The 48478-nt window shown below is 61.1% G+C and carries 41 protein-coding genes and 1 other RNA gene; 17 read left to right on the top strand and 25 right to left on the bottom strand.

Translation table 11 applies throughout. From position 1 onward, the window contains the following. Positions 1–117: 117 nt before the first annotated feature. Positions 118–1578: a D-alanyl-D-alanine carboxypeptidase/D-alanyl-D-alanine-endopeptidase gene (gene dacB, locus DXT77_RS02015; RefSeq protein WP_119426432.1), complete on the bottom strand. Its 1461-nt coding sequence runs from the start codon at positions 1576–1578 to the stop codon at positions 118–120. A 233-nt stretch (positions 1579–1811) separates the two neighbouring features. Here dacB and DXT77_RS02010 point away from each other — a divergent pair, with 233 nt between their 5' ends. Then, entirely contained in the window at positions 1812–2153 is a 342-nt protein-coding gene (locus DXT77_RS02010; protein WP_119426431.1) for a YggL family protein, read from the top strand. 64 nt (positions 2154–2217) lie between these two features. Here DXT77_RS02010 and DXT77_RS02005 read toward each other — a convergent pair whose 3' ends face one another. Next, on the bottom strand, positions 2218–3408 hold the full coding sequence (locus tag DXT77_RS02005; protein WP_065259728.1) for a benzoate/H(+) symporter BenE family transporter: 1191 nt from the start codon (positions 3406–3408) through the stop codon (positions 2218–2220). Between the two features lie 224 nt (positions 3409–3632). On the opposite strand from DXT77_RS02005, the gene DXT77_RS02000 reads away from it, so the two are divergent. Further along, the gene (locus DXT77_RS02000) at positions 3633–4397 is read left to right on the top strand and encodes a GntR family transcriptional regulator (protein ID WP_119426430.1); all 765 of its coding nucleotides are present in this window, start codon (positions 3633–3635) and stop codon (positions 4395–4397) included. A gap of 156 nt (positions 4398–4553) precedes the next feature. Here the strand turns inward: DXT77_RS02000 and guaD are convergent, their stop codons facing one another. The 4 genes from guaD to xdhA all read right to left on the bottom strand — a co-directional run bounded on the left by guaD (position 4554) and on the right by xdhA (position 10692). After that, positions 4554–5858 (bottom strand): guanine deaminase, encoded by a 1305-nt coding sequence (gene guaD / locus DXT77_RS01995; protein ID WP_119426429.1) that lies wholly within the window; start codon positions 5856–5858, stop codon positions 4554–4556. A gap of 13 nt (positions 5859–5871) precedes the next feature. Further along, entirely contained in the window at positions 5872–6729 is an 858-nt protein-coding gene (xdhC, locus tag DXT77_RS01990; protein WP_119426428.1) for a xanthine dehydrogenase accessory protein XdhC, read from the bottom strand. Positions 6730–6845: 116 nt separating this feature from the next. After that, positions 6846–9245, bottom strand: coding sequence for a xanthine dehydrogenase molybdopterin binding subunit (gene xdhB, locus DXT77_RS01985; RefSeq protein WP_119426427.1), 2400 nt, complete (start codon positions 9243–9245; stop codon positions 6846–6848). After that, complete coding sequence (gene xdhA / locus DXT77_RS01980) at positions 9238–10692, bottom strand: xanthine dehydrogenase small subunit (RefSeq protein ID WP_119426426.1); 1455 nt, start codon at positions 10690–10692, stop codon at positions 9238–9240. The genes xdhB and xdhA overlap by 8 nt, the downstream gene beginning before the upstream one ends. A 266-nt stretch (positions 10693–10958) precedes the next feature. Here xdhA and DXT77_RS01975 point away from each other — a divergent pair, with 266 nt between their 5' ends. The 7 genes from DXT77_RS01975 to DXT77_RS01945 all read left to right on the top strand — a co-directional run bounded on the left by DXT77_RS01975 (position 10959) and on the right by DXT77_RS01945 (position 22310). Continuing rightward, complete coding sequence (locus DXT77_RS01975; RefSeq protein ID WP_065259722.1) at positions 10959–11618, top strand: GntR family transcriptional regulator; 660 nt, start codon at positions 10959–10961, stop codon at positions 11616–11618. A 2-nt stretch (positions 11619–11620) separates the two neighbouring features. Beyond that, entirely contained in the window at positions 11621–15109 is a 3489-nt protein-coding gene (gene smc / locus DXT77_RS01970; RefSeq protein WP_119426425.1) for a chromosome segregation protein SMC, read from the top strand. A 258-nt stretch (positions 15110–15367) separates the two neighbouring features. Further along, positions 15368–16234, top strand: a complete 867-nt coding sequence (gene zipA, locus DXT77_RS01965) for a cell division protein ZipA (RefSeq protein WP_119426424.1) — start codon at positions 15368–15370, stop codon at positions 16232–16234. A gap of 87 nt (positions 16235–16321) precedes the next feature. After that, positions 16322–18679, top strand: a complete 2358-nt coding sequence (gene ligA, locus DXT77_RS01960) for an NAD-dependent DNA ligase LigA (RefSeq protein WP_119426423.1) — start codon at positions 16322–16324, stop codon at positions 18677–18679. Between the two features lie 68 nt (positions 18680–18747). Then, positions 18748–19914 (top strand): putative zinc-binding metallopeptidase, encoded by a 1167-nt coding sequence (locus DXT77_RS01955; RefSeq protein ID WP_119426422.1) that lies wholly within the window; start codon positions 18748–18750, stop codon positions 19912–19914. A gap of 111 nt (positions 19915–20025) precedes the next feature. Further along, positions 20026–20122, top strand: an RNA gene (gene ffs / locus DXT77_RS01950) — signal recognition particle sRNA small type. Positions 20123–20354: 232 nt separating this feature from the next. Beyond that, positions 20355–22310 (top strand): hypothetical protein, encoded by a 1956-nt coding sequence (locus DXT77_RS01945; protein WP_119426421.1) that lies wholly within the window; start codon positions 20355–20357, stop codon positions 22308–22310. A gap of 16 nt (positions 22311–22326) precedes the next feature. Here DXT77_RS01945 and DXT77_RS01940 read toward each other — a convergent pair whose 3' ends face one another. After that, positions 22327–23076: an ABC transporter substrate-binding protein gene (locus tag DXT77_RS01940; protein ID WP_119426420.1), complete on the bottom strand. Its 750-nt coding sequence runs from the start codon at positions 23074–23076 to the stop codon at positions 22327–22329. Between the two features lie 145 nt (positions 23077–23221). On the opposite strand from DXT77_RS01940, the gene dnaX reads away from it, so the two are divergent. The 5 genes from dnaX (at position 23222) to DXT77_RS01915 (ending at position 29005) form a co-directional block, all read left to right on the top strand. Further along, positions 23222–25300, top strand: a complete 2079-nt coding sequence (dnaX, locus tag DXT77_RS01935; protein ID WP_119426419.1) for a DNA polymerase III subunit gamma/tau — start codon at positions 23222–23224, stop codon at positions 25298–25300. Between the two features lie 67 nt (positions 25301–25367). Next, positions 25368–25706: a YbaB/EbfC family nucleoid-associated protein gene (locus DXT77_RS01930; RefSeq protein ID WP_007951650.1), complete on the top strand. Its 339-nt coding sequence runs from the start codon at positions 25368–25370 to the stop codon at positions 25704–25706. A 262-nt stretch (positions 25707–25968) separates the two neighbouring features. Then, positions 25969–27003, top strand: coding sequence for an NADP-dependent oxidoreductase (locus tag DXT77_RS01925; RefSeq protein WP_119426418.1), 1035 nt, complete (start codon positions 25969–25971; stop codon positions 27001–27003). Positions 27004–27069: 66 nt separating this feature from the next. Next, positions 27070–27672 (top strand): recombination mediator RecR, encoded by a 603-nt coding sequence (gene recR / locus DXT77_RS01920; protein WP_085711931.1) that lies wholly within the window; start codon positions 27070–27072, stop codon positions 27670–27672. Positions 27673–27856: 184 nt separating this feature from the next. After that, positions 27857–29005: an acyl-CoA dehydrogenase family protein gene (locus tag DXT77_RS01915; RefSeq protein WP_119426417.1), complete on the top strand. Its 1149-nt coding sequence runs from the start codon at positions 27857–27859 to the stop codon at positions 29003–29005. Positions 29006–29113: 108 nt separating this feature from the next. On the opposite strand, the gene DXT77_RS01910 is transcribed toward DXT77_RS01915, so the two are convergent. Continuing rightward, positions 29114–29662 (bottom strand): adenine phosphoribosyltransferase, encoded by a 549-nt coding sequence (locus tag DXT77_RS01910; RefSeq protein ID WP_003223345.1) that lies wholly within the window; start codon positions 29660–29662, stop codon positions 29114–29116. Between the two features lie 78 nt (positions 29663–29740). Beyond that, positions 29741–30475: a fumarate/nitrate reduction transcriptional regulator Fnr gene (gene fnr, locus DXT77_RS01905; protein ID WP_007951654.1), complete on the bottom strand. Its 735-nt coding sequence runs from the start codon at positions 30473–30475 to the stop codon at positions 29741–29743. Between the two features lie 155 nt (positions 30476–30630). Here fnr and DXT77_RS01900 point away from each other — a divergent pair, with 155 nt between their 5' ends. Beyond that, positions 30631–31113, top strand: a complete 483-nt coding sequence (locus DXT77_RS01900) for a hypothetical protein (protein WP_119426416.1) — start codon at positions 30631–30633, stop codon at positions 31111–31113. Here DXT77_RS01900 and hemN read toward each other — a convergent pair. From hemN to ccoG, 6 genes are all read right to left on the bottom strand, one after another. Continuing rightward, positions 31110–32492 (bottom strand): oxygen-independent coproporphyrinogen III oxidase, encoded by a 1383-nt coding sequence (hemN, locus tag DXT77_RS01895; RefSeq protein ID WP_119426415.1) that lies wholly within the window; start codon positions 32490–32492, stop codon positions 31110–31112. The genes DXT77_RS01900 and hemN overlap by 4 nt on opposite strands. Positions 32493–32688: 196 nt before the next feature. After that, positions 32689–33372: a sulfite exporter TauE/SafE family protein gene (locus DXT77_RS01890; RefSeq protein WP_119426414.1), complete on the bottom strand. Its 684-nt coding sequence runs from the start codon at positions 33370–33372 to the stop codon at positions 32689–32691. Beyond that, positions 33365–33577 carry a cbb3-type cytochrome oxidase assembly protein CcoS gene (gene ccoS, locus DXT77_RS01885; RefSeq protein ID WP_065259710.1) on the bottom strand — a complete coding sequence of 71 codons (213 nt, stop codon included), beginning with the start codon at positions 33575–33577 and terminating at the stop codon, positions 33365–33367. The genes DXT77_RS01890 and ccoS overlap by 8 nt, the downstream gene beginning before the upstream one ends. 22 nt (positions 33578–33599) lie before the next feature. Continuing rightward, a complete protein-coding gene (locus tag DXT77_RS01880) occupies positions 33600–36050 on the bottom strand; it encodes a heavy metal translocating P-type ATPase (RefSeq protein WP_119426413.1) in 2451 nt (816 codons plus the stop codon). Positions 36051–36205: 155 nt separating this feature from the next. Continuing rightward, on the bottom strand, positions 36206–36745 hold the full coding sequence (locus DXT77_RS01875; RefSeq protein WP_119426412.1) for a FixH family protein: 540 nt from the start codon (positions 36743–36745) through the stop codon (positions 36206–36208). 11 nt (positions 36746–36756) lie between these two features. After that, positions 36757–38172, bottom strand: coding sequence for a cytochrome c oxidase accessory protein CcoG (ccoG, locus tag DXT77_RS01870; RefSeq protein ID WP_119426411.1), 1416 nt, complete (start codon positions 38170–38172; stop codon positions 36757–36759). Positions 38173–38694: 522 nt separating this feature from the next. Here ccoG and DXT77_RS01865 point away from each other — a divergent pair. Next, positions 38695–39699, top strand: a complete 1005-nt coding sequence (locus DXT77_RS01865; protein ID WP_119426410.1) for a metallophosphoesterase — start codon at positions 38695–38697, stop codon at positions 39697–39699. Between the two features lie 76 nt (positions 39700–39775). Here DXT77_RS01865 and DXT77_RS01860 read toward each other — a convergent pair whose 3' ends face one another. From DXT77_RS01860 to ccoN (DXT77_RS01815), 10 genes are all read right to left on the bottom strand, one after another. Then, on the bottom strand, positions 39776–40183 hold the full coding sequence (locus DXT77_RS01860; RefSeq protein WP_119426409.1) for a type II toxin-antitoxin system VapC family toxin: 408 nt from the start codon (positions 40181–40183) through the stop codon (positions 39776–39778). After that, on the bottom strand, positions 40184–40438 hold the full coding sequence (locus DXT77_RS01855; protein ID WP_039770179.1) for a type II toxin-antitoxin system Phd/YefM family antitoxin: 255 nt from the start codon (positions 40436–40438) through the stop codon (positions 40184–40186). Between the two features lie 171 nt (positions 40439–40609). Then, positions 40610–41593, bottom strand: a complete 984-nt coding sequence (gene ccoP, locus DXT77_RS01850; RefSeq protein WP_119426408.1) for a cytochrome-c oxidase, cbb3-type subunit III — start codon at positions 41591–41593, stop codon at positions 40610–40612. Then, positions 41590–41775, bottom strand: a complete 186-nt coding sequence (locus DXT77_RS01845; RefSeq protein WP_003175465.1) for a CcoQ/FixQ family Cbb3-type cytochrome c oxidase assembly chaperone — start codon at positions 41773–41775, stop codon at positions 41590–41592. Before DXT77_RS01845 ends, ccoP (DXT77_RS01850) begins: the two co-directional genes overlap by 4 nt. Before the next feature lie 6 nt (positions 41776–41781). Further along, complete coding sequence (gene ccoO, locus DXT77_RS01840; protein ID WP_007905434.1) at positions 41782–42390, bottom strand: cytochrome-c oxidase, cbb3-type subunit II; 609 nt, start codon at positions 42388–42390, stop codon at positions 41782–41784. After that, positions 42390–43832 (bottom strand): cytochrome-c oxidase, cbb3-type subunit I, encoded by a 1443-nt coding sequence (gene ccoN, locus DXT77_RS01835; RefSeq protein WP_085711942.1) that lies wholly within the window; start codon positions 43830–43832, stop codon positions 42390–42392. Before ccoN (DXT77_RS01835) ends, ccoO (DXT77_RS01840) begins: the two co-directional genes overlap by 1 nt. Positions 43833–44313: 481 nt before the next feature. After that, entirely contained in the window at positions 44314–45267 is a 954-nt protein-coding gene (ccoP, locus tag DXT77_RS01830; RefSeq protein ID WP_119426407.1) for a cytochrome-c oxidase, cbb3-type subunit III, read from the bottom strand. Beyond that, positions 45264–45461, bottom strand: a complete 198-nt coding sequence (locus DXT77_RS01825; RefSeq protein WP_085690240.1) for a cbb3-type cytochrome c oxidase subunit 3 — start codon at positions 45459–45461, stop codon at positions 45264–45266. Before DXT77_RS01825 ends, ccoP (DXT77_RS01830) begins: the two co-directional genes overlap by 4 nt. 5 nt (positions 45462–45466) lie before the next feature. Beyond that, positions 45467–46075, bottom strand: coding sequence for a cytochrome-c oxidase, cbb3-type subunit II (gene ccoO, locus DXT77_RS01820; RefSeq protein ID WP_085700207.1), 609 nt, complete (start codon positions 46073–46075; stop codon positions 45467–45469). A 10-nt stretch (positions 46076–46085) separates the two neighbouring features. Then, positions 46086–47510, bottom strand: coding sequence for a cytochrome-c oxidase, cbb3-type subunit I (ccoN, locus tag DXT77_RS01815; RefSeq protein WP_011333291.1), 1425 nt, complete (start codon positions 47508–47510; stop codon positions 46086–46088). Positions 47511–47605: 95 nt separating this feature from the next. On the opposite strand from ccoN (DXT77_RS01815), the gene DXT77_RS01810 reads away from it, so the two are divergent. Beyond that, positions 47606–48286 carry an alpha/beta family hydrolase gene (locus DXT77_RS01810; RefSeq protein ID WP_119426406.1) on the top strand — a complete coding sequence of 227 codons (681 nt, stop codon included), beginning with the start codon at positions 47606–47608 and terminating at the stop codon, positions 48284–48286. The last annotated feature ends 192 nt before the right edge of the window (positions 48287–48478 follow it).

The following is a 48478-nucleotide window of genomic DNA, read 5'->3' as shown; positions in this document are numbered from 1 at the left end:
AGATGTGTATAAGAGACAGGGGCGGGATCGGGTCGAGCGGCAGATGCACTGATCCGGTTTGCCGCTGAATACCTGTGGGAGCGAGCAAACTCGCTCCCACAGTGTTTTCTGGTGTGCTTACAGAACCGAAGCGGTCTGCGGCGCTCGCGGTTGTTTGTAGAGATCCAGCAGCACCTGATCCAGCACCGACGACGCGCCGAACGGTGCCTTGTCGTTGAGGATCGCCACCACGGCCCAGGTGTTGCCGTTCACGTCGCGGCTGAAACCGGCGATGGCGCGTACGGTGTTCAGGGTGCCGGTCTTGACGTGGGCTTCGCCACGCATTGCGGTGGTCTTCAGGCGTTTACGCATGGTGCCGTCCATGCCAGCGATCGGCAGCGAGCTGATGTACTCGGCCGCGTAAGGGCTGTGCCACGCAGCTTGCAGCATCGCGGCCATTTCCCGGGCGCTGACCCGCTCGGCACGGGACAGGCCGGAACCGTTTTCCATCACCAGGTGCGGCGCGGTGATGCCTTTTCTCGCCAGCCACTGGCGGACCACGCGCTGCCCGGCCTTGGCGTCATCGCCGTCGGCTTCGTTGCGGAATTTCTGGCCAAGGCTCAGGAACAGCTGCTGGGCCATGGTGTTATTACTGTATTTGTTGATGTCGCGGATGATTTCCGCCAGATCCGGCGAGAAGGCACGGGCCAGCACTTTGGCGCCGCTTGGCGTCGGCGCCAGACGGTCCTTGCCCTGGATGCTGCCGCCCAGTTCCTTCCAGATCGCCCGCACGGCGCCAGCGGTGTAGGTCGCGTGGTCGAGCAGCGACAGGTAAGTCTGCGAGCTGCAGCCTTCACCCAGTTGACCGGCAACGGTCACCGTCACGCTGCCATCGGCCTGCGTTACCGGGTTGTAGCGCACGCCGCCGGTGCACTGCTTGGAGTTGAGCGCCTTGACGGTGTTCTCGATCTTGATGCTGGCAATCGGCGGTTCTACTGAAATCAGTACCCGGCCGCCGTCATTGCGGGCCACGAAGCGCAGGGCCTTGAGGTTGACCAGCAGCGAGTCGGGCTTGACCAGGAACGGCTTGTTCTCGTCATTGCCGTCATCGTTGAACTCAGGCAGTTGCGGTTGAATGAAGAAGCTGCGGTCCAGCACCAGGTCGCCGGTGATCTGGGTCACGCCGTTGGCGCGCAGGTCGCGCATCAGCAGCCAGAGTTTTTCCATGTTCAGCTTCGGATCGCCGCCACCCTTGAGGTACAGGTTGCCGTTGAGGATGCCGCCGCTCAGGTCGCCGTCGGTGTAGAACTCGGTTTTCCATTGATGGTTGGGGCCGAGCATTTCCAGCGCCGCGTAGGTGGTCACCAGTTTCATGGTCGAGGCCGGGTTGACCGACACGTCGGCGTTGTACACGGTCGGCGTGCCCGGGCCGTCCAGCGGCACCATCACCAGCGACAGGGCAGTGGGCTGCAGCTTGCTGGCCTTGAGGGCTTTTTCGACGTTGGGGGTCAGGGACGTGTTGATGGTGGCAGCGGAGACGGGCAGGGCCAGGGGAAGAAGAAGGCCGGCCAGGAGCAGAGGACGCAACGATTTGATCATATGAAATAAAACCCTACAGCCGAGGGGAAAAAGACGAGGACATGGATGAAAAGGCCCTCAGTGGTCATGAAAGTGTCGGCATTATGCCCCAAGGTGTAACAGCTTGTGCCTTTCCCAAGGGCGTCAATTCGTTATTTTTTTACGGGCGGTCGTACGCACGTCCCGGATAGGCGGGCAATCGCCGCCTTAAACTGGTAAAGTGCCGGCCGTTATTACTTAAGAGGATTGTTCCAATGGCGACTAACCGTTCCCAGCGTCTGCGCAAAAAACTGTGCGTCGATGAATTTCAAGAGCTGGGTTTCGAACTGAACCTGGGCTTCAAAGAAGACCTGTCCGAAGAAGCCATTGACGCTTTCCTCGAAGCATTCATCAAAGAAGCCATGGAAGCCAACGGTCTGGGCTATGTCGGCGGCGAAGACTTCGGTCTGGTTTGCCTGCAGAAGCGTGGCTCGGTCTCCGAAGAGCAGCGCGCTGCTGTCGAAGCCTGGCTGAAAACCCGCTCCGAGCTGACCACCACTGAAATCAGCCCGCTGCTGGACGTCTGGTATCCGGAAAAGCCGATCAACAAGGCTTGATTCCGAAATGAAGAACGGCGACCCAAGGGTCGCCGTTTTTTTATGTCTGCGTTTCAGCGAGGCCTCAGGCCTTGCGCCAGTTCAGGATCAGCAAGGTCAGCACCCCCGCAACAATCCCCCAGAACGCCGAACCGATGGAAAACAGCGTCAGCCCCGACGCCGTGACCATGAAGGTGATCAGCGCCGCTTCCCGTTCCTTCACCTCGGTCATGGCAATGCTCAAGCCATTGATGATCGAGCCGAACAGGGCCAAAGCAGCAATCGACAGCACCAGTTCCTTGGGCAGCGCGGCAAACAGTGCCGCCAGCGTGGCGCCGAACACCCCGGCAATCCCGTAGAAAATCCCGCACCACACGGCGGCGGTGTAGCGTTTGTTGCGATCCTCATGGGCGTGGGGGCCGGTGCAGATCGCGGCGCTGATCGCTGCGAGGTTGATGCCGTGGGAACCGAACGGCGCCAGCAACAGCGACGCAATGCCTGTGGTGGTGATCAGCGGCGAGGCGGGGACATTGTAGCCATCGGCGCGCAACACGGCGACGCCGGGCATGTTCTGCGAGGTCATTGCTACCACAAACAAAGGAATGCCGATGCTGATGGTCGCGGCGAGAGAAAAGTGCGGTGTGGTCCAGACCGGCGTCGCCACTTCCAGGTGAAAACCGCTGAAATCCAGCAGCCCCATGAAGCCCGACAGCGCGGTGCCGATCAGCAGCGCGGCGAGTACCGCATAACGCGGTGTCAGGCGTTTGACCAGCAGATACGTGAAGAACATCCCCAGTACCAGGCCGGTGCGGTGCTGCGCGGCGACGAAGATTTCGCTGCCGATCTTGAACAGAATCCCCGCCAGCAACGCTGCCGCCAGCGATGCCGGGATCTTTTTCACCAGGCGTTCGAAGCTGCCGGTCAAACCGCAGATCGTCACCAGCAAAGCGCAGGTGATGTAGGCGCCGATGGCTTCGCCGTAGGTGACGCCGCCAAGGCTGGTGATCAGCAGGGCTGCGCCGGGTGTCGACCAGGCAATGGTGATCGGCGTGCGATAGCGCAACGACAGGCCGATCGAACACACCGCCATGCCGATGGAAATCGCCCAGATCCACGAGGAAATCTGCCCGCTGCTCAGGCCCGCGGCCTGTCCGGCCTGGAACATCAGCACCAGCGAACTGGTGTAGCCGGTCATCATCGCGATGAATCCGGCGACGATGGCGGAGGGCGATGTGTCCGCGAAGGGGCGCAGTCGGGTGTGGGTGATTTCGTTCATGACAGCGGCGTTCCTTGTTCAAGCCACGGATTTCGGGTTTAAGCCTAAACTCAAACGTAACGATGCGTTGCAATACAGCCGAAGTCACAAATAGCCGTACAGTCGTGTTGCCACCTTCCATTGTGTACAATCGCGCTGTTTTTTACGCGATACTTGCCAGCGACCCACTGTGCCGTATTACAGTCACGGTCAATTCGCCGCCGCTCTTCCCGACTCGAGTGCCCATGAACGAACAGTTGCAACCCCTCAAGAAACAACCGCGAGCAGGCAAAGCCGGCCGCAGCGGAACCCAGGACGATATCGTCTATGCGCATATCTTCGAGGCCATCCTCGAACAACGCCTGGCGCCCGGTACAAAGTTGAGCGAAGAAGCGCTGGGGGAAATTTTCGGGGTCAGCCGCACCATCATTCGCCGCGCGCTCTCGCGTCTGGCCCATGAAGGCGTGGTGCTGTTGCGGCCGAACCGTGGCGCGGTGGTGGCGAGCCCGAGCGTCGAAGAGGCGCGTCAGGTGTTCCTCGCCCGGCGTCTGGTGGAGCGCGCAATCACTGAACTGGCGGTGCAGCACGCCACGGCCGAGCAGATTGCCGAACTGCGGCAGATGGTCAACGACGAACGCGACAGCTTCTCCCGTGGCGATCGCGGTGCCGGCATCCGTCTCTCCGGCGAATTCCACCTGAAACTGGCCGAAGCGGCGAAGAACGCGCCGTTGATCAGCTTCCAGCGCAGCCTGGTTTCGCAGACTTCGCTGATCATCGCCCAATATGAAAGCGGCAACCGCTCGCACTGCTCCTACGACGAACACACCCAGTTGATCGACGCCATCGAAGCGCGCAACGGCGAACTGGCGGTGGACCTGATGATGCATCACATGGATCACATCGACAGCAAGCTCAACCTCGACGAGGAAAGCGCGTCCGACGATCTGCATGCGGTGTTCTCGCATCTGTTGCAGGCCAAGAAACCGGGGCGGCCGGCGGCCAAGCTCTGAGCTGGCACCGTGTCGTGTCCATCGCGAGCAGGCTCGCTCCCACAAGGGAATGCATTGCAAATGTGGGAGCGAGCCTGCTCACGATAGCTTTCTGACAGGCAATAAAAATCCCCCGGACTGAAAAGTACCGGGGGATTTTTTATGCCTTGGGGAAACTCAGCGCTGGTGCACCAGCGCACCCGCCGCGTAGGTCTGGGCCACGGTGCGGTCATCGCCCAGCGTCATCAGCACGAACAACGTCTCGGCAATGTTGTTGGCCTGCTTCAGGCGGTAGCTCAGCAGCGGCGTGGCGTTGTAGTCCAGCACCAGGAAGTCGGCGTCGGAACCCGGTTGCAGGTTGCCGATCTTGTCTTCCAGACGCAGCGCCCGCGCACCGCCGAGGGTGGCGAGGTACAGCGACTTGAACGGGCTCAGGCGCGCACCTTGCAGCTGCATCACTTTGTAGGCTTCGTTCAGGGTCTGCAGCAGCGAGAAACTGGTGCCGCCGCCGACGTCAGTGCCGAGGCCGACGTTCAATTTGTGCTTCTCGGCCATCGGCAGGTTGAACAGGCCGCTGCCGAGGAAGAAGTTCGAGGTCGGGCAGAACGAGATCGCCGAGCCGGTTTCCGCCAGGCGCGCGCATTCGTCGTCGCACAGGTGCACGCCATGGGCGAACACCGAACGCTCGCCGAGCAACTGGTAGTGGTCGTAGACGTCGAGGTAGCCCTTGCGCTCCGGGAACAGCTCCTTGACCCACTCGATTTCCTTGAGGTTCTCGCTGATGTGGGTCTGCATGTACAGATCCGGGTATTCAGTCAGCAACTGGCCGGCGAGGGTCAGTTGTTCCGGGGTGCTGGTCGGAGCAAAGCGCGGGGTTACGGCGTAGTGCAGGCGACCCTTGCCGTGCCAGCGCTCGATTAGCGCCTTGCTGTCGACATAGCTGGATTCGGCGGTGTCGGTCAGGTAGTCCGGCGCGTTGCGGTCCATCATCACCTTGCCGGCGATCATCCGCAGATCGAGCTTTTCAGCCGCTTCGAAGAACGAGTTCACCGACTGCGGGTGCACGCTGCCGAACACCAGCGCGGTGGTGGTGCCGTTGCGCAGCAGTTCCTTGATGAAGATGTCCGCCACTTCATCGGCGTGAGCCTTGTCGCCGAACTGGCTTTCGCACGGGAAGGTGTAGGTGTTCAGCCAGTCCAGCAGTTGCTCGCCGTAGGCGCCGACCATGCCGGTCTGCGGCAGGTGGATGTGGGTGTCGATGAAGCCCGGGGTGATCAGCGCATCCTTGTGGTGAACGATCTCGATGTCCGCCGGCAGGGTCGGCAGCAGTTCGCTGGCGTGGCCGAGGGCGCTGATCTTGCCGCCATCGACCACCAGCAAGCCGTCCTCGAAATACTCGTAGGAGGCTTCGATGCCGACCTCGGCAGGGTCGGCGATGCTGTGCAGGATGGCGGCGCGGTAGGCTTTGCGAGTCAGAGGCATGAGGGTTCTCTAATCAGTTTGAGGCTTTGAGTGTGGCGGCCTGACTGCGGCGCGAAACCGGCAGCAGTTTGGCAATCGGTTCGGCGCTGGCGGTGTGCTGGCCGAAATTGGCGTTATAGGTGGCGATGATCTCGCCGGCGATGGAGATGGCGATTTCCACAGGCAACTTGCCTTTGACTTCGCTGATGCCCATCGGGCAGCGCATGCGTTGCACGACACTGGCGTCGAAGCCACGGTCACGCAGGCGATGTTCGAACTTGGCGCGTTTGGTCTTCGAACCGATCAGGCCGAACCAGGTGAAGTCGTTGCGCTTGAGGATCGCGGCGGTGAGTTCCAGATCCAGCTGATGGTTGTGGGTCATGACGATGCAGTAGCTGCCCGCCGGCAGGTCGTCGATTTCATCCACAGGCTCTTCGGCGACGATTTTACGCACGCCGTGGGGAATCTGTTCGGGAAATTCCTCTTCCCGGGAATCGATCCAGCGCACCCGGCAGGGCAGGCTGGCGAGCAACGGCACCAAGGCGCGGCCCACATGACCGGCGCCGAACACGGTAATCTGCGCCTGCACCTGGCCCATCGGTTCGAACAACAGCACCGTGGCGCCGCCGCAGCACTGGCCAAGGCTGGCGCCGAGGCTGAAGCGCTCCAGATGAGTGTCCTGCCTGCCGCTGGCGAGCATCTCGCGGGCGATCTGCATGGCTTTGTATTCCAGGTGCCCGCCACCGATGGTGTCGAACGTCTGGCGGGCGCTGACGACCATTTTCGAGCCGGCATTGCGCGGCGTCGAGCCGAGCTCTTCGATGATCGTCACCAGAACGCAGGGTTCGCCCTGGTTCTGCAGGTCGGCGAGGGCGTCGATCCAGTTGTACATGTTCACCTCGACATCTTCGTTGTCTGTTCGGGCCTCTTCGCGAGCAGGCTCGCTCCCACAGGGAAATGCATTGCAAATGTGGGAGCGAGCCTGCTCGCGATGGCCGCGCCTCTGTCCTAGAGCGGAGCCAGCTCGGTTTCAGCCTCGACGGCCTTCACCGCCTTGAGCTGGCGCATCTGCTCGCAACCCCACAACACCCGCTCCGGGGTCGCCGGCGCGTCGATCTTCGGTTGATGCCTGTAGTCGCCAAGGCTGGCCACCGCATCCTTGATCGCACACCACGCGGCGATGCCGAGCATGAACGGCGGCTCACCCACAGCCTTGGAGTGAAACACGGTGTCTTCCGGGTTCTTGCGGTTTTCCACCAGTTTCACCCGCAGGTCCAGCGGCATGTCCGCCACGGCCGGGATCTTGTAGCTGGCCGGGCCGTTGGTCATCAGCTTGCCCTTGTTGTTCCACACCAGTTCTTCCATCGTCAGCCAGCCCATGCCCTGGACGAAGCCGCCCTCGACCTGGCCGATGTCGATGGCCGGGTTCAGCGAGGCGCCGACGTCGTGGAGGATGTCGGTGCGCAGCATCTTGTACTCGCCGGTCAGGGTGTCGACGATCACTTCGCAGCACGCCGCGCCGAAGGCGAAGTAGTAGAACGGCCGGCCACGGGCCTGGCTGCGGTCGTAGTAGATTTTCGGGGTCTTGTAGAACCCGGTGCTCGACAGCGAGACCTGATTGAAATACGCCAATTGAATCAGCGCTTCGAAGGTCATGATGTGGTCGCGCACACGGACGTGGCCGTTGTGGAATTCCACGTCTTCTTCGCTGACCTTGTAGTGCCGCGCAGCGAACTCGACGAGGCGCTGCTTGATGATCTCGGCGGCATTCTGTGCAGCTTTGCCGTTGAGGTCGGCACCGCTGGACGCCGCCGTCGGCGAGGTGTTCGGCACTTTGTCGGTGTTGGTCGCGGTGATCTGCACGCGGTCCATTTCCACCTGGAACACTTCGGCCACGACCTGCGCGACTTTGGTGTTCAGGCCCTGACCCATTTCTGTGCCGCCGTGGTTCAGGTGGATGCTGCCGTCGGTGTAGACGTGCACCAGCGCACCGGCCTGGTTGAGGAAGCTGGCGGTGAAGGAAATGCCGAATTTTACCGGGGTCAGCGCCAGGCCTTTTTTCAGGATCGGGCTGTTGGCGTTGTAGCGACGGATCGCCTCGCGACGCTCGGCGTACTGGCTGCTTTCTTCCAGTTCGGCGGTCATTTCCTCGAGCATGTTGTGCTCGACGGTCTGGTAGTAATGGGTGACGTTGCGCTCGGTCTTGCCGTAGTAGTTGGCCTTGCGCACGGCCAGCGGATCGAGGTTCAGGTGACGGGCGATGGCGTCCATCACTTCTTCGATCGCGACCATCCCTTGCGGGCCGCCGAAACCACGGTACGCGGTGTTCGACGCGGTGTTGGTCTTGCAGCGGTGACCGTTGATGGTGGCGTCACCGAGGTAGTACGAGTTGTCCGAGTGGAACATCGCCCGGTCGACGATCGAGGCCGACAGGTCAGGCGAACAGCCACAGTTGCCGGCCAGGTCCATCGCAATCCCGTGCAGGCGTCCGGTGCTGTCGAAGCCGACGTCGTACTCGACGTAGAACGGGTGACGCTTGCCGGTCATCAGCATGTCTTCGACCCGTGGCAGGCGCATCTTGGTCGGCTGGCCGGTGAGGTGCGCGACCACGGCGCACAGGCACGCCGGGCTGGCGGCCTGGGTTTCCTTGCCACCGAACCCACCGCCCATGCGGCGCATGTCGACGACGATTTTGTTCATCGAAACATCGAGGACTTCGGCCACCAGTTTCTGCACTTCGGTGGGGTTCTGGGTCGAGCAGTAGACGATCATGCCACCGTCTTCGGTCGGCATCACCGAGGAGATCTGGGTTTCCAGATAGAAGTGTTCCTGACCGCCAATGTGCAGCGTGCCTTGAATGCGATGTTCAGCCGTGGCCAACGCATTGGCCGAATCGCCGCGCTGGTGGGTGTGGCTGTCGAGCACGAAGTGGCGTTTGCGCAGGGCTTCGACCACGTCCAGCACCGGTTCCAGATCTTCGTATTCGATGATCGCGGCCATCGCGGCCTTGCGTGCGGTTTCCAGATCTTTCGCGGCCACGGCCAATACCGGTTGACCGACGAACTGCACATCATCGATGGCCAGCAGCGGATCGCCCGGCAGCAGCGGGCCGATGTCTTTCAGGCCCGGCACGTCTTCGTGGGTGATGGCGATGCGCACGCCTTCGAAGGCGTAGCAGGGCTTGGTGTCGATGCTGATGATTTTCGCGTGGGCGCGATCCGACAGCCGTGCGTAAACGTGCAACTGGTTGGGGAATTCGAGCCGGTCATCGATGTACTGCGCTTCACCGGACACATGTTTGGCGGCGCTGTCGTGCTTGACGCTGCGGCCGACACCGGTGGTCAGGTCTTTGGCGAACAGTTCAGCCAGTTCAGCTTGTGTTTTCTCTACGCCGTGATGGTTAGACATAAGCGGTCACCCGAGTCTCGATGTGCGGTGTTTGCAGTTCGATGAAGTATTTGCGCAGCAGGTTCTGCGCGCTGAGCAGGCGGTATTCCTTGCTGGCGCGGAAGTCCGAGAGCGGGGTGAAATCCTCGCCCAGCGCGATGCAGGCACGTTCGACGACGGCATTGTTGAACGGCTGGCCGAGCAGCACGGCTTCGCAATGGGCGGCGCGTTTCGGGATCGCGGCCATGCCGCCAAAGGCGACGCGGGCGTCGGTGATCACGCCGTTTTCGACGCGCAGGTTGAAGGCGGCGCAGACGGCGGAGATGTCATCGTCCAGACGCTTGGAGACTTTGTAGGCGCGGAAGCGCTGCTCAGCCGTGGCGCGAGGCACAATGATTTTCTCGATGAACTCGCTTTCCTGACGCGCGGTGACCCGGTAATCGATGAAGTAATCTTCCAGGTTCAGCGTACGGCGGGTCTCGCCCTTGCACAGCACGATCTGCGCGCTGAGGGCGATCAGCAGCGGTGGCGAGTCACCGATCGGCGAGGCGTTGCCGATGTTGCCGCCCAGGGTGCCCTGATTGCGGATCTGCAGCGAGGCGAAGCGGTGCAGCAGTTCGCCGAAGTCCGGGTACTCGGCGTTCAACGCTTCGTAGCAGTCGGAGAGGGCGGTGGCGGCGCCGATTTCGATACGGTCTTCGAAGTGCTCGATACGTTTCATTTCGGCGACGTTGCCGACGTAGATCATCACCGGCAGAGTGCGGTGGAACTGCGTGACTTCCAGCGCCAGATCGGTGCCGCCGGCCAACAGCCGGGCCTGTGGATAAGCGTCGTAGAGGTCGGCAAGATCGGCCACGGTCAGCGGCACCAGGCAGCGTTTGTCGCCGCTGTTGAGTTCGCCGATCGACGTCGGGGCAATGGCTTTGAGGCGGGCGATGGTTTCCGCTTCCCGGGCGTCGAACTGGTCCGGCTGCTTGCCGCAGCAGGATTGTTCGGCAGCGGCCAGGATCGGCCGGTAGCCGGTGCAGCGGCAGAGGTTGCCGGCCAGCGCTTCGTGGGCCTTGGCATGATCCGGTGCATCGCTGTTCTTTTGCAGGGCGAACAGCGACATCACGAAGCCGGGGGTGCAGAAACCGCACTGCGAACCGTGGCACTCGACCATGGCCTTCTGCACGCTGTGCAATTCGCCCTTGTGCTTGAGGTCTTCGACACTGATCAATTGCTTGCCGTGCAGCGACGAAACGAACGTCAGGCACGAGTTGAGGCTGCGATAGCGAATGTGTTCGCGGCCGTTGTCATCCGTCTGCAACTCGCCGACCACCACCGTGCACGCGCCGCAGTCACCGCTGGCGCAGCCTTCTTTGGTGCCGGATTTGCCCACGTGTTCACGCAGGTAGTTGAGCACAGTCAGGTTCGGGTCCAGGGCGTGCTCGCTACGGAGTTCCTGGTTGAGTAAAAACTGGATCACGGAAGGCCTCGCAGACTCATTATTGTTGTTAAGCGACTTGAGCCGAATTTAGCAGGTCTGACTTTTCGGTCAATGGTTTTCTGACTTAAAGGTCAGGAAAAACCGTTTTGTCGCTTTGCAACGTGTCTCTTCAGTATTGACCCTCATTGGATCAACCGCTTTTTTGCGGGATTCGTGCCAAAAACCGCTGTGCGGGCACTCCGCCATGACCGCGCATTGCGCTACACTGCGCCGCTTGTGCAGATCGAAGAGTTTGAAGGACAACCATGACGTTCAAGGCGCCGGACAGCCTCGCCGAGCAAATCGCTCACCACCTCGCCGAACGGATCATTCGCGGCGAAATGAAGCCGGGAGAGCGTATCCAGGAACAGAAGGTCACGCTGGCGCTGAACGTCAGCCGCGGCTCGGTCCGCGAGGCCTTGCTGATCCTTGAGCGCCGTCATCTGATCGCGATCCTGCCGCGTCGCGGCGCCCATGTCACCGAGCTGACGGCGCACAAGGTGCAGAGCCTGTGCACGTTGATGAGCGAGCTGTACATCCTGCTCGGCAACGCAGTGGCCAACGGCTGGCAGGTCCAGGCCGACATGGCGCCGTTCGTGCAGATCCAGCAGCGCCTGACTGCCAGCTACGAGCGTCAGGACATCCGCACCTTCGTCGACGACAGCTTCAACGTGATGCGCGCTGCGTATCCGTTCGCCAACAACCCGTACCTGCAGGAAACCGTCGAGAACCTGCAACCGGCCATGAGCCGTGCGTACTTCCTCGCGCTGGAGCAGCGCAAGGCCGAGATGAGCGAGTTCCTCGAACTGTTCGAGCGTTTGCTGGCCGCCGTCCTCGCCCGTGACCTGCCGCAGATCCGCATCGTGCTGACGGCTTACGCCCAGCGCAGCTGCGATCTGGTGGTGTCCGCCCTGACGGTTGCCTGACCTTGCGCCTCAAGTGCATCAAACTGGCGGGGTTCAAATCCTTCGTCGACCCGACCACGGTGAACTTCCCCAGCAATATGGCGGCAGTTGTCGGGCCAAACGGTTGCGGCAAGTCGAACATCATCGACGCCGTGCGCTGGGTGATGGGCGAAAGCTCGGCCAAGAACCTGCGCGGCGAGTCGATGACCGACGTCATCTTCAACGGCTCGACCAGTCGCAAACCGGTAAGCCAGGCCAGCATCGAACTGGTGTTCGACAACTCCGACGGCACGCTGCTGGGCGAGTGGGCGGCGTACGCGGAAATTTCGATCCGCCGCAAAGTGACCCGCGACAGCCAGACCACTTATTACCTCAACGGCGCCAAATGCCGTCGTCGCGACATCACCGACATCTTCCTCGGCACCGGCCTCGGCCCGCGCAGCTACTCGATCATCGAGCAGGGGATGATCTCCAAGCTGATCGAATCCAAGCCGGAAGACCTGCGCAACTTCATCGAAGAAGCCGCCGGTATCTCCAAGTACAAGGAGCGCCGGCGCGAGACCGAAAACCGCATCCGCCGCACCCACGAAAACCTTGCCCGTCTGACCGACCTGCGTGAAGAGCTTGAGCGTCAGCTCGAACGCTTGCACCGTCAGGCCGAGGCCGCGAGGAAGTATCAGGAATTCAAGGCTGAAGAGCGTCAGCTCAAGGCGCAACTGTCGGCCCTGCGCTGGCAGGATCTGAACGATCAGGTCGGCCAGCGCGAGTCGATCATCGGCAACCAGGAAATCAGCTTCGAAGCGCTGGTCGCCGAGCAGCGCAACGCCGACGCCGCCATTGAGCGCCTGCGCGACGGTCACCATGATCTGTCCGAGCGCTTCAATCTGGTGCAGGGGCGCTTCTATTCGGTCGGCGGTGATATCGCTCGGGTCGAGCAGAGCATCCAGCACGGCCAGCAGCGTTTGCGCCAGTTGCAGGACGACTTGAAGGAAGCCGAGCGCGCGCGCCTAGAAACCGAATCGCACCTGGGCCACGACCGCACCTTGCTGCTGACCCTCGGCGAAGAGCTCGATCAACTGACCCCCGAGCAGGAAATCACCAACGCCGCCGCCGAAGAAGCCGCCGCAGCGCTGGAAGATTCCGAAACCGTCATGCACGGCTGGCAGGAGCAGTGGGACACCTTCAACCTGACCGCCGCCGAACCGCGCCGTCAGGCCGAAGTGCAGCAGTCGCGCATCCAGCAGCTGGAAACCAGCATGGAGCGTCTGGCCGATCGACAAAAACGTCTGGGTGAAGAGCGGGCGCTGCTCTCGGCAGACCCTGAAGACGCGGCGATCATGGAACTCAGCGAACAGCTCGCCGAGTCCGAAGCCACCCTTGAAGATTTGCAGACCAGCGAAGAAGCCCAGGTCGAAAAACTCGAGCAACTGCGTCAGGAGTTGCAGCAAGCGTTGACCGCGCAGCAACAGGCGCAGGGCGATTTGCAGCGCCTCAATGGTCGCCTCGCATCCCTCGAAGCCTTGCAGCAGGCCGCGCTCGATCCGGGCACCGGAACCGCCGAATGGCTGAAGGAACATAACCTCGCCGAACGCCCGCGTCTGGCCGAAGGCCTGAAGGTCGAGGCCGGTTGGGAATTGGCGGTGGAAACCGTGCTCGGCGCCGACCTGCAAGCGGTGTTGGTGGATGATTTCGACGGCTTTGATCTGTCCGGTTTTGCCCAGGGCGATCTGCGTTTGCTCAGTCCCGGCAATGACGGCGTACGTGTGGCCGGCAGCCTGCTGGACAAGGTCGAGGCACAGGTGGATCTGTCGCCATGGCTGGGTCAGGTCAAACCGGTCGACAGCCTTGAGCAGGCACTGGCTTTGCGCGGCCAACTGGCTGCCGGGCAGAGCCTGATCAGTCGCGACGGTTATTGGGTCGGTCGGCACTTCCTGCGGGTGCGCCGTGCCAGCGAAGCCGAAAGCGGCATGCTTGCGCGCGGGCAGGAAATCGAATCGCTGCATGCGGAACGCGAAGAGCGCGAAGCCACGGTCGAAGCCATGGAGACCCGTCTGCAAACCCTGCGCGCGCAACAGCGTCAGCAGGAAAACGGTCGCGAACATTTGCGTCGTTTGCTGCAGGACGAAGCTCGTCAGCAAGGTGAATTGAAAGCTCAACTGTCCGCCGGCAAAGCCAAGGCCGAGCAGTTGACGCTGCGTCGTACCCGTCTCGATGAAGAGCTGGTCGAACTCGCCGAACAGCGCGAACTGGAACACGAAAACATCGGCGAAGCGCGGATCCAGTTACAGGACGCCCTCGACGCCATGGCCCTCGACACCGAGCAGCGCGAATTGCTGCTGGCCCAGCGTGACAGCCTGCGCGAACGCCTCGACCGGGTGCGTCAGGAGGCCCGTCAGCACAAGGATCACGCCCATCAATTGGCCGTGCGTCTTGGCTCGCTGCGGGCGCAGCATGATTCGACCCGCCAGGCGCTGGAGCGTCTGGAGATGCAGGCCGAGCGTCTCACTGAAAAACGTGAACAGCTCAGCCTGAATCTGGAGGAGGGCGAAGCACCGCTGGAAGAGCTGCGCCTCAAGCTTGAAGAGTTGCTCGACAAGCGCATGAGCGTCGACGACGAACTCAAGACCGCTCAAATCGCCCTGGAAGACGCCGATCGCGAACTGCGCGACGCGGAAAAACGCCGGACCCAGGCCGAGCAGCAATCGCAATTGATCCGTGGCCAGCTCGAACAGCAACGCATGGAATGGCAGGCCCTGACCGTGCGCCGCAAGGCGCTGCAGGATCAACTGCTGGAAGACGGCTACGATTTGCACGGCGTGCTCGATACCTTGAGCGCCGAGGCCAGTGAGAAGGAGGCCGAAGAAGAACTGGAACGCATCGCCGCACGCATTCAGCGCCTGGGCGCGATCAACCTCGCGGCGATCGACGAATACACGCAACAATCCGAGCGTAAACGTTATCTGGATGCCCAGGACTCCGATCTGGTGGAAGCCCTGGAGACGCTGGAAAACGTCATCCGCAAGATCGACAAGGAAACCCGAAACCGTTTCAAAGATACCTTTGATCAGATCAATGGCGGTTTACAGGCGCTTTTCCCGAAAGTTTTCGGTGGAGGGCGCGCCTATTTGGAACTGACGGGCGAAGATCTACTCGATACAGGGGTGACGATCATGGCGCAGCCGCCCGGAAAGAAGAACAGCACCATCCATTTGCTGTCCGGCGGCGAAAAGGCCCTGACCGCACTGGCACTGGTTTTTGCGATCTTCAAGTTGAATCCGGCGCCGTTCTGCATGCTCGATGAGGTTGACGCGCCACTGGATGACGCTAACGTTGGACGCTACGCACGCTTGGTCAAAGAGATGTCGCAGACCGTGCAGTTCATCTATATCACCCACAACAAGATCGCCATGGAGATGGCCGAGCAGTTGATGGGTGTGACGATGCACGAGCCGGGATGTTCGCGACTGGTAGCCGTGGATGTCGAGGAGGCGATGGCGATGGTGGATGCCTGAGCCGGCGCTGTCGGAAAAGGTATTTGTAGTCTGTAGGACATATTTACCGGCTTCGACTTGCTGGCCAATCGACATAATCGCGCAAGCCAATGAGACAGACGGTGTAAAGTTGTCTTTGGTCGTGCTAGTTTAATGTCAATTTTTCGTATACGTGGGCAAAACGCCTGTCAGAACATAGAGTTGGCGCCACGTTTTAAAGCGGTTTGCACAGTGTAAACCCCTTATTTTTCAGCATTTTTTATAGAGGCACGGGATTACATGGAAATCGGTCTGCGCGAGTGGCTGATCGTCATCGGCATCATTGTGATAGCCGGTATTCTTTTCGATGGCTGGCGCCGTATGCGCGGCGGCAAGGGAAAACTGAAATTCCGTCTTGACCGAAGTCTGTCCAACCTGCCGGACGAGGACACCAGCGCCGAGCTGTTGGGCCCGGCCCGCGTACTGGATACTCATAAAGAGCCGCAACTGGACGAACACGACCTGCCATCGGTGAGCATGCCGGCCCGCGAACCGCGCGAGCCTCGCGAATCCGGTTCCAAGCGCGGCAAGCGTGCCAACAACGGTCCGGCCCAAGGCGACCTGAACCTCGATCTGGACCTGGACGGCGGCCCGAGCTTCAGCAGCCGTGACGATGACTTCATCGAGCCTGTCGCCAAGTCTTCGCCGGCAGTGGCCGACAAGGATCAGCCACAAGCCGAAGAAGTGCTGGTGATCAGCGTGATCTGTCGCGACCCGGCCGGCTTCAAGGGCCCGGCACTGTTGCAGAACATTCTGGAAAGCGGTCTGCGTTTCGGCGAGATGGACATTTTTCACCGTCACGAAAGCATGGCCGGCAACGGCGAAGTGCTGTTCTCCATGGCCAACGCGGTCAAACCGGGCATCTTCGATCTCGACGACATCGACCATTTCAGCACCCCGGCGGTGAGCTTCTTCCTCGGCCTGCCAGGCCCGCGTCATCCGAAGCAGGCCTTCGACGTGATGGTCGCAGCAGCCCGCAAGCTGTCCCAGGAACTGAACGGCGAATTGAAAGATGACCAGCGCAGCGTCCTGACCGCGCAGACCATCGAGCACTACCGTCAGCGCATCGTCGAATTCGAACGTCGCGCCCTGACCCAGAAGCGTTGATTGAAAAGGTTGCCTCGCAATACAGGGGCAATCGGCAAAATAGATTGAGCAGCCTCGGCTGCTCTTTTGCTTTATGAGAGAACACCCATGACTGCCGCCGAAACCCGCATTCTAGAGCTGCGTGCTGAACTCGATCAGCACAACTACCGTTACCACGTTCTCGATGAGCCGAGCATTCCGGATGCCGAGTACGACCGGTTGTTCCACGAGCTCAAGGCGCTGGAAGCGGCCAACCCGGAACTGATCACCAGCGACTCGCCGACCCAGCGCGTCGGTAGCGTGGCGCTGACCGCATTCACCCAGGTACGTCACGAAGTGCCGATGCTCAGCCTCGGCAACGCCTTCGAAGAAACCGACATGCGCGAGTTCGACCGCCGGGTGACCGAAGGTCTGGACCTGCCGGCCGGTGATCTGTTCGGCGGTGGTGCGGCAGTGGAATACAGCTGCGAGCCGAAACTCGATGGCCTGGCGGTCAGCCTGCTGTATCAGGACGGCGTGCTGGTGCGCGGCGCCACCCGCGGCGACGGCACCACCGGCGAAGACATCAGCGTCAACGTGCGCACAGTGCGCAACATCCCGCTGAAGCTGCACGGAACAGGCTGGCCGGCGACGCTGGAAGTGCGCGGCGAAGTGTTCATGTCCAAGGCCGGTTTCGAGCGTCTCAACGCCTCGCAACTGGAAGTCGGCGGCAAGACGTTCGCCAACCCGCGCAACGCGGCGGCTGGCAGCTTGCGTCAGCTGGATTCGAAAATCACCGCCAATCGCCCGTTGGAATTCTGTTGCTACGGCATCGGCCAGGTGTCCCACGACATCTCCGATACTCACATCGGCAACCTCAAGCAGCTGCAAGCCTGGGGCATGCCGATCAGCCATGAGCTGAAACTGGCCAAAGGCATCGGCGAATGCCTGGATTACTACCGCGATATCGGTGAGCGCCGTAACTCGCTGGCCTATGAAATCGACGGCGTGGTGTTCAAGGTCAACAGTATTGCCGACCAGCGCGAACTGGGCTTCCGTGCCCGCGAACCGCGCTGGGCCATTGCGCACAAATTCCCGGCCATGGAAGAGCTCACCGAGCTGCTCGACGTGGAATTCCAGGTCGGCCGCACCGGCGCCGTCACTCCGGTGGCACGCTTGAAACCGGTGAAGGTTGCTGGCGTCACCGTGGCCAACGCCACGCTGCACAACATGGACGAGGTCGCGCGGCTGGGCCTGATGATCGGCGACACGGTGATCATTCGCCGCGCCGGTGACGTGATTCCGCAAGTGGTGCAAGTGGTCATCGATCGCCGCCCGGAAGATGCGCGGCCGGTGCAGATTCCCGAGAGCTGCCCGGTCTGCGGCTCCCACGTCGAACGCACGCAACTGGTCAAGCGCAGCAAGGGCAAGGAAACCATCAGCGAAGGCGCGGTGTACCGCTGCGTCGGCCGACTGGCCTGTGGTGCGCAGCTCAAGCAGGCGATCATTCACTTCGTTTCCCGTCGGGCGATGGACATTGAAGGCCTCGGCGACAAGAGCGTCGAGCAATTGGTCGATGAAGGTCTGGTCAGTTCGCCGGCTGATCTTTATGCGCTGAAGTTCGACGACATCGTCGATCTGGAAGGCTTTGCCGAGGTGTCGAGCAACAAGTTGCTCGCCGCCATCGAAGACAGCAAGAAGCCGGGTCTGGCGCGTTTTATCTATGCGCTGGGTATCCCGGATGTCGGCGAGGAGACCGCCAAGGTGCTGGCGCGCTCGCTGGGGTCGCTGGAGCGCGTCCAGCAAGCCTTGCCGCAAGTGCTGACGTACCTGCCGGACATCGGTCTGGAAGTGGCGCACGAGATTCACAGCTTCTTTGAAGATGCGCACAACCAGCAGGTGATCAGCGAGCTGCTGGGTCATGGTTTGCAGATTCAGGATCAGGGCGAGCTGGGCGCCGAGTTTGCTGCGAGCACCACGCTGGGCGGTTTCCTCGACAAGCTGCACATTCCTTCGGTGGGGCCGGGCGGGGCGCAGAAGCTGGCGGACAAGTTCGAAACGCTGGAAGGGGTGATGAACGCTGACTGGCTGGACATGCGCCAGGCATTGCCGGAGAAGCAGGCGAACTCGGTTCGTGAGTTTTTCGAACTGCCCGAGCATCGGCAACTGGCGGAAAGCGCCGAAAAGCAGCTGCGCGATTTCGGCATGCACTGGCAGAGCGAAAAGAAAGTCGTCGAAGGCCTGCCGCTTTCCGGCGAAACCTGGGTACTGACCGGCAAGGTCGAGCTGATGAGCCGCGACGTCGCCAAGGAACACCTGGAAAGCCTTGGCGCCAAGGTCGCCGGTTCCGTGTCGGCCAAGACCCATTGCGTGGTCGCGGGGCCGGGCGCCGGGTCGAAACTGACCAAGGCCAACGAGCTGGGCGTGAAGGTGATGGACGAAGAGGCGTTTATCGCGTTCCTCAAAGGACACGGTATTTCTGCCTGACGCAACGCGCGGGAACGATCGACTCGCGGGAATGATCTAGTCTTGGCAAGCCCCAGGGAGAGATCGCCATGTACCGCTTTTTCGAGCAGCTCAGTTCCCGCATCGTCGCGCCGTTCATGGGCGAATCCTCGCGCAACAGTAAAGTCTGGCCGTGCCGCTGCGGCCAGTCGCTGTTCTTTCGCAACAGCCAGTGTCTGGCCTGCAACGCAGCATTGGGTTATCAACCGGAACACAGTCGGCTGACGTCGCTGCAACCGGGGCCGTTTGAAGGCACCTGGACGCTGGATGCCGATCCCGAGGCCGGCCTGTTCCGGCGTTGCGCCAATCTCGATACCCCGGCCGCCTGCAACTGGCTGCTGCCCGCCAGCGATCACGACACGCTGTGCGCGGCTTGCGATCTGAATCGCACCATTCCCGATCTGTCAGTCCCGGAAAACCCCGAGCGCTGGCGCAAGGTGGAAATCGCCAAGCGCCGTCTGGTGGCGCAACTGATCAGCCTTGGTCTGCCGGTCATCCCGAAAACCGTCGACGAAGAAACCGGCCTGGCGTTCGATTTCATCGGTGTCGATCTGGAAGGTAATGCACCGATGACCGGCCACGCCAACGGCCTGATCACCCTCGACATCGCAGAAGCCGACGACGCCCATCGCGAGCAGGTCCGGGCGCAGATGCACGAGCCCTATCGCACGTTGCTCGGGCATTTTCGCCATGAGGTCGGGCATTACTACTGGGATCGGTTGATCGCCAACGGCCCCTGGCTGGGTTCATTCCGCAACCTGTTCGGCGACGAACGAGCCAGTTATGCCGAGGCGCTGGAGCGGCATTATCAGCAGGGCGCGCCGGCGGACTGGTCGCAGCACTACGTCAGCGCCTACGCCACCATGCACCCGTGGGAAGACTGGGCGGAAACCTGGGCCCATTACCTGCACATGATGGACGCGGTGGACACAGCGCTGGGTTTCGGCATGAGCGCCCGGGAGATGGACCTCGATTACCAGCCGTTTCCGTCGAGCACGTTGTACGACCCCGAACATCCCGGCGGCGCGGCGTTCCTGTCGTTCGTCAACGCGTGGATCGAACTGGCCGGCATGCTCAATGAGCTGTCGCGCAGCATGGGCCAGCCGGATTTCTATCCGTTCGTGTTGCCGCCGGCGGCAATCGCCAAGCTGCACTTCATTCATCTGGTGATCCAGCAAGAGGGCGGCCGCGCCGACGAGGTGCTTCAGGCGCAATAGCAAGTGCTTGAAGCCCTTCATATTTTTAATCTGCAACCAGCGGTTGTAACTTCGTCTCAGATAGGTACAATGGCGCGGCTCGCCGACAGGTGAGCGTCGTTATGGTGACCCTATCGGTCCCCCCGCAACGATTACCCGTGAACCTGGTCAGAGCCGGAAGGCAGCAGCCACAGCGGGAACATTGTGTGCCGGGGTGTGGCTGGTAGGGTTACCACCTTAACGAACATCGAACGAATCGACACCGAACTGCATGGGTTTCGCCCACTGCGGTTTTTTTATGCCTGCGATTTGGCAGTTCGTCCCCAAACCCTCTGCTAGCAACGGCGTCGACGCGGGGTAATCATTTCCCTTGCGATCCCGCATACTCGCCACAACCGAAATAAATGAAGAGTCTGGCCAGGATCGACCTTGTAAGGTCTGGGCCCTGGCCGCGAGGTTTTATGCTCCCGGAACATTCCGATCTATCCAGCCCCGTGTTCTTGCCCGTCACGGATGAAACCTGCGCGAACCTGTTGCAGGCGAGTGGCACCAAAGCCCTCGAAGCCCTGACCGATCCGGAGTTGGCGGCAGTGCTGGTCATCCAGAATCTGGTACAGACGACAGAGCAGGATCTCGGCGCCGTGGCGGCAGAAAAAATTCTGGCCAGGCTCTTGTCCTGGGCCGCCGAAAAGCGGCACTCAACAACGGCGGGCCTGCTGTCGGAAGCACAGCGACTGTTCGATCCGCGCAAACTGTATTTCGGCCTGAAGGTCCTCCAACCGCTGAACCTGCGTTTTCTGCTGGCCGAAGAAGTGTCCGCACGCGACTACTTGTTGCCCGATGGTCAGTGGGATTTCGAATACAAAGTCCGGCGCCACCGCAGCCATGACCCGTTCAGTCAGCCGATCGTGACGCCCCGGCAGCGCGAGCGCTGGTTGAGCCCGGCACAGGACAAACTGGTCAGAACCTTCCGCGCCAATCTGGACGAAGACCTGCACGTTCAAGGTTACGCGGGGATCGGCAAAAGCCATCTGCTGGTGGCGTTGCTGGAGCATCTGCGGCCGGAAAAGACCCTGTTGCTGGCGCGCACCCCGGCCAAGCTCGAAGTCCTTCGCCAGCGCATGGTGGGGCCGAGCGAGAAAAAGGCCGGCAAGACCTTCCTGGCATTTGCACAGTCGCTGATGCTCGGTCGCAGGCCTCAGGCGGAGGGGACGCGAATCCCGAGTCGGCAGGCGCTGGCGCAGGAACTGAACATCTACGGTTTTCGCCACCACGACGGGCAGGCGACCCTTGAACTCTGCCTCAAAGTGATCGAGCGTTATTGCCGCTTCCGTGATCACACTTTTTCGTCAAAGCATCTGCCTCATTTCAACCAGCCGCTCTCCAGCGTGGAGGCTCAGGTTCTGTTGGAGTATTCGAGTCGGCTGTGGGGCTACCTCGAACTCAATCCGGCGTGGGGCAACCAGACCGGTTTCGAAGCGCTGCTGATGATCAAGCGCGCCTGTATCGCCGGTTGCGCGGTGCCCGCGCGCTACACCCACGTGCTGATCGACGAAAGCCAGGACATTCCCGGCTCGCTGTTGCAGATCATCGAGCGCGGCCGCCAGGTGCTGATCACCCTCGGCGACGAGTATCAACAGGCCAGCGGCGTGCCGGTCAAGCGCCACCATGAAGTTCGCCAAAGCGATATCAGCTATTCCGTGCGCTCGGGCCGCAACGTCGAACGGTTGGTCAACCCGCTGATCGCCCGGCACTCGCAGAAGGGCAAGATTCCGTTCGAAGGCGCAAGCGACGCCGACGTCGTCATCAAGGAATACCCGGAAGGTTTCGTACCATCCGAGGGTTGCGTGGTGCTGACGGCATCGCCGTGGGACACCATGATCTGGGCCATCCACCTGCACGATTCAAGCTGCAAGTTCAGATTCCCGGACAAGCGAACCCAGGATGATCTGAGGCATTTCATGGCCACGGCCATTGAACTGTTCAAGCCGGACTTCTACCGTTCCGAATTCAGCGAAAACGGCGTGCATCCGTACTTCAGTGACCTGCCCGACTGGCAAGCCGTGTGCGACGCCAACCGGTTCGACGAGTCGTTCCTGCAGGTCAAGGCCAAGCTGGAAAACGGCTTCATGATTGCCGACCTGACCCGTCTGAACCGAATGATCGACAGCACTGGAAACGGCTGCATGCTGATGCTGGCGGAAGAGGCGGGCGGCATGGAGTTCGACAAGGTGCTGCTGACGCCGGGGCTGCTGACCAACGAGAAATTCAAGGATGCCTACGCGTTCGATCAGCGGATCTGCGCCGTGTACATCGCCATCTCCCGCGCCAGGCTGAAGCTTTACGTGCCATACGATGTGGTGGCGTGGGTCGAGTATCACGAGTACCAGAAATTCCGCGATACGGCGGGACACTGATCGAGCGATTCACGGGTTATGGAGCGTTTTCGGGGGCACCGGTATACAACCGGATAATGTCATCAATCTCCCCCGACATTTTCATCTGCAGCAGCGTCCGTAATATCCGCTGCACCGGCACATTCGGATCGTTGCGCACGTAACAGCCGATCTGCTGCTCCTGCAACACCGCCACCCCTTGCAGTTGCTGCCCCGGGAGCAGGCGCTGGTTGAACCAGTCCAGCGTCCATTGATTGCTCACGGCGTAGCGGTAACGGCCGGCCAGCAGCTTGTCCAGCACCTGTTCCTGATTGCGCGCGTCTTCGCGCGATAAGCGGTCGGCGTCGAACAGTGGTTGCAGGGTGGGGTAGCTGTAGCCGAGCACGGTGCCGATCGACTGGCGGGGCAGGTGGGCCGGATCGACGCTGGAGGGTTGATCCTGGCGGCTGATCAGCAGGTCGCGCTGGAAAAAAAGCGGAATGCTCCAGATGTAATCGCCGGACTGGTTCGGCAGCCAGGATTGCGCGGCATAACAGCGCACGTCGACTTCGCCGTGTTCCATGGCGTTCTGCACCCGGGTGCGGGGCAGGACGTGAAACTCCGTCGGCGCGCCGACCTGGGTCGCGAGGCTGAGCATCATGTCGTAAAGAATGCCCTGGGTCGGGCGGCCATGTTCGTATTGCACCAGCGGCATCGCCCAGCTGTCGGCCATGGCAAAACGCAGCGGCGGCTGCGCGGCCATCACGTTCAGGCTGATTCCCAGTATTGCCCCCACGGCCCACCGCATAAATGCTCCGGTAATTCCCGTTCCCGTGCCGACAAATGCCTCCGCCCATGCAGCTTAGCCAGAATAGAAGAGCGCACCGGATGCAATTTTGCCCTTGCTCCGCTAGCATTAGCCGCTTCTGCTTCCTTTGCCGCGACGGTTTTCGATGAGTTATCAGGTTCTTGCACGTAAATGGCGTCCGCGCTCGTTCCGCGAAATGGTCGGCCAGACCCATGTGCTCAAGGCTCTGATCAATGCCTTGGACAGCCAGCGCCTGCACCACGCCTACCTGTTCACCGGGACGCGGGGCGTCGGCAAGACGACGATTGCGCGGATCATCGCCAAATGTCTGAACTGTGAAACAGGTATCACTTCAAGCCCTTGTGGCGAGTGCTCGGTGTGCCGCGAGATCGATGAAGGGCGCTTCGTCGACCTGATCGAGATCGACGCTGCGAGCCGGACCAAGGTCGAAGACACCCGCGAACTGCTCGACAATGTGCAGTACGCCCCGAGCCGTGGGCGCTTCAAGGTCTACCTGATCGACGAAGTGCACATGCTTTCCAGCCATTCCTTCAATGCGCTGCTGAAAACCCTCGAAGAGCCGCCGCCCTACGTCAAGTTCATCCTGGCGACCACCGACCCGCAGAAACTTCCGGCAACGATTTTGTCGCGATGCCTGCAGTTCTCCCTGAAGAACATGACGCCTGAGCGTGTGGTCGAGCATCTGACCCACGTCCTCACCGCCGAAAACGTACCGTTCGAAGACGACGCCCTGTGGTTGCTCGGCCGCGCGGCCGACGGTTCGATGCGCGATGCCATGAGCCTGACCGACCAGGCCATCGCCTTCGGTGAAGGCAAGGTTCTGGCCACCGACGTACGGGCGATGCTCGGCACGCTGGACCACGGTCAGGTCTATGACGTATTGCATTCCTTGATCGAAGGCGACGCCAAGGCGCTGCTCGAAGCCGTGCGCCACCTGGCCGAACAAGGGCCGGACTGGAACGGCGTACTCTCGGAAATTCTCAATGTGCTGCACCGCGTCGCCATCGCCCAGGCCTTGCCGGAAGGTGTCGACAACGGCCACGGCGACCGTGACCGGGTGCTGGCACTGGCCCAGGCCTTGCCGGCCGAAGACGTGCAGTTCTACTACCAGATGGGCCTGATCGGCCGTCGCGACTTGCCGCTGGCGCCGGACCCGCGAGGCGGTTTCGAAATGGTCCTGCTGCGGATGCTGGCCTTCCGGCCGGCGGACACGGCGGATGCCCCGAGGCAACCGCTAAAGCCAGTGGGGATCAGCCAGGCCACAGTTGATTCCGCAAACTCAGTGGCTGCCGCGCCGAAACCTGCGCCGGTAGTTGCTGCGGCTGTTGCGCCGGCTCCGGTGGTTGCACCTGCACCTGTTCCTGAGCCCGCGCCGGTTGCCCCGGTAATTGCACCTGAGACCGTGCCGGAGCCAGAGCCCGAGGCGGTCGCTGTCGAAGAAGTCGTCGATCTGCCTTGGAATGACCCGGTAGAACCGGCGCCTGTGCAGCAGCCAGCGGTCGAGCCGGTGCTGGAAACGGCTGCCGAGCAGCCAGAACTGCCACCAATGCCGCTGCCGACCCCGGACAGCGTCGTGCCGGATGCCCCTGAATGGGCCGCTGCGCCGATCCCTGAGCCGTCCGTGGCCGAAGTCGATGCCTTCACGCCAGGCATGGACATGGACGACGAGCCACCGCTCGATGAAGACTACATAGAGCCGGACATGGATTCGGCCTACAGTTACCTCGATGATCTGGCCAGCGAACACGCCGCAGAACCAGCTCCCGAGCCCGAGCCGGAACCCGCCGCCGCGCCGGCCACCGGTCTGGCCCTGCAATGGCTGGAGCTGTTCCCGAAACTGCCGATTTCCGGCATGACCGGCAGCATCGCCGCCAACTGCACGCTGATCGCGGTCGATGGCGACAACTGGCTGATGCACCTGGACCCGGCCCACAGCGCCTTGTTCAACGCCACTCAGCAGCGTCGTCTGAACGATGCGTTGAACCAGTACCATGGCCGCACGCTGAACCTGAGCATGGAACTGATCAAGCCCGAGCAGGAAACCCCGGCCCAGGCTGCGTCCCGGCGTCGTGCCAACCGTCAGCGCGAGGCGGAGGAGTCGATCCACGGCGATCCGTTCATCCAGCAGATGGTCCAGCAGTTCGGTGCGGTCGTGCGACACGATACTATTGAACCTGTCGACGCCCTGGTCAGTCAGGGCTAATAACTGAAGGCGTTCGGCGCAAGTCGCCGGGCGCTGTATTGATCCAAGTACTTTTGAGGTGATTACCATGATGAAAGGTGGCATGGCCGGCCTGATGAAGCAGGCGCAGCAGATGCAGGAAAAAATGGCCAAGATGCAGGAAGAGCTGGCCAACGCAGAAGTCACCGGCAAGGCCGGCGGCGATCTGGTCACCGTGGTGATGACCGGCCGTCATGACGTGAAAAAAGTCAGCATCGACCCAAGCGTTCTGCCGGGCCTGGACGAAGACGACCGTGAAGTGGTCGAGGATCTGGTGGCCGCTGCCGTCAACGCCGCCGTGCGTCAGATCGAAGCCAACAGCCAGGCGAAAATGGGCAGCATGACCGCTGGCATGAACCTGCCGGCCGGTATGAAACTGCCGTTCTGATTCGCCTTGGCGGGTTGGATGAGCTACAAAAAATGCCAGGCATCGCGCCTGGCATTTTTGTTTCTGATCTCATAAAGGTGTGGTGCCCGACAGGTCCTCTTCGCGAGCAGGCTCGCTCCCACAAGGGAGCGCATTTCAAATGTGGGAGCGAGCCTGCTCGCGAAGGCGTCGACCTGGTTGATCTGATAAACATCGAACGCGCAATAGCTGCAACGGTCTGCTCCCTATACCGCCGAATTCATCATTCAAAGGAGACGCTGACATGTCCGACCCTCTGACCCTCAATCAACGCTTCGTGCTGGCCTCGCGGCCGGTGGGCGCGCCGACACCTGAGAACTTCCGTCTGGAGCGCGAGGCGCTGCCGGATCTTGAAGACGGCCAGTTGCTGCTCAAGACCCTTTACCTGTCCCTCGATCCCTACATGCGCGGACGCATGAGCGACGCTCCGTCCTACGCGGCGCCGGTACAAATCGGCGAGGTGATGACCGGCGGGGCTGTCAGCCGGGTCGAGCAATCGCGTCATCCGAAATTCCAGGTCGGCGATCTGGTGGTCGGCGCTACGGGCTGGCAAAGCCACAGCCTCAGCGACGGGCGCAACATCATCCCGATCCCTTCGGGGTTGCCGAGTCCGTCGATGGCCCTTGGTGTGCTGGGCATGCCGGGCATGACCGCTTACATGGGGTTGATGGACATTGGTCAGCCGAAGGCAGGTGAAACACTGGTTGTCGCTGCGGCTTCCGGTGCTGTGGGTTCGGTGGTGGGCCAGGTCGCCAAGATCAAAGGCTTGCGCGCCGTCGGCGTGGCTGGTGGTGCCGAGAAATGCAAATACGTGGTCGAGGAACTGGGTTTCGACGCCTGTATCGATCACAAGGCGCCGGACTTTGCCGAACAACTGGCCAAGGCCTGTCCGAAAGGCATCGACATCTATTATGAAAACGTCGGCGGCCATGTCTTCGATGCGGTCGTCCCGCTGCTCAATCCCAAGGCACGGATCCCGTTGTGCGGCCTGATCGCCGGCTACAACGCCACCGAAGTGCCGAAAGGCCCGGATCGCTTGCCTGCCTTGCAACGCACCTTGCTGACCAAGCGAGTACGCATTCAGGGCTTCATCGTGTTCGACGACTACGGCGACCGTCAGCCGGAGTTCATCAGCGCCATGGTGCCGTGGGTGCGCGAGGGCAAGGTTAAATTCCGCGAAGACGTGGTCGATGGCCTGGAGCAGGCGCCGCAGGCGTTTATCGGTCTGCTGGAGGGGCGCAACTTCGGCAAACTGGTGGTGCGGGTCGCCCAGGACTGAGGATTTGACGCTGGCCGGAGGCGCGGGTATAAACCGCGTCTCGTTGTTTTGTCGGACTTTTTCCCCATGAGCTTCAGCCCTTTGATTCGCCAACTGATCGACGCCCTGCGAATTCTGCCGGGCGTGGGTCAGAAAACTGCCCAGCGTATGGCGTTGCAGTTGCTCGAACGTGACCGCAGCGGCGGCACGCGCCTGGCCCAGGCCCTGAGCCAGGCCATGGAAGGAGTCGGACACTGCCGCCAGTGCCGCACGCTGACCGAAGACGATCTGTGCCCGCAATGCGCCGACACGCGCCGTGACGACACGTTGCTGTGCGTGGTGGAAGGGCCGATGGACGTCTATGCGGTCGAGCAGACCGGGTTCCGTGGTCGCTACTTCGTGCTCAAGGGGCACCTGTCGCCGCTGGACGGGCTCGGCCCGGAAGCCATTGGCATTCCGCAACTGATGGCGCGGATCGAAGAGGCGGGCACCTTCACCGAAGTCATCCTCGCCACCAACCCGACCGTGGAAGGTGAAGCGACTGCACACTACATCGCGCAATTGCTCAACAACAAAGGTTTGATCGCCTCGCGAATCGCTCACGGCGTGCCGTTGGGCGGCGAACTGGAACTGGTGGACGGCGGCACGCTGGCGCACTCGTTTGCCGGACGCAAGCCGATTTCTCTCTGATTGTTCTCACTGGCCCTATCGCCAGCAGGCTGGCTCCCACATTGGTTTGAGGTCGCCGCAAATTCACTGTGGGAGCCAGCCTGCTGGCGATAAAGGCGCCTCGGATTTACTGAATCTCACAATCCTGTTGAAAACCAAGCAAGCGCTCGGTTAAGTTCGGCGAACCCTTCCATGGAGTTCGCCGATGCCCGCCTTCCAGGAATACTTCGACCCCAGCCACCAAATGGTCCGCGACAGCGTCAGACGTTTCGTCGAGCGCGAGATCCTGCCGGACATCGATGCGTGGGAAGAAGCCGAAAGCTTCCCTCGTGAGCTGTACCTCAAGGCCGGTGCGGCCGGCATCCTCGGCATCGGTTATCCCGAAGCGCTGGGCGGCAGCCACGAAGGTGATCTGTTCGCCAAGATCGCCGCCAGTGAAGAACTGATGCGTTGTGGCTCCGGAGGACTGGTGGCCGGGCTTGGTTCTCTGGATATCGGCTTGCCGCCAGTCGTCAAATGGGCCCGCCCCGAAGTGCGTGACCGCGTTGTGCCTCAAGTGCTCTGCGGCGAGAAGATCAGCGCGCTGGCGGTGACCGAGCCGGGCGGTGGCTCCGACGTCGCCAACTTGCAGACCCGCGCCGTACGCGATGGCGATCACTATCGGGTCAGCGGCAGCAAAACCTTCATCACCAGTGGCGTACGCGCGGATTACTACACCGTCGCGGTGCGTACCGGTGCGCCCGGATTTGGCGGCATCAGCCTGCTGTTGATCGAGAAGGGCACGCCGGGTTTCACCGTCGGCCGACAACTGAAGAAAATGGGCTGGTGGGCGTCGGACACGGCTGAATTGTTCTTCGACGATTGCCGGGTGCCTGTGGGAAACCTGATCGGCGCGGAGAACATGGGGTTCGCCTGCATCATGGGCAACTTCCAGAGCGAGCGTCTGGCGTTGGCATTGATGGCCAACATGACCGCGCAACTGGCGCTGGAAGAGAGCCTGAAGTGGGCGCGGGAGCGTCAGGCGTTCGGCAAACCCATCGGCAAGTTCCAGGTGATCAAGCATCGCTTCGCCGAAATGGCCACGGCGCTGGAAGTCTCGCGGGAGTTCACCTACCGGCAGGCGGCGAAGATGGCGGCGGGGCAGAGTGTGATCAAGGAGATCTCCATGGCCAAGAACTTCGCCACGGACACCTCGGACCGCATCACCACCGAAGCGGTGCAGATTCTCGGCGGGCTGGGTTACATGCGCGAAAGCCTGGTGGAGCGGCTGTATCGGGATAATCGCATCCTGTCGATTGGCGGCGGGACGCGGGAAGTGATGAACGAGATCATCAGCAAGCAGATGGGGCTTTGATCTGTTATGAGGCTTGTGCCCCCATCGCTAGCAGGCTAGCTCCCACATCTGGAGCGCATTTCCCTGTGGGAGCTAGCCTGCTAGCGATGGCGGTCAGAAGGGCGCTGATTACTTGTCAGTCAGCGCAAACTGCGTCAGGCAGAACGTTGGAATCCCCATGTCCTCAAGACGCTGCGAACCACCCAGCTCCGGCAGATCGATGATCGCCGCCGCTTCATGAACGCGGGCGCCCATGCGGCGGATCAGGTTGGCCGCTGCGATCAGCGTGCCGCCGGTGGCGATCAGGTCATCGAACATCACCACCGAATCGCCTTCGCACAGGCTGTCGGCGTGCACTTCGAGGAACGCTTCGCCGTACTCGGTCGCGTAACCTTCAGCCAGCACGTCCGCCGGCAGTTTGCCTTGCTTGCGGAACAGCACCAGCGGCTTGTTCAGCTGATAGGCCAGCACCGAACCGATCAGGAAACCACGCGCATCCATCGCGCCGATGTGGGTGAAGTCGGCTTCCACGTAGCGGTGGGCGAAGCTGTCCATCACCAGGCGCAAGGCCTTTGGCGACTGGAACAGCGGGGTGATATCGCGAAAGATCACGCCCGGTTTCGGGAAATCGATCACAGGGCGGATCAGGGATTTGATGTCGAAGGAGTCGAAGACCATCGTCGAGGTGTCCTGGCAGGGCTGCAAACGGCGCAGTATACCCGCGGCTGAAACGATACGCTCGGCCGCGGGTCGAGATCAGACTTCGAGCGAGCCGCCAGCCAGGGCGCAGAGCTGGATCGGGTCGAGGATATGGATTTCCTTGCCCTCGGCGGCGATCAGTTCGTTCTGCTGGAAGCGGGTGAAGACCCGGGACACGGTTTCCACCGCCAGCCCCAGATAGTTGCCGATTTCATTGCGCGACATGCTCAGGCGGAACTGGTTGGCCGAGAAGCCGCGAGCGCGGAAGCGCGCCGACAGGTTGACCAGGAACGTGGCGATGCGCTCGTCGGCGGTTTTCTTCGACAGCAGCAACATCATTTGCTGGTCGTCGCGGATTTCCCGGCTCATCACGCGCATCAACTGACGGCGCAGTTGTGGCAGTTGCAGGGCCAGTTCGTCGAGGCGTTCGAACGGAATCTCGCAGACCGAGGTGGTTTCCAGGGCCTGGGCGGAAACCGGGTGTTTCTCGGTGTCCATGCCGGACAGGCCGACCAGTTCGCTCGGCAGGTGGAAACCTGTGAGTTGTTCTTCGCCGGTATCGCTCAGGCTGAAGGTCTTCAGGGCGCCGGAGCGTACTGCATAAACGGAATCGAAGGTGTCGCCCTGGCGGAACAGGAACTCACCCTTTTTCAACGGGCGGCCACGTTTAACGATTTCGTCCAGCGCATCCATGTCTTCCAGATTCAGCGAAAGTGGCAGGCAGAGAGGGGCCAGGCTGCAATCCTTGCAATTAGCCTGGTTATGAGCGCGCAGTTTGACTGGCTCGGACATTTCTTAAATCCTTGTGGGAAAACACACATAAGGCGTAAGGGTAACCCAGGGGAGGACATTCAGGCCAGCCTGTGGCGAGATTGCCCCAACGGCATAAAGCCGCAGGGATGGCGGCCGATAAACAGGTATCTGACGGCATGCAAGGAACCGCTTCGATGACTGCTATTGGCACGCTGACCCCCGGTAACAGTGGCGTTGCGTCGTTGCTGGAAAGTGCTGAAACCTCCGTTGACGATGAGTCCGGCACAGACGCGGCATCGTTGGGAACCCCGACCTTGGTCGAGGGCGTCAAAGTGTCGCTGTCCGGTGCCGCCATTGCTAAATCCGCCGGTGTCGGCGGGAAAAACAGCGATATCGATGAAAGTGGCTTGCCGGAAAACGTCCAGCAATTGCTGAAGATGATTCGCAAGTTGCGCCAGCAGATCGCCGAAAAGAACGCCCAGATCAACGCGCTGATGGCCAACAAGACGCTCTCCAACGAAGAGCGATTCGCCAAAATCGCAGCCCTCAAAGGCGCCATTTCCGCCCTCAACAACGGCCTGATCACCGCCAACCTGTCCCTGGCCAAGGTCATCGACCAATCGGGCCTCACCGCAGACCAGAACCTGAAAACCAATACCTTGCTGATGAAGAGCTAAATCACCCGTGAGAAACGCTGGCGGTTCTGCTGTTCCAGATACGCGTCGAACACCATGCACACCGAGCGCACCAGCAGGCGCCCGGCCGGCAGCACGCTGATTCGTTCGCGATCCAGTTCGATCAACCCGTCCTTTGCCATACCTTGCAACTGCGGCCAGAGCGCGCCGAAGTACCCCTGAAAATCGATGTTGAAACTGCGCTCGATCTCGGCGAAATCCAGGCTGAAATTGCAGATCAGTTGCTGAATCACCGCGCGACGCAAGCGGTCGTCAGCGTTGCACACCAGGCCACGGCTGGTGGCCAGTTGCGCACCGGCGAGGGTGTTCTGGTAGTGATTGAGGTCGCTGCTGTTCTGGCAGTACAGGTCGCCGATCTGGCTGATGGCCGACACGCCCAGACCGATCAGGTCGCAATGACCGTGGGTGGTGTAGCCCTGGAAGTTGCGTTGCAGGGTCGATTCTTCCTGGGCAATCGCCAGTTCATCGTCGGGCAGGGCGAAGTGGTCCATGCCGATATAGCGGTAGCCGGCGGCGGTCAGTTGTTCGATGGTGCGTTGCAGCATTTCCAGCTTTTGCGTCGGGCTCGGCAGTTCGTTGCCGTTGATCCGCCGCTGCGGCATGAAGCGTTCCGGCAGGTGCGCGTAGTTGAACACCGAGAGCCGGTCCGGTTGCAGGCTGATGACTTCTTCGACGGTGCGGGCGAAGTTGTCCGGGGTCTGCTTGGGCAGGCCGTAGATCAGGTCGATATTGATCGAGCGAAATTGCAGGGTCCGCGCCGCGTCGATCACGGCGCGAGTTTCTTCCAGACTCTGCAGGCGATTGACCGCCCGTTGCACCGCAGGGTCGAGGTCTTGCAGGCCGATGCTGACCCGGTTGAAGCCCAGTTCCCGCAGCAGGCCCATGGTTGACCAGTCGGCTTCGCGCGGATCGATTTCGATGCCGTAATCGCCTGAGTCGTCATCCAGCAGATTGAAATGCTTGCGCAGGTGCGCCATCAGTTGCCGCAATTCATCGTGGCTGAGAAAGGTCGGGGTGCCGCCGCCGAAGTGCAGTTGTTCGACTTTCTGCGCCGGGTCGAGGTGGCAGGCGATCAGCTGGATTTCCTGTTCGAGCCGTTGCAGGTACGGCAGGGCGCGGCCGCGATCCTTGGTGATGACCTTGTTGCAGGCGCAGTAGTAGCAAATGTTCGCGCAGAACGGCACGTGCACGTACAGCGACAGCGGGCGCAGGGCCTTGCGGCTGTCGCGCAGGGCGTGGAACAGGTCGAAGGTGCCGACCTGACTGTTGAATTGCACGGCCGTCGGGTACGAGGTGTAGCGCGGCCCCGCCAGGTCGTAGCGGCGGATCAAATCGGTGTCCCAACGAATGGCGTCGAGCATGCGGGCATTCCCCCGGATAGGCTGGCAGTGTGAGCGAGTCTAGGGGAGGGCGCGGTGGGGCATCTTGATTTGTATCAACGGGGAGGATTTGTATAAGTCATACGGCCCCATCGCGAGCAGGCTCGCTCCCACAGGAGATTTGTGGCGTACACAAAACCTGTGGGGGCGAGCTTGCTCGCGATAGCCGCGCCGCCGATCAGTGGCCCATCAGCCAGTGCTGGTGCGGCCCCGGCAGGGTCCAGATGCCGAACAGGATCACCAGCAGACCGCCGGCCATGCGCACGCTGCGTTTGCGCAACAGCGCCGTAACCCGCTCGGCTGCCAACCCGGTGGCGAGTAAAACCGGCCAGGTGCCGAGCCCGAAGGCGAGCATCAGCAAGGCACTGTCCAGCGCATTGCCCTGACTGGCCGACCACAGCAACGTGCTGTAAACCAGCCCGCATGGCAGCCAGCCCCACAGCGCACCGAGCAGCAAGGCCCGGGGCAGGCTCGACACCGGCAGCAAGCGGTTGGCGACCGGTTGAATGTAGCGCCACAGTCCGCGACCGAGGCTTTCGATGCGGGTCAGGCCGCTCCACCAGCCAGCCAGGTACAAGCCCATGGCGATCAGCAGCAAACCCGCGATTACGCGCATGAACAATGCCGCAGGACTGTTGGCCACTGCCCATCCTGCCAGCCCGATCAGCAATCCGGCCGTGGCATAGCTGAGAATTCGCCCGAGGTTATAAGCCAGCAGCAATCGAAAGCGTCGGCTGCGTTGCTCCTTGGGAATCGCCAGGGTCAGCGCGCCCATCAAACCGCCGCACATGCCCAGGCAATGCCCGCCGCCGAGCAGGCCGAGAATCAGCGCAGACATCAGCAGCGGCGCCAGTTCAAGCATGGGGTGGCGCCTTGTCGTCCGGTCTGGCCGGGTTGGCTTCGTCCACCGCGGCGGTGTGCTTCGGGTCCTGGTCGTCGAACAGGATGCTGTGGGCCGGGCCGTCGAGGTCGTCGTACTGGCCGCTGTCCACCGCCCAGAAGAAGATGTAGACGGCGATGGCCACGATCAGTAGCGCGGCCGGAATCATCACGTAGAGAGCTGGCATCTGTACTCCATGCCCGCGCGGCTCAGGCCGGCAGCGGGCGGGTTTCTGACCTGGCGTTGACGGCAGGCGCACTCGGCAGGCGAGTCAGGCGCAGGGCGTTGAGCACCACGGTCAGCGAACTGATCGACATGCCGACGGCGGCCCATACCGGAGTGATCCAGCCGAGGGCGGCGAACGGCAACATGAGGCCATTGTACAGCGCGGCCCACAACAGGTTCTCGATGATCACCCGGCGTGTGCGACGGGCGAGCGTGAAGGCTTGCACCAGCGCGTCGAGCCGGTTGGACAGCAGCACCGCATCGGCACTGGTTTTCGCCAGATCCGTGGCCGAGCCCATGGCCACGCTGATGTCCGCAGCGGCCAATACCGGTACGTCGTTGACCCCGTCACCGAGCATCAACACCTTGCGGCCGGCCTTGTGCAGTTTTTGCAGCACTTGCAGCTTGTCGTCCGGGCGCAGACCGCCCCGTGCCTCGTCGATGCCCAGTTCGGCGGCGACGCGGGCAACCATCGGCGAACTGTCGCCCGACAGCAGCAGCGTGTGCCAGCCGCGGGCCTTGCACGCGGCGAGCAGGGCCGGAGCGTCGCCGCGCAGACGGTCGTCGAGGGCGAACCAGGCCAGCGGTCCATTGCTGTCGCCGAGCAACAACCATTGGCCCGGTTCGTCGGGCATCTTCGGCACAGGCGCGCCGCTGAGATCACAGACAAATTCCGCCTGGCCAATGCGCAAGCGCAGTTCGCCGACCAGGCCTTCAAGCCCCAGTCCCGGTGTGCTGTGAACCTCTTCGGCGGCCAGCGGAGCCCGGCCAAAGGCCCGGGCAATCGGGTGTTCCGAGCGGTTTTCCAGCGCGGCGGCCAGACTCAGGCATTGATCGCTGTCGAGGGTGCCGAGGGGGCGGATTGAACGCAATACCAGACGTCCCTCGGTAAGGGTGCCGGTCTTGTCGAAAATCACCGTGTCGATCTGGTTCAGGCCTTCCAGCACATGGCCGCGCGTCAGCAGCAAGCCGAGTTTGTGCAGGGTGCCGGTGGCGGCGGTGAGGGCGGTCGGCGTCGCCAGTGACAGTGCGCACGGGCAAGTGGCGACCAGCATCGCAAGAACGATCCAGAACGCCCGCGAAGCATCCAGCTCCCACCACAGCAGGCCGATGGCGGCCGCTGCGATCAGCGACAGCAGCAAAAACCATTGCGCGGCACGGTCGGCGATTTCCGCCAGGCGGGGTTTTTCCGCCTGGGCGCGATCCAGCAGGCGAACGATGGCCGACAACCGCGTGTCCTGACCCAGCGCCTGCACCTCGACGGTCAGCGCACCTTCCACATTCAGCGTGCCGGCGGTGACGGCATCGCCCATCGTGCGCGGTTGCGGCAAGTACTCGCCGGTCAGCAGCGATTCATCAATGCTCGACTGGCCTTCAAGGATCTTGCCGTCCGCCGGCAGCACCGAGCCGGGCTGCACCAGCACCCGGTCGCCAAGGCGCAGTTCGCTGAGCAGAATGCGCTCGCTCTGGCCGGCGTCGTCGAGGCGCAGGCACGAGGCGGGCAGCAGATTGACCAGTTGCGCGGTGGCAGCGGCAGTACGTTCCCGCGCGCGGCGTTCGAGGTAGCGTCCGGCCAGCAGGAATAGCGCGAACATGCCCACCGCGTCGAAATACAGCTCGCCGACCCCGGTGATCGAGGTCCAGATCCCGGCGACATACGCCGCGCCGATCGCCAGCGACACCGAGACGTCCATCGTCAGGTGGCGAGTGCGCAGGTCGCGCATGGCGCCCTTGAAAAACGGCGCGCAGCTGTAGAACACAATCGGCGTGGTCAGAAACAGCGCGACCCAGCGCAGGATGGTGTGCAGCTCGGGGCTGAGGTCGATGTTGAATTCCGGCCAGGTGGCCATGGTCGCCATCATCGCCTGGAACCACAGCAGTCCGGCGACGCCGAGTTGGCGCAAGGCGAGGCGGTTTTCGCTGGCCAGTTGTTCGCTGGCGCGGTCGGCCTGATACGGGTGCGCGGCGTAGCCTATGTGGCGCAGTTCGCCGAGGATCTGGCTCAGCGGCAATTGCGCGTCAGCCCAGCGCACATGCAGGCGATGATTGGACAGGTTCAGCCGCGCCTCGGCCACGGCGGGCAGTGTGCGCAGGTGTTTCTCGATCAGCCAGCCACACGCGGCGCAACTGATGCCTTCCATCAACAACGTGGTTTCGGCCAGTTCACCTTCGTGGCGGACGAAGGGCTGCTGCACGTCGGCGCGGTCATACAGCGCCAGTTCGTCCACCAGTTGTACCGGCAGGGCTTCGGGGTTGGCCGAGGCTTCGCTGCGGTGCTGGTAATAGCTTTCGAGCCCGCCGGCGACGATGGCTTCGGCCACTGCCTGACAGCCCGGGCAGCAGAACTCGCGGGACTCCCCGAGCACGACAGCGGTGAAACGGCTGCCGGGCGGAACGGGCAGGGCGCAGTGGTAGCAGGGGAGTGGGGTGGTCATCAGGAGTTCACTAATACTGCAGAATCGATGTCGTCAGGTCGCGCCCTTCGCGAGCAGGCTCGCTCCCACATTTTGATCTGTGCCTGACGCAGATTTTGTGAGCGCCGCAAATCCATTGTGGGAGCGAGCCTGCTCGCGATGCGCGAAGCGCGGCTTTATTTCTTCAGGTCTTCAGCACCCTGCAGCGGTTCATCGCCCAGCAACAGATCCTTGTCATGGCTGACCACTTCTTCCTCGAACATGCGCCACACCTGGTCACCTTGCGATCCGAGCAACTCGACAAAACGACGGCCTTCAACCTTGTCGTTCACCTGGCCAATGTAACGACCCTGCTCGGTTTCGCTGCGAGTCAGGACAATCTTGCGATCCTTGTCCGGCTGGGTCGGCGAGATCAGGTTCAGTTCCAGGGTTTTCGGCTGACTGTCGCCGCTCAGACGCAGGTCGACTTCCCCGGTGACATCATCCAGATGAACGTTGGCGCGCATCTTCAGGTTCTGCGCGAGCATTTCACGATCCAGCGAACGGTTGATGCCCTTGCCCGCCTCGTAGTAATTGTCGTTGACCAGATTGTCCGGGTTGTTCACCGCGATGGTCACCATGGACAGCGTCAGGGTCACCGAGCAAGCGAGGATCCCGATGATGATCCACGGCCAGAGATGCTTGTACCAGGGGCTTGCGGCGTTTGCTGCGGGCATGTTCAGTTCTCTCAACGATTTTGTGGGCCGATGAACCGGCTCTTGGCTTCTACGTGGACGCTGTCGTCATCGGCATCCTTGAGGATGAATTTCACCTCGTTGGTGCTCGACGGCAGTTGTTCGGGCGCGCTCGACAACTCGACCGGCATGCTGAAAATTTCCCCGGCCGGCACCTTGATCTCGCGCTTGCCTTGCAGGCGCAGATCCGGCAAACCGGCGGCTTCCAGCACGTAGGTGTGGTCGCGCTGATCCTTGTTCATGATCTTCAGGCTGTAGACGTTTTCGATCCGGCCTTCGGCGTTTTCGCGGTACAGCACGCGGTCCTTGCTGACGTCGAAACCTACCAGCGAGCGCATGAAGAAGGCCGTCACCAGCAGGCTGATCATCGCCAGCAGCACCACGGCATAACCGATCAGGCGCGGACGCAGTTTATGGGTTTTCTGTCCGGACAGGTTGTGTTCGGTGGTGTAGCTGATCAACCCGCGCGGGTAGTCCATCTTGTCCATGATGCTGTCGCAGGCATCGATGCACGCGGCGCAGCCGATGCACTCGATCTGCAGGCCGTCGCGGATGTCGATGCCGGTCGGGCAGACCTGGACGCACATGGTGCAGTCGATGCAGTCGCCCAGGCCCTGAGCCTTGTAGTCGACGCCTTTCTTGCGCGGGCCACGGCTTTCGCCGCGACGCGGGTCATAGGAAACGATCAGGGTGTCCTTGTCGAACATCACGCTCTGGAAGCGCGCATACGGGCACATGTAGATGCACACCTGCTCACGCAGCCAGCCGGCGTTGCCGTAGGTGGCGAGGGTGAAGAAGCCGACCCAGAAATACGACCAGCCATCGGCCTGGCCTGTGAAGAAGTCGAACACCAGTTCGCGGATCGGCGAGAAGTAGCCGACGAAAGTCATGCCGGTGACAAAGCCGATCAGCAGCCACATGGCGTGCTTGGCGAACTTGCGCAGGAACTTGTTGGCGCTCATCGGCGCCTTGTCGAGCTTGATGCGCTGGTTGCGGTCGCCTTCGGTGACCTTCTCGCACCACATGAAAATCCACGTCCACACGCTTTGCGGACAGGTGTAGCCGCACCAGACCCGGCCGGCGTACACCGTGATGAAGAACAGGCCGAACGCGGCAATGATCAGCAGGCCCGAAAGCAGAATGAAGTCCTGTGGCCAGAAAGTCGCACCGAAGATGAAGAACTTGCGTTCCGGCAGGTTCCACCACACGGCCTGGTGGCCGCCCCAGTTCAGCCACACCGTACCGAAATACAGCAGGAACAGCGCCGTGCCGCCCATCATCCGCAGATTGCGGAACAGGCCGGTGAAAGCACGGGTGTAGATTTTTTCTCGAGAGGCGTACAGGTCGACGCTGTTGTTCGCGTTCTTGTTGGGGGGCGTGACGTCGTGTACCGGAATCTGATTACTCATCATTGCATCCCACGGCAGTGGAAAAATGCCTCGGCCGATACGTGCCGGCCGGGGTCAGAAAGGGTGTTGCAGTGGCGCAATGATACGCCTGTGATGCCGACGAACGGGTGCGACCTTTGGTCGCGTTGGGGAAAAAACCTGAATGGTGTAGCGAATGTAACAAAGCATGATGCAGATCAATTGACTATAGACGATTGATGCTACTGGCATCGCGACGGCAATGCTGCGCAAGTGCAGGCATTGCCGCCGCTTTCATCAGTCAATCAAGGCAACCGGCCGCCGCCAAGGCTGTCGATCCCACCGATACTGCGTTTTCTGTCGGCGGCGACTTCGCTCCTGATGGATCGTGTTTGTCGTTTCAGGTTGAAGTAAAGGTATTCTGCCTTCTGTTGTTGTGTTTGAAATAAGTTTATTTAATTGCCTGTGTAGTCTGCTTTGAAAAGCTCCATTTGATCGAATATGTTTGCGTCTGGCGATATTCGGTCGCTAGTTGTTATTCAAGTTAAATGGAGTTTCAAAGCTATGGCTTTTAATGGAGTTGTAAGTTTTCTGCTGGGTGTCTGTTTATTCTCTTCTGTTACTTTGGTTCATGCCGTTGAGGGCACGCCACGGCATATGGTGTTCGCGTCCGATACGCAGTATCCCTGGACTGAAAAGACCGACAGCGGAGCGCCGGAGTCCAATGCGGACTTCGAAAAGCGTGCCAAGTGGCTGGTGGACAGCCAGTTGAGCAGTATCGCCGAGTTTCGAAATGCCCACGGGGGGCAGGCGGCAATCCCGTTGATGATCAACGGTGACATTACCGCTTTTGGCCATGGTTGGCAGCGGTCATATATGAAGTCGGCCCTGGAGAAATACTTCAAGGGTGATTACTTGTACGGCTTGGGTAATCATGATTACGAAAATAATGTGGACGACTGTTTCAGTAATAGTTGTGCGGCGGGCAGTATTGTCGAGTTTAACGAGCATCATAAGGCTAGGGTGGATAACCTTGACCTCAAGGTCACTGGGGCTTTTCTGGATATTCGTTATTCGGGCAGTCTCGCGTACTCGAAAAATGTCGGAGAAGTTCATCTGGTGCAACTCAACAACGAGCCTACCTACGCTACGAAGATTGCACATGCGTTGAATCCGACAACCTTCAACATCATCAGCGCACTGGACTGGCTGGAAAACGATTTGAGGGTGGCGAGAACCCAGGGCTACGCCATCATCCTCAACATGCACAAATGGGATGACTGGCAGGGAGACAGGCAACAGCAACAGCGCTTTCTGGACATTATCGAGAAGTATGAGGTCACTGCCATCTTTGCCGGTCATTGCCATTCTCGCGGGGGAGCCAAGCGCTGGATGGGTAAGGTGCCGATGTTTCTCAGTGGCGCTACGTCCCAGCAGACGTACCTGACTGCCAGCTTCTCGGATGATCGCAAGCAACTGCGCATCAACCTGATCGAAAACAATGACTGGCAGAAACCGAATTTCGTGCAGACGGTTCCGGTGAAATCCATCTGGGCCAGTCGCCCATAAGCAACGGCCCCGTCAATTTCTGTTGGCGGGGCCGTTTCATTTTCGGGCATGGCTTTTCTTCGGTAAGGCGAATGCCTCAGTCCCATGGATTGATGACTTCAACACCGCTGGATTCAAAGTCGGCGACATTTCGGGTGACCACTGTCAGGCCATGCACCAATGCCGTTGCAGCAATCAACGCATCGCTTTCATTGGCCTGATCCGGCACATGAAGGCGCGCACATCGCAAGGCGACAGCAGCATCGACCGGCAGGATTCTCGCGTCGAAGGCCGGCATCACGTGGCGCTTGAGCCAGGTGCGCAGAACCTTGCCTTGAGCCGGGTCTCGGCGCTCCATGCGAAGGACGCCGGTCTCCAGTTCCTTCAAGGTAATGGCCGAGATGAACATGCGAGGGGCGATGACCATTTTGGCCCAGGCGACAACGTTCCTGTCGGCCTGGGGTTTGCGCAGTTCGGAAATCACATTGGTGTCGAGCAAGTACATTCAGGACAGATCCACGGGGCGGTGAGTGATCACGGCACGCTCGGTTTCGAACTCGATGTCTGCCGCTTCAGGCATGACCAGCAGATCGACGATGCTCGCGTTGAGGCCGGTGAGTTTTTCGTACTCCTCAATGCTTAGCAGTACGTGGGCGGGCTTGCCACGATCAGTGATGATCACCGGCCCATTGCGGGCGGCTTTTTTGGCACTGCTTGTGTCCTGATTGAATTCGCGGCTGGAAATGGTGGTGATGGCCATCATTGCGACCTCTCCTGAAGAAGATATGTAGCAACGTTACTACTGCTTCAGACGTCTCACAACCGGGAAGGCCTGACGAGACTGACCGCTGGTCGGCCATTCAAAGGGCAGAAACAAAAAGACCCCGCCAGTTCTCACTGGCGGGGTCTTTTTTTGCTTCAAGCGTCGGCCTTACTGGGCCTCGGCTTCCGGTGCTTTTTCACCATGGGACAGGCTGTAAACATACGCCGCCAGCAGGTGAACCTTGTCGTTGCCTTGCAGTTGTTCCTGAGCAGGCATCTGGCCCTGACGGCCGTAACGGATGGTCTGCTGCAGTTGCGCGAAGCTCGAACCGTAGATGAACGCGGCCGGGTGGGTCAGGTTCGGGGCGCCCATTGCCGGGGTGCCTTTGCCTTCCGGACCGTGGCACGCCACGCAGTTGGCAGCGAACAGTTTCTGGCCGTTGGCCGGATCTGCCTTGGTGCCTTCCGGCAGCTTGCGGCCATCGAGGTTGGTCAGCACGAATGCCGCCACGTCGGCCACGCCTTGTTCACCGATCACTTCCGCCCAGGCCGGCATCACCGCGTGACGACCGCCCATGATGGTGGTCTTGATGGTTTCCGGCTCGCCGCCCCAGCGCCAGTCGGCGTCGGTCAGGTTAGGGAAACCATAAGCACCCTTGGCGTCGGAACCGTGGCAGACCGAGCAGTTGGAGGCGAACAGACGCCCACCCATCTTCAGGGCTTGCGGATCCTTCGCGACTTCCTCGATCGGCATGGCGGCGAACTTGGCGAAGATCGGACCGAACCTGGCGTCCGAGCGAGCCATTTCCTTTTCCCACTCGTGAACGCCGGTCCAGCCGGTCTGGCCGTTGGCGAACGGGGTCTGCTTTTCGTTATCGAGGTAGTTGTAGCCCGGCAGCAGACCTTTCCAGCTGCCCAGGCCCGGGTACAGCACCAGATAACCCAGGGCGAACACGATGGTGCCCACGAACAGCATGAACCACCATTTCGGCAGCGGGTTGTCGTACTCCTCGATCCCGTCGAAGGAGTGGCCCACCGTCTCGTCGGTCTGCTCGGTGCGCTGGCCCTTGCGGGTCGACAGCAACAGCCAGGTCAGGGAAAAGATCGTACCGAGACTGAGGACTGTGACGTACAGACTCCAGAATGTAGTCATTCTTTGTTACTCCTAGAAGCTTGCTCGACGTGCTTGATGGCTTCGGGATCATCCGCGAAGGGCAGCAAGGTCGCGTCTTCAAACTCCGACTTGCGCTTGGGGCTGAACACCCACAACGCCAGGCCGATGAAGGCAACCATCACGACAACGGTGCCCAGGCCTCGAATCATCCCGATATCCATTAAGAATCACCGTTTGCTTTTGATGATGGTGCCCAGGCCTTGCAGATAGGCCACCAGCGCGTCCATTTCGGTTTTACCCTTCACAGCGTCTTTTGCACCGGCAATGTCTTCGTCGGTGTAAGGGACGCCGAGCGTGCGCAACACTTCCATTTTCTTGGCCGTGTCTTTGCCGTCGAGCTTGTTTTCCACGAGGAACGGGTAAGCCGGCATTTTCGACTCAGGCACGACGTTGCGCGGGTTGTACAAGTGCGCACGTTGCCAGTCATCGGAGTAACGACCGCCGACACGGGCCAGGTCCGGACCGGTACGCTTGGAACCCCACAGGAACGGGTGGTCCCAGACGCTTTCACCGGCGACCGAGTAGTGGCCGTAGCGTTCGGTTTCGGCACGGAACGGACGGATCATCTGCGAGTGGCAGCCGACACAGCCGTTGGCGATGTAAACGTCGCGGCCTTCCAGTTCAAGGGCGGTGCGCGGCTTCATGCCTTCGACCGGCTTGTTGGTGACGTCCTGGAAAAACAGCGGAACGATTTGGGTCAGGCCACCGACGCTGACGGCGATGACCATGAAGAAGGCCAGCAGGCCAATATTCTTCTCGACAGCTTCATGCTTCATCAGTGAGCTCCAACTACGGCGATCTTGGCGGCGGCTTCAGCTTCAGCCGGGTCCGAGGCGCGAACGGTGCGCCACACGTTGTAGGCCATCAGGAACATGCCGCTGGCGAAGAACGCACCGCCCAGGGCACGAACGATGTAGCCAGGGTGGCTGGCCTGCAGCGCTTCGACGAACGAGTAGGTGAGGGTGCCGTCGTCGTTGATTGCACGCCACATCAGGCCTTGAGTGATGCCGTTGACCCACATCGAAGCGATGTACAGAACCGTACCGATGGTCGCGAGCCAGAAGTGCGCGTTGATCAGACCGACGCTGTGCATCTGCGCACGGCCGAACAGTTTCGGGATCATGTGGTAGATCGCGCCGATCGAGATCATCGCTACCCAGCCCAGAGCGCCGGCGTGTACGTGGCCGATGGTCCAGTCGGTGTAGTGCGAGAGCGAGTTGACGGTCTTGATCGCCATCATCGGACCTTCGAAGGTCGACATGCCGTAGAACGCCAGCGATACCACGAGGAAGCGCAGGATCGGGTCGGTGCGCAGCTTATGCCAGGCGCCCGACAGGGTCATCATGCCGTTGATCATGCCGCCCCAGCTTGGTGCCAGCAGAATGATCGACATCGCCATGCCCAGCGATTGCGCCCAGTCCGGCAGAGCGGTGTAGTGCAGGTGGTGCGGGCCGGCCCAGATGTACAGGGTGATCAGTGCCCAGAAGTGCACGATCGACAGGCGATAGGAGTAGATCGGACGTTCGGCCTGTTTCGGCACGAAGTAGTACATCATCCCCAGGAAGCCGGTGGTCAGGAAGAAACCCACGGCGTTGTGGCCGTACCACCACTGGATCATCGCGTCGGTCGCACCGGCGTAGGCCGAGTAGGACTTGAAGAAGCTGACCGGCAGCGAGGCGTGGTTGACGATGTGCAGCATCGCGGTCACGACGATGAAGGCGCCGTAGAACCAGTTACCGACATAGATGTGTTTGGTCTTGCGCTTGGTGATGGTGCCGAAGAACACCAGACCGTAGGTGACCCAGACAATGGCCAGCAAAATGGCGAGGGGCCATTCCAGTTCCGCGTATTCCTTGGTGGTGGTGTAACCCAGCGGCAAGGTAATGATCGCGCCGACGATGACCGCTTGCCATCCCCAGAAGGTGAAGGCCGCGAGGCTGTCGGAAATCAGTCGCGTCTGGCAGGTTCGCTGCACGACATAGTAGGAAGTGGCAAACAGTGCACAACCACCGAAGGCGAAAATCACCAGGTTTGTGTGCAACGGGCGCAGGCGTCCAAAGCTCGTCCACGGCAGACCGAAGTTCAACTCCGGCCAGACCAGTTGCGAGGCAATGAAGACACCGAGCCCCATGCCAAGGATCCCCCAGACCACCGTCATGATGGCGAACTGGCGGACTACCTTATAGTTATAAGCAGTCGGACTGATTGCTGTGCTCATTCTAAGGTTCCACGGTTTGGGTGTTTTATTAGGATTAAAATCGGCCGCAAGTATGTAGAAAGCAGGGGGTCAATGCAACGCGCCATGACCTGGGTCAATGCTTTCCAACGCTGATTCTGCGGCCTTTCCATGCGCCGCGTAAGGACAAAATTGCCCTCGGGCAAAATGTCGCAGCGGACGAAAAAAGCGAGGGGTTCCAGTCGGATGTAACGGGGTGTGTTCGAACGCTCGGTTCGGGTGACGGACGGTAATCGGCACGACAGCCGGTATCTACCGGCCTTTGCGGCCATGTCAGTCAGCCGATTCGTTCAACGCCTCGCTCGGGGTCGACCTGGAACCGGCACGGGCCAGTCCGCATCGAGCAAGCGTAGACCCGAATCCGGGGAACCGAAAGGAGAGGGGAAGAAGGGGTGCGACAATGCGTCGCAAAGAGGCTGGAAACTGCCGCACTGGAAACGTGCGGCAGTGTTGTACTCAATGATTAATGTTTGTTGTCTTCAGTAATCAGTTTTTCTGTATCCAATCCATGGCTAAGGCTGTACACATAAGCGGCCAGCAATTGCACTTTATCGTTGCCCAGCAGCTCGTTCTGAGCCGGCATGTGACCCTGACGACCATGGCGAATGGTCTGCTCAAGCTGGGTCAGGCTGGTGCCATAGATAAATCCGGCCGGGTGCGTCAGATTCGGCGCACCCATGGCTTCAGTGCCCTGGCCGGTTGCCCCATGACAGGCTACGCACATGGTGCTGAACGTCTGCTGTCCGGCTTGCAGGTCGGCCTTGTTGTCCGCCGGCAGTGGCAGCCCGGCCAGTTCGTGACGCACGTAGGCGGCGACGTTTTTCACGCCCGCCTCACCCAGCGACTCGCCCCAGGCCGGCATCGCCGCGATCCGGCCACCCATGATGGTGGTCTTGATCGTCTCGGCACTGCCGCCCCAACGCCAGTCCTTGTCGGCGAGGTTAGGGAAACCGAACGCGCCCTTGGCATCCGAGCCGTGGCACACCGAGCAGTTGGAGGCGAACAGACGGCCGCCCATTTTCAGCGCCTGCGGATCCTTCGCCACTTCTTCCACCGGCATGGCGGCGAATTTGGCGAAGATCGGCCCGAACTTGGCGTCAGCCTTGCTCATTTCCTTTTCCCACTCGTGGACGCCAGTCCAGCCGTCCTCGTAGCCGGGCAGGATGCCTTTCCAGTTGCCCAGGCCCGGATAAAGGATCAGATAGCCCACGGAAAACACCAGCGTGCCGGCGAACAGCATGAACCACCACTGTGGCAGCGGGTTGTCGTACTCCTCGATGCCGTCGAAGCTGTGGCCCATGGTCTGGTCGACGCTGCCCTTGGTCTCGCCCCGACGGGTGCCGACCAGCAGCCAGGTCAGGCCGATCAGGCTGCCGATGGTCAGTACGCAGATCCACGTACTCCAGAAGGTGGTCATGGCCGGGTACTCCTTGTTTCAGATGCTTGGGTTGGGTCGGGTTGCGGCTCGTCGGCAAACGGCAACAGGCGCGCTTCGGCGAATTCCGGCGTGCGCTTGCGGTTGAACACCCACAGGGTCAGGCCGACAAAGGCCACGAACACCACGACCGTGCCGAGGCCGCGAATCAGCCCCGCGCTCATTTCTAAGGCCATCTCGATCACCTCTTGCTCTTGATTGCAGTGCCGAGCACTTGCAGGTAGGAGACGAGGGCGTCCATTTCGGTCTTGCCCTTGAGGCTGGCCACCGCGCCGCTGATGTCGTCGTCGGTGTACGGCACGCCGAGGGTGCGCATGACTTTGAGCTTGGTTTCGGTGTGGCTGCTGTCGACCGGTTGTGTGACCAGCCATGGGTAGGCCGGCATTTTTGATTCCGGTACAACGTTGCGCGGGTTGTACAAGTGCGCGCGGTGCCAGTCATCCGAGTAACGCGAACCGACCCGGGCCAGATCCGGACCGGTACGTTTCGAGCCCCACAGGAACGGGTGATCCCACACGCTTTCGCCAGCCACCGAGTAGTGCCCGTAGCGTTCGGTCTCGGCGCGGAACGGCCGGATCATCTGCGAATGGCAGCCGACGCAGCCTTCGCGGATGTAGATGTCGCGGCCTTCCAGTTGCAGCGCGGTGTAGGGCTTCATGCCTTCCACCGGTTTGTTGGTCACGTCCTGGAAGAACAGCGGGACGATCTGGGTCAGGCCGCCGATGCTCACGGCGAACACCATCAGCAGCATCAGCAGGCCGACGTTCTTTTCAATCGTTTCGTGTTTCATGGCGGACTCCTCAGGCCATCTGCGCGGCAGCAACGACGTCAGCAGGCTGCGAGGCCCGCACGGTGCGCCAGGTGTTGTAAGCCATCAGGAACATGCCGCTGAGGAAGATCGCCCCGCCAATCAGCCGCACGACGAAGCCAGGGTGGCTGGCCACCAGGGTTTCGACGAAGGAGTAGGTCAGCGTGCCGTCCTCGTTCACCGCACGCCACATCAGGCCCTGGGCGATGCCGTTGACCCACATCGAAGCGATGTACAAAACGGTGCCGATGGTTGCGAGCCAGAAGTGCGCGTTGATCAGGCCGATGCTGTGCATCTGCTCTTTGCCGAAGACTTTCGGGATCATGTGGTACAGCGCGCCGATGGAAATCATCGCTACCCAGCCGAGCGCGCCGGCGTGTACGTGGCCAATGGTCCAGTCGGTGTAGTGGGAGAGGGCGTTCACTGTCTTGATCGCCATCATCGGACCTTCGAAGGTCGACATGCCGTAGAACGCCAGCGACACCACCAGGAAGCGCAGGATCGGGTCGCTGCGCAACTTATGCCAGGCGCCCGAGAGGGTCATCATGCCGTTGATCATGCCGCCCCAGCTCGGTGCCAGCAGTACCAGCGACATCACCATGCCCAGCGACTGCGCCCAGTCCGGCAGCGCGGTGTAGTGCAAGTGGTGCGGACCGGCCCAGATGTACAGGGTGATCAGCGCCCAGAAGTGCACGATCGACAGGCGATACGAATACACCGGGCGTTCGGCCTGTTTCGGCACGAAGTAGTACATCATCCCGAGGAAACCGGCGGTGAGGAAAAAGCCTACGGCGTTGTGGCCGTACCACCATTGCACCATCGCGTCGGTCGCACCGGCGTACACCGAGTAGGACTTGGTGAAGCTCACCGGCAGCTCAAGGTTGTTGACGATGTGCAGGATCGCCACGGTGATAATGAATGCGCCGAAGAACCAGTTGCCCACATAAATGTGCTTTGTCTTGCGCTGCATGATCGTGCCGAAGAACACGATGGCGTAGGCGACCCAGACGATGGTGATCAGGATGTCGATCGGCCATTCCAGCTCGGCGTACTCCTTGGAACTGGTGTAACCCAGTGGCAGGCTGATGGCCGCCAGCAGAATCACAAGCTGCCAGCCCCAGAAGCAGAAGGCGGCGATTTTCGGCGCAAACAGTTGGGTCTGGCAGGTGCGCTGCACCGAGTAGAACGAACTGGCGAACAAGGCACAGCCGCCGAACGCGAAGATCACCGCGTTGGTGTGCAACGGGCGCAGGCGTCCGAAGCTGGTCCACGGCAGGTTGAAGTTGAGTTCGGGCCAGACCAATTGAGCCGCGAGAAAAACCCCGAGCCCCATGCCGACGATGCCCCACACCACCGTCATAATGGCGAATTGGCGGACCACCTTGTAGTTGTAGGCGGTACTGATAGAAGTGTTCATGGTTCCCCATCCACGGTTCAGCCGAAGTGAGCGCGCGCAGAAAACGCCGCGAATCCTTCGCCTGGAGTTATAGGCAGACTAAAAGCGAGGCAAGCATGGACAAACAGCACAAGGCCAGTATTGACGGGGATCAATGGGCGCAGTGCCTGCGGGATCACGGGTGGCTTTGGGATGCGGCTGTTGGGGAGGCTTCGGCGACGCTCATTCTTGCCCATGGTGCCGGGGCGCCGATGGACAGTGAGTGGATGACGGATGTGGCTGGGCGCCTTGCCGGGCTTGGTATCAACGTGTTGCGGTTTGAGTTTCCTTATATGGCGCAGCGGCGGGTTGATGGGGTCAAGCGACCGCCCAATCCTGCGGGGAAATTGCAGGAGTGCTGGCGCGAGGTTTTTGGTGAAGTGCGACGTCATGTCGCTGGGGTTTTGGCGGTTGGCGGGAAGTCGATGGGGGGGCGGATGGCCAGTCTTCTTGCCGATGAGCTTGGCACTGATGCGTTGGTTTGTCTGGGGTATCCGTTTTATGCGGTTGGGAAACCTGAGAAACCGCGGGTTGAGCATTTGGCTGGGTTGAAGACTCGGACGCTGATTGTGCAAGGCGAGCGGGATGCTCTCGGCAATCGGGACGCTGTCGAGGGGTATTCCTTATCGCCGAGTATTGAAGTGTTTTGGCTGGCGGCGGGGGATCATGATTTGAAGCCGCTCAAGGTTTCCGGGTTTACGCATGAGCAGCATTTGGCTGCAGCCGCACAGAAGGTGGTCGCGTTTCTCAAGCACTGATCGAGATTTTGAACTGCGTGAAGATCGGCTCCCTTTCCCCCTCGCCCCCCTGGGGGAGAGGGCTGGGGTGGGTAAAGACCGGGTACATCCTTTACGTTTGAGACCGGGGACATGGTTTACAGGTATCAATCATGGTCAGGAGGTACTGACCATGCCCTGGAATCAAGAGTCCCCGATGGATCAGCGAGTGAA

Origin of the sequence: Pseudomonas sp. 91RF (assembly GCF_003576265.1) — a bacterium.
In the GTDB taxonomy this organism is placed as follows: Bacteria; Pseudomonadota; Gammaproteobacteria; order Pseudomonadales; family Pseudomonadaceae; genus Aquipseudomonas; species Aquipseudomonas kribbensis.
This window is presented reverse-complemented; position numbering and strand designations above follow the sequence as displayed.

Bases quoted from the DNA above. Each gene is read 5' to 3' on its own strand.
- DXT77_RS01860 (WP_119426409.1), bottom strand. From the start codon at position 40,183: ATGTACTTGCTCGACACCAATGTGATTTCCGAACTGCGCAAACCCCAG.
- DXT77_RS01865 (WP_119426410.1), top strand. From the start codon at position 38,695: ATGGCTTTTAATGGAGTTGTAAGTTTTCTGCTGGGTGTCTGTTTATTC.
- DXT77_RS01955 (WP_119426422.1), top strand. From the start codon at position 18,748: ATGTACCGCTTTTTCGAGCAGCTCAGTTCCCGCATCGTCGCGCCGTTC.
- ccoO (WP_085700207.1), bottom strand. From the start codon at position 46,075: ATGAAACACGAAACGATTGAAAAGAACGTCGGCCTGCTGATGCTGCTG.
- DXT77_RS01915 (WP_119426417.1), top strand. From the start codon at position 27,857: ATGCCCGCCTTCCAGGAATACTTCGACCCCAGCCACCAAATGGTCCGC.
- ccoP (WP_119426408.1), bottom strand. From the start codon at position 41,593: ATGACTACATTCTGGAGTCTGTACGTCACAGTCCTCAGTCTCGGTACG.
- DXT77_RS02005 (WP_065259728.1), bottom strand. From the start codon at position 3,408: ATGAACGAAATCACCCACACCCGACTGCGCCCCTTCGCGGACACATCG.
- ccoO (WP_007905434.1), bottom strand. From the start codon at position 42,390: ATGAAGCATGAAGCTGTCGAGAAGAATATTGGCCTGCTGGCCTTCTTC.
- DXT77_RS02010 (WP_119426431.1), top strand. From the start codon at position 1,812: ATGGCGACTAACCGTTCCCAGCGTCTGCGCAAAAAACTGTGCGTCGAT.
- DXT77_RS01975 (WP_065259722.1), top strand. From the start codon at position 10,959: ATGACGTTCAAGGCGCCGGACAGCCTCGCCGAGCAAATCGCTCACCAC.
- DXT77_RS01910 (WP_003223345.1), bottom strand. From the start codon at position 29,662: ATGGTCTTCGACTCCTTCGACATCAAATCCCTGATCCGCCCTGTGATC.
- dnaX (WP_119426419.1), top strand. From the start codon at position 23,222: ATGAGTTATCAGGTTCTTGCACGTAAATGGCGTCCGCGCTCGTTCCGC.
- DXT77_RS01940 (WP_119426420.1), bottom strand. From the start codon at position 23,076: ATGCGGTGGGCCGTGGGGGCAATACTGGGAATCAGCCTGAACGTGATG.
- DXT77_RS01810 (WP_119426406.1), top strand. From the start codon at position 47,606: ATGGACAAACAGCACAAGGCCAGTATTGACGGGGATCAATGGGCGCAG.
- DXT77_RS01890 (WP_119426414.1), bottom strand. From the start codon at position 33,372: ATGCTTGAACTGGCGCCGCTGCTGATGTCTGCGCTGATTCTCGGCCTG.
- ccoG (WP_119426411.1), bottom strand. From the start codon at position 38,172: ATGAGTAATCAGATTCCGGTACACGACGTCACGCCCCCCAACAAGAAC.
- DXT77_RS02000 (WP_119426430.1), top strand. From the start codon at position 3,633: ATGAACGAACAGTTGCAACCCCTCAAGAAACAACCGCGAGCAGGCAAA.
- DXT77_RS01845 (WP_003175465.1), bottom strand. From the start codon at position 41,775: ATGGATATCGGGATGATTCGAGGCCTGGGCACCGTTGTCGTGATGGTT.
- DXT77_RS01945 (WP_119426421.1), top strand. From the start codon at position 20,355: ATGCTCCCGGAACATTCCGATCTATCCAGCCCCGTGTTCTTGCCCGTC.
- DXT77_RS01900 (WP_119426416.1), top strand. From the start codon at position 30,631: ATGACTGCTATTGGCACGCTGACCCCCGGTAACAGTGGCGTTGCGTCG.
- DXT77_RS01925 (WP_119426418.1), top strand. From the start codon at position 25,969: ATGTCCGACCCTCTGACCCTCAATCAACGCTTCGTGCTGGCCTCGCGG.
- recR (WP_085711931.1), top strand. From the start codon at position 27,070: ATGAGCTTCAGCCCTTTGATTCGCCAACTGATCGACGCCCTGCGAATT.
- DXT77_RS01875 (WP_119426412.1), bottom strand. From the start codon at position 36,745: ATGCCCGCAGCAAACGCCGCAAGCCCCTGGTACAAGCATCTCTGGCCG.
- dacB (WP_119426432.1), bottom strand. From the start codon at position 1,578: ATGATCAAATCGTTGCGTCCTCTGCTCCTGGCCGGCCTTCTTCTTCCC.
- xdhC (WP_119426428.1), bottom strand. From the start codon at position 6,729: ATGTACAACTGGATCGACGCCCTCGCCGACCTGCAGAACCAGGGCGAA.
- ccoN (WP_085711942.1), bottom strand. From the start codon at position 43,832: ATGAGCACAGCAATCAGTCCGACTGCTTATAACTATAAGGTAGTCCGC.
- ccoS (WP_065259710.1), bottom strand. From the start codon at position 33,577: ATGCCAGCTCTCTACGTGATGATTCCGGCCGCGCTACTGATCGTGGCC.
- guaD (WP_119426429.1), bottom strand. From the start codon at position 5,858: ATGCCTCTGACTCGCAAAGCCTACCGCGCCGCCATCCTGCACAGCATC.
- fnr (WP_007951654.1), bottom strand. From the start codon at position 30,475: ATGTCCGAGCCAGTCAAACTGCGCGCTCATAACCAGGCTAATTGCAAG.
- hemN (WP_119426415.1), bottom strand. From the start codon at position 32,492: ATGCTCGACGCCATTCGTTGGGACACCGATTTGATCCGCCGCTACGAC.
- DXT77_RS01855 (WP_039770179.1), bottom strand. From the start codon at position 40,438: ATGGCCATCACCACCATTTCCAGCCGCGAATTCAATCAGGACACAAGC.
- zipA (WP_119426424.1), top strand. From the start codon at position 15,368: ATGGAAATCGGTCTGCGCGAGTGGCTGATCGTCATCGGCATCATTGTG.
- DXT77_RS01930 (WP_007951650.1), top strand. From the start codon at position 25,368: ATGATGAAAGGTGGCATGGCCGGCCTGATGAAGCAGGCGCAGCAGATG.
- DXT77_RS01880 (WP_119426413.1), bottom strand. From the start codon at position 36,050: ATGACCACCCCACTCCCCTGCTACCACTGCGCCCTGCCCGTTCCGCCC.
- DXT77_RS01825 (WP_085690240.1), bottom strand. From the start codon at position 45,461: ATGGCCTTAGAAATGAGCGCGGGGCTGATTCGCGGCCTCGGCACGGTC.
- ligA (WP_119426423.1), top strand. From the start codon at position 16,322: ATGACTGCCGCCGAAACCCGCATTCTAGAGCTGCGTGCTGAACTCGAT.
- xdhB (WP_119426427.1), bottom strand. From the start codon at position 9,245: ATGTCTAACCATCACGGCGTAGAGAAAACACAAGCTGAACTGGCTGAA.
- ccoN (WP_011333291.1), bottom strand. From the start codon at position 47,510: ATGAACACTTCTATCAGTACCGCCTACAACTACAAGGTGGTCCGCCAA.
- ccoP (WP_119426407.1), bottom strand. From the start codon at position 45,267: ATGACCACCTTCTGGAGTACGTGGATCTGCGTACTGACCATCGGCAGC.